Below are 57,671 nucleotides of genomic sequence, written 5' to 3' on the forward strand. Positions count from 1 at the left end.
GATCCCTCAAAGACGATGAGGTAGATAGGTTCGAGGTGGAAGTGTGGTGACACATGGAGCTGACGAATACTAATCGATCGAGGACTTAACCAAAACAAACTTGAACGCTTTCAATGTCTTTATCCAGTTTTGAAGGAATGAACTTCTTTCAATACATAAAATAGTCTAGTGATGATGGCAAAGAGGTCACACCCGTTCCCATACCGAACACGGAAGTTAAGCTCTTTAGCGCCAATGGTAGTTGGGGGCTTCCCCCTGTGAGAGTAGGACGTTGCTAGGCTCAAAAAGTCGTTACTGATTTATCAGTAGTGGCTTTTTTTATACATTAAAATTCCCAATTATTGATATAAACAATTGTTATTCACTTTGAAAACAAAATATCGATTGAATTGAAATAGACTTATAAATATTGAAAATTATACAACAGGTATACGAAGATAAAATATTAAGTTTAATTGCTATAGTAGTATAAGGGTGAGTAAAATTAATCATAATAATTAGGGTCAATCATCAATTATATAAATTAGAGAAAAGTTTTAAAAAGTACTTGATTATTTTCCAATTGTGGATATAATTATAAATGTACTTTAAATTAAACATATATATATTTAATCGTTCCGAAGTAGCTCAGTGGTAGAGCAACCGGCTGTTAACCGGTTGGTCGTAGGTTCGAATCCTACCTTCGGAGCCATTTTTTTTTGCAGTTTTTACGTAATTATTATGAAATAGTATTATTTCAAAAACAATTGCGAAAAGGGTTGCAATAAGTGTTTATTCATGATATTATTATTCTTGTCTTGTTTAGGACATGCCTAATGGCCCGTTGGTCAAGTGGTTAAGACACCGCCCTTTCACGGCGGTAACACGGGTTCGAATCCCGTACGGGTCACCATTTAAATAACAATTGACATTTACTATATGGAGGATTAGCTCAGCTGGGAGAGCACCTGCCTTACAAGCAGGGGGTCGGCGGTTCGAGCCCGTCATCCTCCACCATAAGTGTCTATGGAGAGGTAGCGAAGTGGCTAAACGCGGCGGACTGTAAATCCGCTCCTTCGGGTTCGGCGGTTCGAATCCGTCCCTCTCCACCATTTTAAACGTTGGGGTATAGCCAAGCGGTAAGGCAGCGGATTTTGATTCCGTCATGCCCAGGTTCGAATCCTGGTACCCCAGCTTTTATTTAATAAAAATGATCATCCTTTACTCATCGAGTGAGGGATTTTTTTATGTCTAATTTAAAGTGAGAAGAAATTAATTACAAGCATAATGTGAAATTCTGAAGGAATGTCCTTCATAAGGGTGTGAAGGACATTTGGAAATGAAAATCTGGAGGAAATGTCTTTCATAAGGGTGATGAAGGACATTTGGAAATGAAAATCTGGAGGAAATGTCTTTCATAAGGGTGATGAAGGACATTTGGATATGAAAATCTGGAGGAAATGTCTTTCATAAAGGTGATAAAGACCACTTTAGTGTGAACCCCCGAAAGAAAAGGTTCTGATAAAGTCGATGAAGACTGCTTTAGAGCGAAACCCTAGAAGAAAAGGTCCTGATAAAGTCGATGAAGGTCATTTTAGTGTGAACCCCCGAAAGAAAAGGTTCTGATAAAGTCGATGAAGAACACTTTAGCGTGAAACTCCAGAAGAAAAGGTCCTGATATAGTCGATGAAGACCACGACATAACGAAACCCCAAAGTAAAAGGTCCTGATAAAGTCTCAATCCACTTTAGCGCAAACTCCTAGAAGAACTGATCTTTTTAATCCGTGATAAGGCCTCTAATAAAATGAATAATATATAGAATTACATAATACCTGATATAATGTTTTGTGTTTTAGAGTCCTACATAATTTAACACCTAAAATTGTATAAAAATACAGAAAATTGTTAGGTTGAGCCACCTATAATTACCAATTAAAATATTGGTAAGGGGGAATAAATTATGCAGAATAAAAACATATCAATTATTGGAGTTCCATCAGATTATGGGCAAAGAAGACGTGGTGTCGATATGGGACCAAGCGCTATTCGTTATGCAGGTGTAGTAGAACGTCTTGAAGCATTGGGATATGAAGTAGTAGATGAAGGGGATATTCAAGTTAAAAAAGGTAATTTAATTGTTGAACAAAACAATAAATTGTTAAATATAGATGACATCATTAAAATTAGTACGGAATTAGGAGATCGTGTTGAAAATGTATTAAATGCAGGTCGTTTTCCACTTGTTTTAGGGGGCGATCATAGTATTGCGATTGGTACATTATCGGGTCTAGCAAAGCATTATAAAAACTTAGGTGTTATTTGGTATGATGCTCATGCTGATTTGAATTCACCAGAAACTACACCTTCAGGCAATATTCATGGTATGCCTTTAGCTGTATGTCTAGGAATTGGTGATGATCGATTAACTCAAATACGTGATTTTACTCCAAAAATTAAACCTGAAAATATTATTATCATTGGTGCTAGGTCTGTTGATCCTGGCGAAAAAGAGCTTATTAAAAAACTAGGCATTAAAGTATATTCAATGCACGAGATTGATCGATTAGGGATGACTAAGGTTATGGAAGAGGCAATTTCCTATTTAATTCAAAAACAAGTAGATGGAGTACATTTATCCCTAGATTTAGACGCTTTAGACCCTCTATATACACCGGGAGTAGGCACACCTGTACCAGGAGGAATAACATATAGAGAAAGTCATTTAGCTATGGAAATGCTAGAAGAAGCAAATATTATTACATCAGCAGAATTTGTTGAAGTAAATCCTATTCTAGATGAGAGAAATAAAACCGCAGATACAGCTGTTGCTCTAATGGGATCATTATTTGGTGAAAAATTAGTTTAACTTTCTAAAGATCGTTCAAGTATGATGGTACAAGAAAGAACATAAATTTTAGCATCAGAATTTTAACAATGGTCTAATAGAAAATAGTTTTTATGAATTAAAATATAATGGAAAAAAAAACTAGTTTATACTTTTTAAGGTTTGAAGAAATTCTGTTATAATTTAATTAAAATGAAACTTTTTTTAAAGTTATTCGTAAATATTATGGAACCGAAAAGGGTGGAGAAGAAAACAAGATGGATGCGCTAGTGAACAAAAGAATAAAGCAAGTGCTTAAAGGTGATCAAAACGCATTTTCTGATATTGTGAGCCTCTACCAGCATAAGTTATATCAAATATGTTATCGAATGTTAGGTAACAATCATGAAGCAGAAGACATAGCGCAAGAAGCTTTTGTTCGAGCGTATATCAACCTTCATACCTTCGACCAGAAACGAAAGTTTTCAACTTGGTTGTACAGGATTGCTACTAATTTGTGTATTGATAGGATAAGAAAGAAAAAACCTGACTATTATTTAGATGCAGAAGTTGCTGGTACAGATGGTCTTGATATGTATTCCCAATTATCTTCAGACAATCAGCTACCAGCTGATGCAGTTGAACAAATGGAGCTTCAAGATCGTATTCAATATGAAATAAGTAGATTACCTGACAAATATCGTTCAGTTATTGTATTGAAATATATTGAAGAGCTATCACTACAAGAAATAAGTGAAATATTAGATATGCCCCTTGGAACGGTAAAGACTAGAATACACAGAGGGCGAGAGGCTTTAAGAAAGCAATTAAACAATCTGTAGGAGGTTATATGCATGAGTACGTGTCCTGAGCATATTGTTGACTATATGCACGAGTACTTAGATGGTGATATAAGCAGAGACCATGAACAACAACTGAAAAAACATTTACAAAACTGCTCACCTTGTAGGCAGCACATGCACGAATTGAGTGACACAATAGCTTTTGTAAAAAGTGCAGCACACATAACAGCACCTCCTCATTTTGAAAGCGAGGTTATGAAACGTCTTCCAAAAGGTAAAAGTCGAATAGGTATTCAAAATTGGTTTAGACGTCATCCAATCTTAGTTGCTGCCTGCGTGTTCCTCCTATTTATGAGTGCATCGTTAGTTGGAAGTTATCAAAATAATGATTTCTCTGTTACGAAACAACCAAATTTAATTGTCGATGGTCAAACAGTCATAGTCCCAGAAGGTGAAATCGTTAAGGGAGATATCGTTGTTCGAAATGGTGACTTAATTGTTGAGGGAGAGGTAGATGGAAATGTAACGGTTATTAATGGTCAATACATGGCTTCTACCGCTGTTGTAACTGGTGAAATTGAAGAAATCGATGAAGTATTTGAATGGCTTTGGTACGAGTTAAAAACAATGGGAAATAATGTTGTTGAACTTTTTCAATAAATTAATATATGTAATAAAAATTTCATAAACTTTAATAACTAAAGTCTGCTCGTATGAGTAGGCTTTTTTATTGGAATGACTAAGGTATATAAATTGACCCGATTCGCAAAATAATATGCAACTAATATAGCTTTTTTGGTAGGCATTTTGACTGTAAAAAAAGGTGTATATAGAAGAAATATGATATACTGTTTTTAACATTTAAGAATTTTATTTCTCTTAAATTATTCGTTTAAATACTTCCTTTGAAGATGTTTTCAAATTAAAGAACACCTGACATTACCTTAAGTGAACAATGTGAACTTTTAATGTTTTGATGCGTCAAATAAATAGGTTTTAAATAAGATGATTGTTTAGGGTATTAGCTAGAAAAGTGGGGGATGCCACATGCAGATTATTCAGCAATTTACAGACTTTACACCTGTAAATGTTATTGTTAGCTTTTTAGACGTACTACTTGTCTGGTACGTTGTATATAAATTATTAACCCTCATTAAAGGTACGAAGGCTGTTCAATTATTGAAAGGTCTATTTGTTATTATCTTTTCAAGAATTGCAACAGAAATATTAGGTCTTGATACTTTAGGATGGATGTTGCAACAAGTTATTGACTTCGGATTTATAGCGATAATTATTATTTTCACACCTGAAATTCGAAGAGCTTTAGAACAACTTGGGAGAGGAAAGATCTTTCAGCGATCAACAAGTCAAATTGGCGATGAACAAACTCGATTAATTGAGGCGATTAAAAAAGCCGTTAGTTACATGGCAAAACGCCGAATTGGAGCACTTATCTCCATTGAAAATGAAACAGGACTTACCGAATATATTGAAACAGGCATAAAAATGAATGCCGATATAAGCTCGGAATTACTCATAAATATATTTATCCCAAATACACCATTACATGATGGAGCTGTTGTCCTAAAAAAGACTAAAATTGAAGCAGCTGCCTGTTATTTACCACTATCAGAAAGCACATTTATTTCTAAAGAGTTAGGTACACGTCACCGTGCAGCTCTTGGTTTAAGTGAAGTAACCGATGCCATTACCATTATTGTTTCCGAGGAAACAGGAGCGATTAGTTTGGCTAAGAACGGAAATTTAAATAGAAATTTAACAATTGATGAATTTGAAACGAACCTGAGAAAAATGTGGTTTGGTCCAGAGCAAGATTCGGATCTATCCTCTAAGTGGACTTGGAGGGGGAAAAAGAATGGATAAACTATTTGATAGTCCTTGGATATTACGAATTACCGCATTGGTACTTGCGATCTTAATGTTCTTTTATGTTAAATCATTGCTAAATGAAGGGATTACATCGACTTCAAACAATCATGTAGATGTTTTAACAGATGTTCCTCTTGAAGCGTATTATGATTCAGATAATTTAATTGTTTCAGGTTTGCCTGATACAGTAGATGTAACGATAGAAGGACCAATGCCAATCGTACTAAATACAAAGCTGAAAAAGGATTTTAAACTATTTGTTGACTTAAATACATTGTTAATTGGGGAACATGAAGTTAAAATACAGACGGAAGCCTTCTCGGACAAATTATCTGTAAAAGTTAACCCAGAGACTGTAAAAATTTCAATTGAAGAAAAAGTAACAGCTGAACTACCTATAGAACCCGAAATGAACTATAACCTTATTAATGAGGCATATGTTCTTGAAAGTATGGTTGCTGAACCAAGCACAGTATTTGTCACTGGTGCAAAAAGTGTTATTGCTAGTATAAATTACGTAAAAGCAACTGTGACAGGTAATCCTGGCATCGACCGTTCGTTTGAGCAAGATGCTGAAGTTAAAGTCTTGGATAATAAGTTAAATAAATTAGACGTTGCCATTGAACCAGCAAAAGTTAAGGTGAAAGTAGAGTTAGCGGAGTATAGTCGTGAAATTCCGATTCGAATTCAGCAAGTAGGTACACCGAAGGAAAATGTAACAATTAACCGACTATCAACGCCGACCTCATTTGTCCAAGTATTCGGTCCTAAATCCATTATTGACGGATTGACTGAACTAATCGTAGAATTTGACGTGACAGAAATTGAAAGCACGGGTCAATATGAAGCGAGCCTATCAGTACCAAATGGTGCAACTAAGCTTTCTACGAGTAGCATCATTGTACAAGCAGATGTTACTAAAGAGGAAAGTACTACCTTGGATGATGAAGAATCTTCTAACGAAACAACAAATGAAGAACAAACATCAGAAACTGTAGAAAGTAATACAATTAATAATTCTGAAAGCAACAATTCCAATGGACAGTGACAATGACATTTTAAAAGCAATAATATATACAAAGATTATTGTAGAAGCGTTAAATGCCTAGCATTAAAAGAATGACTAGCATTGAAGGAGAGAAGAATCAAATGGGAAAATATTTCGGAACCGATGGAGTTCGTGGTATAGCTAATAGCGAGTTAACACCTGAATTTGCATTTAAACTAGGACGTGTTGGCGGTTACGTATTAACAAAGCATGCAACAGGTCGTCCCAAAGTAATTATTGGACGTGATACAAGAATTTCAGGACATATGTTAGAAGGAGCATTAGTAGCAGGTTTACTATCTATTGGGGTAGAGGTTATGCGACTAGGAATTATAAGTACACCAGGTGTAGCTTATCTAACAAGAGTTATGAATGCAGATGCTGGAGTAATGATTTCAGCATCACACAATCCTGTAGCAGATAATGGTATAAAATTCTTTGGGCCAGATGGCTATAAACTAACTGATGCACAAGAAGCAGAAATAGAAAGCTATCTTGACCTTGAAGAAGATACATTACCTCGACCAGTTGGGGCTGACTTAGGTACTGTTAGTGATTATTTCGAAGGAAATCAAAAATACATTTCATACTTAAAGCAAACTGTTGATGAAGACTTTATGGGAATACATGTAGCTCTAGACTGTGCACATGGTGCAACTTCATCTTTAGCAACCCATCTATTTGCGGACTTAGAGGCGGATATTTCATCCATAGGTTCTTCTCCAAATGGATTAAACATAAATGATGGTGTTGGGTCTACACATCCTGAAAAACTAGCAGCATTTGTTGTTGAGCGTGGAGCACATGTAGGTCTAGCATTTGATGGTGATGGAGATCGATTGATTGCTGTTGATGAAAACGGAAAAATTGTAGATGGTGATCAAATTATGTTCATCATTGCAAAATACTTAAATCTTAAAAGTCGTTTAAAGAAAAATACCGTTGTATCTACGGTAATGAGTAATATGGGCTTCTATAAAGCACTTGAAGAAAATAATATGACAAGTGTAAAAACTGCAGTTGGTGACCGTTATGTCGTAGAAGAGATGCGCAAAAATGACTACAACTTAGGTGGCGAACAGTCTGGGCATATTATTCTTCTTGACTATAATACAACTGGTGATGGTTTACTTACAGCGATTCAGTTAGTAAATATTATGAAAGTAACTGAAAAACGACTTTCTGAACTTGCATCTGAAATGACAATTTATCCTCAAAAATTAGTAAATGTTAGAGTAACAGATAAGCATGCTGTTACACAAAACGTGAAAGTAGCAGAGGTTATTTCACAAGTCGAAGGTGAAATGTCAGGTAATGGTCGAGTATTAGTTCGTCCTTCAGGTACAGAACCACTTGTACGCGTAATGGTAGAGGCTGCAACTGAAGAAGAATGTGAAAGCTATGTTAATCGAATTGCAAATATTGTTAAAGAAGAAATGGGCTTAGCAGAATAAAATAAGAACAAAAATCCAGTAGATAACTACTGGATTTTTCTTTTATATGCGTTTAATTGCAATTGAAATCGTCAATAGTAGAGATGTACGAAATGATTAGGAGTGATACTATGGCAAAAATTGCAACGTTAATTACTGATTTATTTGAAGATAGTGAATTCACAAGCCCAAAAGAGGCATTAGAAACTGCTGGACATAAAGTAGTGACTATTGATAAACATGGGAACAAAGCGATTCGTGGAAAACAGGGAGAGGCAAGAGTAGAAATAGATTATGGTATTTCAGATGTAAATCCAGAAGACTTTGATGCATTATTTATTCCAGGTGGATTTTCACCAGACTTACTACGAGATGATGACAGAGTCGTAGCCTTTGCAAAATCCTTTATGAGTGCTATGAAGCCAGTATTTGCAATTTGCCATGGACCTCAACTATTAATTACTGCAAGATCAATTGAAGGTCGTGATATAACTGGTTATAAGTCTATTAGAGTAGATTTAGAAAATGCAGGGGCAAAATTCCACGATCAAGAAGTGGTAGTTTGCGGAAAGCAACTTGTAACTAGTAGAACACCAGCAGACCTCCATGCTTTTAATCGTGAAATTGTAAATTTATTAGAAGAAAAAGGATTGTAATAAGACACTTGTATTTGTAACATTAGCCCTCCAATGAATAAATTTTTTATTATATTGTAAGAAAAGAAATAGCATATTCCCCAAAGTTTCCACTAGAACGCCGAACCTAGTGGAAATTTTTTCAATAACATTATTTCGTTAGTATAGTACATACTACACAACTTATTGACGGGAAGTTGCATATTCTGTATGATGAAGTAGGTTTGAATTCCAAATGGAAGGAATTTCAAACACAGCGCATAGGAGGGACAATAGCGCGGTTAAAAGGAAGACAATTATAGCGCCTGAGCTAAGGAAATCGGACGGAAAACTAATCCTTAGTTGACGAGGTGGAGGTTTATCGAAAATTCGGCGGATGCCTCCCGATCGAATGCCCGGTCGTTATTTTCGTTTGAAATCATAAAAGCAATTTTATGGACAAAGAAACGAAATGGCAAATATATAAATGGATAAATGCATCATCAACCTACATTGCTTCTACAGGGGAATTAGACAGAATTCCAAAATTGCAAGCAATCCGTAGTTGTTTTTGTATTGCCTTTTAACTTCATTAGCATTCCACAATTGAATAATGGGATTTTTTCGCGAGGAGATCATTACGAAAAGGTGAAGTTAAGCCACTGACAGAAAGAATAGATGATTCTTTCCGGATCCACTCGGGTAAATTCAGGGCACAAATATGTCCTTACGTATTTGAATAAGGCAAAGTTGATGTGCATTCATGAAAGGGATATTAACTATGTGTGGAATCGTTGGATATAATGGCGTACTAGACGCGAAGGAAATATTATTAAAAGGTTTAGAAAAACTAGAATACCGTGGCTATGATTCAGCAGGTATTGCTGTTCGTAATGATGATGGTGTAACCATCTTTAAAGAAAAAGGTCGTATTGCAGACTTACGTACGGCTGTAAATGATGAAGTAGATGCGAGCATTGGAATTGGTCATACGCGTTGGGCAACTCACGGTGTACCAAACAAACTAAATGCTCACCCTCACCAAAGTGAAACTGGACGTTTTACACTTGTGCACAATGGTGTTATTGAAAACTATCATCTATTGCAAAGAGCTTATTTAAAAGGCATTCAAATGCAATCTGATACAGATACAGAGGTTATTGTACAATTAATCGACTTATTTGCGAGAGAAGGTCTATCAACAGTTGAAGCTTTCCGTAAAACATTATCATTAGTACATGGTTCATATGCTTTAGCATTACTTGACCAAGAAGATGCTGATACGATTTATGTTGCTAAAAATAAATCACCTTTACTAGTAGGTGTTGGCGATGGCTTTAACGTTGTTGCATCTGATGCAATGGCTATGTTACAAGTAACTGATCAATATATTGAACTACGCGATAAAGAAATCGTTCTCGTTCATAAAGATAAAGTAGAAATTACAACTCTAGATGGTCGTGTTATTAATCGTAAACCATTTAAAGCTGAGCTAGATGCGAGTGATATTGAAAAGGGAACATATCCTCACTATATGCTAAAAGAAATTGATGAACAACCAGGTGTGGTTCGTAAAATTATTCAAGAATACAGCGATGCGAATGGTGAATTATCGATTGACGAGAATATACTAGCAGCTTTAAAAGAAGCAGACCGCCTTTATATTATCGCTGCAGGAACAAGTTATCATGCTGGATTAATAGGGAAACAATACTTCGAAAAAATCGCAGGCATTCCTGTAGAAGTGCACATCTCTAGTGAATTCGGTTATAACATGCCGTTATTATCAAAAAAACCATTGTTTATTTTCATAACACAATCTGGTGAAACTGCAGATAGCCGTCAAGTGCTAGTAAAAGTGAAGGAAAAAGGTTATCCAGCGTTAACAATTACGAATGTACCAGGGTCTACACTTTCTCGTGAAGCGGATTTCACGTTATTACTACATGCTGGTCCTGAAATCGCTGTAGCTTCAACAAAAGCATATGTAGCTCAAGTCGCTGTATTAGCAATCGCATCTTTTGTAACAGCACAATCTTTAGGGAAAGATATTGATTTTGACTTAAAACAAGAGTTAGCTATAACTGCAAACGCGATTCAAACATTGGTAGATTCAAAAGATGAATTAGAGCAAATTGCCGAAGATTATTTAAAAGTAGCACGTAACGCGTTCTTCATCGGACGTAACATAGACTTCTATGTAAGTTTAGAAGGCGCTTTAAAGTTAAAAGAGATCTCTTATATCCAAGCAGAAGGTTTTGCAGGTGGAGAACTTAAACACGGTACAATTGCGTTAATTGAGGAAGGTACACCAGTATTTGCTTTAGCAACACAAGAGCAGGTGGCTTTAAACATTCGCGGGAATGTAAAAGAAGTAGTAGCGCGCGGAGCGAATGCATGTATTATCGCTATGGAAGGTATAAACGAAGAAGGAGACCGCTTAGTGTTACCAAAGGTGCACACACTTTTAACACCACTTGTGTCGGTAATTCCTTTACAGTTAATTAGCTACTATGCAGCATTACACCGTCGTGCAGACGTAGACAAACCACGTAACTTGGCTAAATCGGTGACAGTTGAATAACAAAAATAATATAAAAAAACTCGTGTTGAAAGACAAAAAAGTCGGGAACTGAACAAAAAAGTTGGGAACTGGACAAAAAAGTCGGGTACCAAACAAAAAAGTTGGGAACTAACATTAAAAAGACTCGATCCAAAATTAGGGTCGAGCTTTTTAGTTATTTTAAAAATAGTAAAGGAATTATCCAATTGATTGGAAATTGTGATATTGTAAAATTAATGAAATAATGAAGTATGGAGAAAAGTCCATTCTTCAACTAACAGAACATAATAGTTGAATTAAAATGTTATAATTTTCTTATTAATTTGAGGTGGAAGGTCGGTGTAGTATATGTCTGATTGTTGTTCAACAAATACAAAAGAAATGGTTTCTGAAACTAGTGTTTCTGAATATTGTCCATCTTGTAAGAAAAAAGGTAAAAAAGTAAAAATAATTACGTTGAAAGCCATCTTAAAACCATCAGTATTAGATTCTTTAAATCCTAATTCAGAACATTTTTTCTGTAATTTAGAGGGATGTGATGTTGTGTACTTTGATACAGACAAAAAAACATACTCAATATCGGAAATTAAGGTTCCTGTTTTCCAAAAAGACGATTCTCTTACTGTACCAATTTGCTACTGTTTTGATTGGACCAGAGAAAAAATAACTCAATACGTGAAAGATGGACTTGCTTCAAAGCCATTAGAACATATTAAACAAAATGTAAAAGAAAATCGTTGTGGTTGTGAGGTAAACAACCCACAAGGTAGTTGTTGTATGGGGAATGTTACAAAGTTCATTAAACAGTTACCGTAGGAGGATTTCATGGATTATTGTGAAACTATGAGGGATATAATCGGAAACTCCCCTTTGATAATAGTTAGACCAAGTGTAGCTATCATCAATAATCAAGGTGAAATTTTACTAAATAGATACAAAGGTGGAATTTGGGGTCTTCCAGGTGGAATATTGCAGTTAAATGAGTCAGTTGAGGAATGTATTAAAAGAAACGCACAAGTTGATTTAGGGTTAACTATAAAATCATTACAATTATTTGGGGTATATTCTGGTCTGGAACTCTATACGAAGCCAGAAGATGGCGAAGATGAGTATCACATTGTCGCAATTGGGTATCTATGTACGGACTATGAAGGTGAACTATCTCCAGACGAGAATCAATCCATTGAAGCCAAATTTTTTAAATTTGACCAATTACCAAAAGAAACAGATCCATTTATTAAAAATAAGTTGGTTGAATTAAATGGAGAATTTTAAAAAGAATTTTTAAAAATATCAGCCTTATTGTGCTAAACCAGCTAATAGTTTGTCAATAATTTTCTATAAAAAGATTAATAAGCTCATGCTATACTAAAAAAGTGCATGCCAAATAACCTTCCTAATTATTATTGGAAGGTTTTGTTGTATTAACTTAGATATAGTTATTAAGCTATATCCTGGAACGTAGTTCTGCTTTTTAATAAGGCGTAAATCCAATGTAAGAGCTTATTAACACATGCTATTACGGCGACTCTGAAGGGTTTTCCTTCTTCACGTTTTTTGTCGTAAAACTCTCTTAGTCTTTTATTTCGTGGAATAATCTCTTCGGTTGTCTTAGATTTTCGTGCATCTCGAATACCGCTCTGAACGGCCATATATAAGGCATGGCGAAGCCTATTAGATCCTCGTTTGGTTATTCGGTTAATTGATGCAGTAAATTTTCCTGATGAATATACACTAGGATCTACTCCAGCGAATGCAACGAGTTTTTTGGCACTATTAAACCGATCTATCTCTCCAATCTCGGAAATAATCGTTGCAGCGATTTTTTCTCCGATTCCAGGGATAGATTGGAGTAATTCATATTCTTCAATCTCTTGAGCGAGAGAATCAATCTCATCTGCTAACTTTGATAAATGCTCTTGGTATTGAAGAACAATCTTTATTAACATCTCAAGATTAAAAATATGGCTTTCGTAAAGGTTATGTTGAAACGGGTTACGAAGTGCTGCTTCTTTTAATTTTATTGCTCGTTCATTTGCCCATTGTTCAGATCGACTCGTACATAGTGAAGCTATTTTCTCCGTTAATTCTTCTTCCGTAACACTTAATACTGCCTCAGAAGTAGGGAAGGCTAGTAAAGTATGTAATGAAACTTTTGAATACAAGCTTCCAAATACCCCTCGATATTCGGGGAAAACCTGATCTAATAAAGAATGGAGCTGTACTTTCGTCTTTGCAGCGATTTCCGCAATACTCTCTTGTTGCCGCGTAAGGTTACGAAGATTTAAGAGTTGTATTCCTCTTTTTTTATAAGGTTCTAATTCTTCCTTATAAAACAGTTCACAAAGGTGATAAGCATCAATTGCATCTGTTTTAACCTTTCTAAGACTTGAGCTTTTGGCTCGATGTGAGATAAGTGGATTGATGATAATATAAACATATTTTTGTTCATCTAAGAATTGAACCACAGGTATATGATAATGCCCCGTAGATTCCATTACGACCGAAGGTTGAACTCCATTAGCAGCTATTTCTACCTCATGAAGAAACTCTAAAAAAATCTCTAAACCTTTAACATTATGCTCAATACTAAAACTCTTACGATATGGTTTACCTTTATCTAAAAAAGCTTGTACTTGGCTTTCACCTTTAGAAACATCCAGGCCAACTACTGGATTCATATATACATCTCCTTCAATTTATTCGATTAGTCGGTATCCCCTAAGGCTCCTTGTAATGTCATAGGTTCGCTTGTTAAACGGGATCATGGTCCCAACCAGCCTGAAACATGTTTATACAAGTAGGGGGTGAACAGTTTAGCTAACGGGATCGAGTCCCACGGAGGCGACGTTCTACCCCGACTACCGTTATAATAAGACCATATAGAAAAAGGTCAACCAGAAATATCTGGCTAACCTTATATTACGAACGGAGGCTTTACTTCATTAAGAAGTAAAGCTTATTTGTTCTTTAGTTAACGAGCGAAAATGCTATATGACTTTAAAGGGATTTTATGAAATGATGTAGAAGATAAGAAAGGATTAGAATCTTTTTCAGAGGGGGATGAAAGTGTATATCGAAAATATTAGAAATACCATTAAATTAATGACAGATGATCAGTATAATGAATTTTTAATAAAATTGAGAAGAAATTTAAAATACAAATTCTCAACCGATATTAAACCCTCTGAGTTAAAGAATCAAGTTGAAAAGTTTATTAATAAAGAAACAGATAAAATATCAATTCGGTATCTTGAAGCTTATCTTTTAACATTAAACAATCTTTCAGTGGATGGAGGGATAAAAGCAATCCTTTCAGGGAAAGTTTCTAAAGCTAACACATGGAGGGACTTGATAATACTTGCCACACAAGATCAACCACTTCCACGTAATGTAAATATTAATGCACTTGATGATGTCATAATTAAGGATATTAAATCGCTATTTATCAATGTAGTAAAATACTGTGCAAACGAAAAAAAAGAAGTATTTAGAGATAATATACATATCGTTAATCAGTTTCTGTCTATTCCGAAAGACTTGGATAAATAACTCCAAGTCTTTTTTTATTGTAAAATTTAGGGAAAGTTTACTTTATGTAGTTTGTAATTTACATTTTATGTCCAAAATATATATTAATATGTAGTTTGTATTTTACGTTGAATTGAACAAAAAAATATTTACTTTTAAAAAATTTAATTAGAAATATATTTTTTCATTAATTTGTTTTTTTTGTTAGGGTTTTTGTTGGGAAAATTTGTGACAAGTATGAATAAGTTTCAGTGCCTATGATAGGAACAGGTATTACCGAACAAGGAGTGATTATTATTACAAAGAGAAAAAATGAATTAACAGAAAAGAAAATCTGTGATATGGAAAAAGAGGGTAGGGGGAAAGGGACTGGAGAGCATTATAAGCCATGGATTAACATTCAGGACTTCCCATCAAGTGGACTTGCGACAAGAGGTAAAGGTTGGAAAACAAATCGAATCCATCAATTTTTATCCAAATTGGAACGCAGTTATTACTATGTATTGGAATGGAATGACTGTGTTGTAGATATTAGAGAGCAATACCCATTAACTCGGGATGATACTTGGATTATTGCGAATGAAAAAGGAATTAAGCATCCAACCGATCCAAAATCTCAAATTCCTATTGTCATGACGACTGATTTTCTTATTACGATAAAAGACTCAAAAGGCACTAGACATGTTGCTCGTACAGTAAAACCATCAAAAGATTTGGAAAACGAGCGGATTATTGAAAAATTTGAGATTGAACGTACCTATTGGGAAAGTCGCGGGATTGATTGGGGGATTATTACGGATAATGAAATTCCCAAAGATATGGTAGAAAATGTGGAATGGTTGCATTCCTCATATTTTAAAATTGAGGATTTGCCTAGCTCCACGCTTTATACGTATGCCCAACAACTAAAAGCTTTTATTAAAAAATATAACACTTCCATTATTGAAATAGTGACCCAATTTGATCAAACCTTTCAATTGGAAAGTGGTATGGGACTCGAAATCCTAAAGCATTTAATTGCTCGAAAAGAAGTGCCTGTTGATATAACCAAGAAGATTTATACCCACCTTTGGGTAGAGGATGTATTCAAATTTGAATCTATTTAAGAAAGAAGGAATGGAATGTTTGTAGTCAATGACATAATTCGTATCGAAGAAGCCAGTGGTAAAGAACGATTGGAAAGAATTATTTGGATAGATGAAGGAAATGTCGTCTGCTATACAATTGATATGGAGAAAGAAAGCACAACCCCTATCAAACGGAAAATCTCTGATTTACAGCAATTGCATAATGAACAATTGTTATCGCTAAATGTTAGTGATCCTTATGGGTTCATTTATCAAGATGAGGAACAACTATCAGATAAAAGCAAGAAATTACGGGATGAACGGTGGGAGTGCATTAAAGACATGGTTTCACAAGAGCCAGAAATATTCGAAAGTGACAAACGGGGTCGCCTTATAAAAGCGGCGGTTACTAAAACAGGGAAAACCAAACGACTGTTTTACAAATATTTGGTTCAATACTGGCAGAGAGGGAAAGTCAAAAACGCATTGCTTCCTGATTATAAGGAGTCTGGGGGTAAAGGAAAAGAAAAAACCTATAAAGATAGGAAGAATGGGAGACGCAAAAAGTTTGAAGATATCGTTGGGGAAGGAATCGTCATCACCGATGAAATCAAACAAATCTTTGGGGTCAGTGTTCAAAGATTTTATCACACTACCAAAAAAAATCCACTGGCTACGACCTATAAATTAATGCTAGAAACCTTTTTTATAGAGGGTTATCGTTATGATAAAGGGGTAAAAAAACCTATTCTCTTTGCTCAAGATAAACTACCTACTTTAAGGCAATTTAAATATTGGTATGAAAAGACCTATAAAGTTGAAGACAAACTTCGCAAAAGAAAAGGAAACCGAAAATATGAATTAAACCATCGGGCGGTTTTAGGAACATCTGTTGGTGATTTATACGGACCTGGAACAAAGTATCAAATCGACGCGACGATTGCCGATGTTTACTTGATAAGTTCTTTTAACCGAAACTGGATCATTGGACGCCCTGTCATCTATGTTGTAATTGATGTATTTAGCCGTATGGTTGTTGGTCTTTATGTAGGTCTTGAAGGACCTTCTTGGTTTGGAGCTATGATGGCTCTTGCCAATACTACAAGTGATAAAGTTTCGTATTGTAAGCAATACGGCATCGAAATAACCAAAGAAGAATGGAATTGTCATTACCTTCCTCAAACGCTGTTAGCCGATCGTGGTGAGTTAGAAGGTTACAATGTGGAGCGGCTTATTAATGCTTTCCATATGAAAGTAGAAAATACACCGCCTTATCGAGCCGATTGGAAAGGGATTGTGGAGCAACACTTTCGAATTATCAATACAAAGGTAAAACCATTTTTGCCTGGAACAATTGATACTGATGTCAGGGTGAGAGGAGACAGAGATTATCGACTAGACGCTACATTAACGTTAGAGGAATTTACAAGCGTCATCATTAAATGTGTCCTTTATCACAACAATCATCATTGGTTAAAAAATTATAACCAAGATGAAATGATGATTGAAGATGAAGTTTCTCTGATTCCTCGTGAGTTATGGAATTGGGGAATAAAAAATAGGTCAGGAAAACTTCGCTCTTATTCGGAAGATATTGTGAAACTTCATCTCCTTCCGACAGCCAACGCAAGGGTGACTTATAAAGGAATCGAATTTAAAAAGATGCGATTCAGCAGCGAGACCGCATTAAAAGAAAATTGGTTCGGGGAAGCAAGAGAAAAAAGCTGGAAAATTCCAATTTGTTATGATCCAAGGGATATGTCACACATTTACTTACCAAGTGAAGACGGAAGAAGTTATGAGGTTGCAACCCTATTGGACCATCAAAAGAAGTACAGTGGCAAAACCATCGAAGAAGTCGAGCATTATTTTGCGTATGAATTGTTGAAAGAGCAATCATTTGCACACGAAGAGCTTCAGCAAAGTGTGGATTTAGCTAACGATATTGAACACATTGTTCAAAAAGCGAAAAGATCTTTGGATAAAGAAAAAGTGCAGATGAGCAATAACCAAAAGGTTAAAGGAATTCGCGAGAATCGATTAATGGAAAAGGAAGCAAGGCGAAAAGAAGAAGCCTTTTTACTAGCAGATGCTATTCCAATCCTTCAGGAAGTTGAAAATAAAGAAAAGGTTGAAGAAGTTACTCCTATTAAGGGTGTATCGAAAATGGATTTATTACGTCAAAAGCAAAAGGAGAAGTTGAAACATGCAATTAGCAGCAAGTGAATCACAAAATATGCATGGGGAAGAAATGGTAGATGCCATTTATAGTGAACAGATTGTTCAAGATTATGAATCCAATCCTTTGATTGAAGCACTTCCCCCAATTTTTACGGAGGATGACGTCATTGAACAAATTTCGATGTTTCCTCCGTTTGATGAAAAAGAACGGACCTTAAATCCGAATTATCGGTTTCATTGTATCCAGAGACTTTTTCAATATTTTCAACCTTTCGAGAAGCATTTGGATCTTGAACAAAGGATTTCTAGAGCTATTCGACAAGGATATTTGCACCGTAATCCAATGAAAAAAGAAGAAGTGATGCGAGTTCATGAGAGTTACAAAGCAATTAAAGAGGGTAAATTTTTGAAAAGTTACCAAACAGAAACTAAACGAACTGCTGCTGGCTTTACGATTATTGGTCTATCTGGAATTGGAAAATCGACTGCTATCGAAAGAGTGCTATCATTTTATCCGCAATTAATCAAACATCATCAATATAAAGGTAAGCCATTCATTTTTACTCAGATTAGTTGGATGAAGCTAGAATGTCCCTTTGATGGGTCGTTAAAAGGATTATGTATGAGCTTTTTTTCAGAACTAGATCGATTACTTGGTTCCAACTATTTAAACAAATTCGGAACACAAAAAAATACCACCGATTTAATGCTTCAGAGAATGGCACATCTTGCAAGTCTTCATGGCATTGGATTACTTATTATCGATGAAATCCAACACCTAAGTTTCAGCAAAAGTGGCGGTTCTGATAAGATGCTTAATTTTTTTGTAACACTTGTGAATACGATTGGTATTCCTGTAATTATGGTAGGAACCAATAAAGCAATCTCAGTGTTACAGAGTGAGTTTAGACAAGCCAGACGTGGTAGTGGTCAAGGAGATATGGTTTGGTCACAAATGCCACAAGACGTATCGTGGGATTTATTTATGGATGGGATGTGGGAGTATCAGTGGACAACCGAATATACACCTCTATCATCTGAACTTAGTGAATTGATTTACGAGGAGAGCCAAGGAATTCTAGACATTGCAGTGAAACTTTTCATATTATCACAGGTAAGAGCTATTGCAACAGGAGAAGAAAAATTGAGTAAACAAATAATCAAACAAGTGGCTAGCGACAGTCTTAGATTGGTAAAGCCTATGTTAGATGCATTAAGGTCAGGAATTCCAAGTGAAATCGCCAAATACGAGGATATTCGACCAATTGATATGGATGAGGAAATGGAAAAATATAAAGCCTCCATAGATTTACAGGAGAAGATTCGCATTCAAAAGAAAATCGAAAAACAAAAACGAGTGAAAAAGGAACAATCCCTTTTAGAAGAAATAACGTTGCAACTATTATCCATGGATTTTGAACCAAAAGAAGTTGAGAGTGCTATTAAAAAGGTGCTTCAGCAATTAGGGGAAGACATTGAAAAATCAACTGTGCTGAGAGAAGTTGTAAAATTGCTTATTGATAAAGATGGAAAGAAAGCAGAAAACACAGTCAAGAAAAAGAGGGCAATGTCGGCAAGTGAAAATTATTTAGTCTTCTTAATGCACGAAGCAAGACAGAAGAAGAAATCGGTCCATGAATATTTTTTGGATAAAGGAATCATTAAAAAACCATTAGATGAGTTATGGGAGGATAAAGAAGATGCTACATTGGTTTCCGACGCCATATCCTGATGAATTGCTTTACAGTGTTTTAGCAAGATATCATGTCAGATCAGGGAATACAAGTCCGAAGATGACGACAGAGGAACTGTTCGGAAAACGAACAGTTCGGTCGGTTTGGGATTTACCTGCGAATTTAAATGCACTATTAAAGAATACGGGAGATTACTGGAATGCAGAACAATTAATTTTCAACTATACGATGTACCCTTATTACGCAGCGTTCCTGCTCCCGCTGCAAGCAAAACAGGTTAAACTGGCGATGATGAATGATGAGGGAAGTACGATTCATACTCGAATTGGCATGGCAGCCAGCAATGTGAAATTAAAAGAGAACTTTTGGGTGTGTAGTAATTGTATCAAAGAAGATATGGAAACCTATGGAGAAACGTATTGGCGTCGCATTCATCAATGTCCTGGAGTCTTCTTCTGCCCTCAACACGAGATTGAATTGGAAGAAACAATTGCCCCTGTGAGAGATTATAATCAGCATGAATACATCGTCGCAACGCCATCGGTAAACAGAAGAAAGATCGATGTCAGCGAATTAAAAAAAGACGAGGTTCAACTGTTAAAGAAAATTTCCCAATCTTCATATACCCTGCTAACGATGAACTATCTTCAAAAAGGCAATAACTCTTTACGCAATAAATTTTTGGAACTCTTAAAACAAAACGAATATGCAACACCGAACGGAAGAGTTAAACGGGAAAGACTTTACCATAGTTTTAATGTGAAATTTTCAACTAGATGTTTGGAACTGTTGCAATCGACAGTTGAATTCGATGAAACAGATTGGTTAACCATGATATTTCAAAAACATCGTAAATCATTCCATCCGATTCGCCATTTGCTGGTGATGTCGTTTCTTGATACAGACTTGAATCATATATTTGATAAAAACGAATATCATCCTTTTGGAAAAGGTCCATGGCTATGTCTGAATGCAATTTGTTCGGATTATAGAAAACGTGTTGTAAAAGATTTGCGGATTACATTGGATTATGATACGAGGAAGCCAGTTGGAACCTTTCAATGCGATTGTGGCTTTATTTATTCAAGAAAAGGACCCGATCGAAATGAAGAAGATAAATTTCGAATTGGCACAATAAAAGAATATGGTCATGTCTGGAAGCAAAAGCTGACCACAGCAGTTAACGAAGGAAAAACGCTTACTGAAATTGCAAGAGAGTTTCAAGCAGACCGTGCAACAATCAAAAAATACGCGGATAAATTGCAGTTAAATGTTCCGTGGAAGGCTCCAAAAATTGTAACTAAAATCGTTCAAGATTCGATTGAAGATTTAGAGAAGCAATTACAATTGAGAAAAGAAAAATGGCTGGAAATTCAAGAGTTGTATCCCGAGAAATCTAAGACGGAACTCAGAAAATTGGTACCCGATGTTTATGCTTTTTTGTATCGTAACGACCGAGACTGGCTGAATGATTTTTCACCAATCAAGAACAAAATTCAGACTCCTAACCACCGAGTTGATTGGAAAAAAAGAGATGAGGAATTGTTGGCATTATTAAAGCAAGCGGTTCAAAATTGGGATTTTGATGCTGAAAAACCCACAAGAATCACAGCAACATCACTAGGGAAGAAAATCAACAAGCTGTCCGTATTTGAGAAAAAGTCGGAAAAGCTACCAGAATCAATGAATTTTATCAGTAAAGTTTCAGAAGATTTAGTAGCCTTCCAAAAAAGACGAGTTGAATTCTGCATTAAAAAGTTAAAAGAAGAAGGGGAACCAATCATCGAATGGCAAATATACAGAAAAGCAGGACTTCGTTCAGATGTATCAAACGAAGTGAAAAGGTTTATTTCGCTTAAAGTAACTCAATACGAGAGTCCTAACAATAAATAAAAATGAGCTTAGAGTTTTTCTCTAAGCTCATTTGTCACTTTCATGATGTTCACTTGGCATTTGTTTTACATTCTCCTTTCTGGACATCTTCTTTATAAAAACATTTTTTTTCTAATTTGGATTAATTTTTTACGATATTCTCCTTTTCACTAGTGATTTACTTATGGTTGAAAAGTCATTATTCATTTGATAGTCATTCAAATAAATGTTTGATTAATAATGAAAAGGGGTTATAATATATTCAAATAAATATTTGAATGAGGGGAGTGGTAATATATGGAGTTAAATAAAATTGAGTTTTATATGATGAACAATCCAATAAGACGCTGGTTGCAAAAAAGCATTGAACTTAAAACCTTTAAGGAATTTTTAGATAGGCATAATTTTTCCTTAGAGGGAAAGGCAGTATTGGACGCAGGGTGTGGATCAGGATACAGTACAAAGCTGATTCAAGAATTTCGTCCTGCTGAACTTGTAGGATTTGATATCATGCCTTCGCAAATTGATAAAGCGAAAAAAGAATATCCCGATTTAAATTTCTTTGTTGGCAGCGTGTTAGAAACACATTTAGATTCCAATAAGTTTGATGCTGTTTTTGTTTTCGGAATCCTCCATCATATTCCTCAATGGAAAGATGCAATTATAGAACTTTATCGAGTATTAAAACCAGGTGGGGTACTTTTAGTCGAAGATTTGAATAAAGATGCTTCTCATTTTTTTGCCACTTATTTTAAATTAGATCATCCACCAGAAGCCTACTTTACATGGGATGAATTTACTCATCAACTGGAGGAAACAGGGTTCGACATTTTAGAACAAAAAAGAATTATTTCAAAGGGTGTCGGGTCTTTCCTTTGTTTAAAGAGTGGAGGGAATAAATGATAACAACAATACTTACAGCTGCAGCTATTTATGTAGCGACAGGGATTGATTATCTTGTTATTTTAATTCTATTGTTTTCGCAAATAAAAAAAGGACAGGAAAAACACGTTTGGATTGGAAAGTATTTTGGAACGATTATTGTTATAGGAGCAAGTCTTTTAGTTTCTCTAGGTGTCGCCAACTTGATCCCTCAACAATGGGTCATAGGACTTCTTGGGCTTTTACCCATTTATTTAGGAATAAAGGTTTGGATTAAAGGAGAAGAAGATGAAGATGAAAGCAGCATGTTGTCCTTATTTTCATCAGGTAGATTTAATCAATTATTTCTAACAGTCACTTTTATTGTATTGTCTTCCAGTGCGGATGACTTTTCCATTTATGTACCGTATTTCACGACATTAAATGGGACCGAGATCATTGTCTCTATTATTGTCTTTTTAATAATGATTGGGGTTTTACTCTACGTTGGCTATCGTTTAGCAAATGTGGAATTCGTATCGGAAAAAATAGAAAAGTATGAACGTTGGATTGTTCCAATTGTCTTTATAGGATTAGGAGTCTATATCATGTATGAAAATGGGACATTCAATGCTTTGTTCTCATTCCTATTTTAATTAAAACGCTTGGATTTATTATCCAAGCGTTTTTGATTTCATTCAAATAAATGTTTGAATAATAATGAAAAAGGGTTATAATATATTCAAATGAATATTTGAATAACAAGGAGGGATATTAATGAGTAAGAAAGATTCTTGTGAGGTTTATTGTTATGACGAGGAAAAAGTCAATCGAATACAAGGGGAATTAGAAAAAGAAGACCTTTCTAGTGTTGCCCAATTGTTTAAAGCACTTGCAGATGAAAATAGAGCAAAAATTTCCTATGCTTTATGTCAAGATGATGAGTTATGTGTATGTGATGTTGCTAATGTTATTGGTTCTTCTGTTGCAACGGCTTCTCATCATTTAAGGACATTAAATAAACAAGGGATTGTAAAGTATCGAAAAGAAGGAAAATTAGCGTTTTATTCACTGGATGATGAACATGTCAAACAGTTAATCGTAATTGCTTTAGCACATCAGAAAGAGGTGAAAGCAAATGTCTGAAAAACAAGTAAAACTATCTGAAGAAGAAATGAAAACCTATCGTGTTCAAGGGTTTACTTGTACAAATTGTGCAGCCATTTTTGAAAATAACGTTAAAGATTTGCCAGGTGTCCAGGATGCAAAGGTCAATTTTGGTGCATCTAAAGTGTATGTGAAAGGCAATGCAACGATTGAGGAACTAGAAAAAGCGGGAGCATTTGAAAATTTAAAGATTCGGGACGAGAAAGAGCAAAAAGTGGAACGCGAACCATTTTGGAAGCAAAAAGAGAATATTAAGGTCTATATTTCAGCGATATTGCTTGTGATTAGTTGGTTTTTAGGGGAGCAATACGGAGAAGAACATATCCTTCCAACAATCGGTTATGCAGCGTCTATTTTAATTGGTGGCTATTCACTTTTCATTAAAGGGCTTAAAAATCTAAGTAGATTAAAGTTTGATATGAATACACTTATGACAATTGCCATAATAGGAGCTGCCATCATCGGTGAATGGGGCGAAGGGGCAACCGTTGTAATTCTATTTGCGATCAGTGAAGCATTAGAGCGTTATTCAATGGATAAGGCTCGTCAATCGATTGAATCGTTGATGGATATTGCTCCAAAAGAAGCATTAATTCGCCGTGGAAAAGAAGAAATGATGATTCATGTTGACGACATTCAAGTTAATGACATTATGATCGTAAAACCTGGTCAAAAGTTAGCGATGGACGGAATCGTTATCAAAGGAACGTCCACATTAAATCAGGCGGCAATTACGGGAGAAAGTGTTCCTGTAACAAAAACAGTTGATGATGAGGTATTCGCTGGAACACTGAATGAAGAAGGATTGCTTGAAGTTAAAGTAACAAAACGAGTAGAAGATACAACACTATCAAAAATCATTCATTTAGTGGAAGAAGCACAGGCAGAACGAGCACCTTCTCAAGCGTTTGTTGATAAATTTGCAAAATACTACACACCAGCTATTGTAATTTTAGCGTTATTAATTGCGGTTATTCCTCCATTATTCGGTGGAGATTGGAGCCAGTGGATCTATCAAGGGTTAGCAGTATTAGTCGTTGGTTGTCCTTGTGCGTTAGTTGTTTCAACCCCAGTTGCCGTTGTAACTGCAATCGGAAATGCAGCAAAAAATGGCGTGTTAATTAAAGGTGGCATTCATTTAGAAGAAGCAGGACACTTAAAAGCGATTGCGTTTGATAAAACTGGAACATTAACAAAAGGTATTCCTGCTGTAACAGATATTGTGACATATGGCGGAAATGAAAATGAATTAATGATCATAACGGCAGCGATTGAAAAAGGATCGCAACATCCACTTGCTTCTGCCATTATCAGAAAAGCAGAAGAAAAAAGATTGGATATTAATGGTGTATCGGTTGAAGACTTCCAATCGATTACAGGCAAAGGTGTAAAAGCGAAAGTAAATGACCAAATGTATTATGTCGGAAGTCCAAATCTGTTTGAAGAATTGCACAAAACAATTGAAAGCAACATCAAAGAAAATATTACTCGTATGCAAACAGAAGGAAAAACGGTTATGGTGTTAGGGACCGAGAAAGAAATACTTTCATTAATCGCCGTAGCAGATGAAATGAGAGAAACATCAAAAGAAGTTATTAATAAATTGAATCATATTGGAATCGAAACAGTCATGCTGACAGGTGATAACGAGAGAACCGCAAAAGCAATCGGAAAACAAGTCGGTGTTTCAGATATTCAAGCAGATTTACTTCCAGAAGATAAATTAAACTTTATTAAAAAACTTCGTGAAAAACATCAAAGTGTCGCAATGGTTGGAGATGGGGTAAACGATGCACCTGCACTTGCAGCGGCTTCAGTTGGGGTTGCAATGGGTGGTGCAGGTACAGATACGGCACTCGAAACGGCTGATATTGCGTTAATGTCGGATGATTTAAGCAAATTGCCATATACGATCAAATTAAGCCGTAAGGCATTAATGATTATTAAGCAAAATATTACCTTCTCTTTAGCGATTAAATTAGTTGCATTGCTATTAGTGATACCTGGATGGCTTACATTGTGGATAGCAATCTTTGCTGATATGGGAGCAACACTGATCGTTGTACTAAATAGTTTGAGATTATTGAGAGTTAAAGAGTAGTAAAAAATAAACCAAGATAGTTCTCATTAATATTGGCTAGCTTAGATTATTTAATGGAAGTTCCTTGTTTCGTCATCCAAGCGGTTATAACTCATTGTGAAGTTAGATTCTAGAATTTCCTCAATTTTTGCATGTAAAAAATTAAATATTTATTTTGTTTTATCTTGCGTTATATCTCTCCTTGTCTCACTTGATTCCAATAACAAGGATATAAAAAGTCGAGTACCAGGTTGTCTAGTTGAAGAATATAAAACAAAAATGCTCGGTCTATTAGGATCGAGCATTTTTGTTGTCACAGAAAATAGGAAAATGAGAAAGAAATATATGCGTATTAACTATTTTCAATTATAATAAATGATGGGAATTAAAGGGAGGAAAAACATCTTGTCGAAAAGAGAGTATGAAAAGGAAGCAATAATTGATGAGAAAGATCAAGATAAATTAATTAACGAGCTAAATAGTATCTTTCCTGAAATAAAAAAGCCTTTCTTTAAAAAAACGATTGATTTAATTAAGAATATTCCATTGTTGATAAAGCTTCATTATAATTCAAAGGAAAACAAACGTCTTCAGTCGTTGGATAAAAACAAACTTAAACAACACCCAATTCGACCAACAAGAGGACAAATTTTTAACGCTGAAATAGGCGAAAATATTGGAAGTGAATTGAGTGGAAACCACCTTGTTATCATAATGCAAAATGACCAAGGGAATAAATTGGCGGAAAAGGTTAACGTATTACCAATTGAAGGTGATGGGAACAAAGGGAAAAGACCAATTTATGAAAAGTTAACTAATGACGATTTAGAATGGGGAAAGATTGATAAAGACCCATCACGAATTGTTATAACAAATATCATGACCCTTGATAAAGCACGTCTAGGGATAAGAATTGGAAAAGTTAAAAAAACAAAAATGAACGAAATAAGCCGTTTGTTAAAAGGACAATTAGGGTTATAATCTCTAACAATTGCTTTACATATGAACGGAAACATGTTATTCTGTTTATGAAGATATTTATCCAGCCTCTGTTAGATGGGGCATCGGCTCTTAATAGAGCTTTTCCAGAGGTTGCTTTTTATAGCAGTCTCTTTTATTTATGTATCAATTAATAATAGCAAACATATACTATGTATTATCCAGCCTAGATTTTTAGGCATCGGCTCAGGGTTCAATCCCCCTGATGCTTCTTCCAGGGTTCTCCAATTGGAGAACCCTTTGTTGAATGACAAAAAAGTCGTGTACTTGAGCAACAGCGTACAAAAGTAAATTCTCAATAAATCTATACGAATAGATTCGCCCCATTTTATTGTATTGGGTCTATTTATATGTTGTAAGTATGGTTTTTATAATGCGAAGTAGTTTTTATTTATAACAAATATTTTATCATGTTAATTTGGATAAAGTCTTTTTGTTATTGCAAGATCATAGTCGATGGTAACATTGGATTGAACATTCGCAGTTCCCGACTTTTTTGTACAGTAGAAAAAAACACGGTTCCCGACTTTTATTTTTGTGAATGCTTTCACATAACGTAAGAATGCAGGTTTTAGCAGTTCAGAGTTCCCGACTTTTTTGTATTAAAACAACTCGAATAAAAGTAATAATGCTCGATTCCTTTGGGGATCGAGTTTTTTAGTTATTCCATTAAGTGTTTAAGAAACTTTTTTCTAAGATAACAAAAAACCCTTGATACACTTAATGAGTGATCAAGGGCTTTTTGTTTATAAGCTAGTAATCAAATTATATATTACTAGAATTATTTAAATGTAACGTCTTTAAAGAATGGAGTTCCACTGAAGTTTACGAACAATCCTTCAATTCCGTTCATACCATGAACGAAGTCTGGATGTTGAAGGTAAACCATTGGTACTTCTTCTACTAAAATTTCAGAGATTTCTTTGTATGCTTCGTTACGTTTTTCTTGGTCAGATTCTGAACGAGCGTAGTCAAGAAGCTCGTCAACTCTTTCGTTCTTATAGAAAGAACGGTTACCAGGAGAACCGAATTGAGATGAATGGAATAAAGCATATAAACCGTAGTCAGCATCAGCTGTTACAGTAGTCCATCCTAAGATGAACATTTCGTGGTCACCAGCAGCAGTTTGCTCTAAGAATGCACCCCACTCAATTACTTCGATTTTTACATCGATACCAATTTGAGCTAAATGAGCTTGAGTTAATTCAGCGATATCAGCACGTTCTTGGCTTCCATCGTTTACATAAAGTGTTGTTTCAAAGCCATCTGGGTAACCAGCTTCAGCTAATAATGCTTTAGCTGCTTCCACATCATACTCAAGTGGAGTTAAACCTTGGTAGTTACCAACAACTGTCGGAGCAAGAGGACCAACAGCAGCAACACCTTGACCATCTAAAATACCATTTACAACATCGTCTTTATTAATCGCCATTGCAATTGCTTGACGTACTTTCACATTATCAAATGGAGCTTTTGTTACGTTAAAACCAACATAGTCCATACGTGTACCTCTAACACGGTCGATTTCAACGGAATCCATTGCTTCAACACGAGCAACGTCAGAAGCACCAACTAACATTACGTTAGCTTCACCAGTTTCAAGCATAGCTACACGAGTAGATTGTTCTGGTACAACAACGATTTTCACGCCGTCAACCTTTGCAGGCTCGCCCCAGTAATCATTATTTTTCTCTAATAAAATTTCAGCACCGCGGTTCCAGTTTTTAAGTTTGAATGGACCAGTACCTATTGGGTTCTCATCTACAGTTTTACCGCCATTGTTTTCTTCTTCAATTGCAGAAGGAGCGATAATTGAACCAGCATTATGAGCTAAGTGAGCTGGTAGTGGAGCAAATGGTGAAGAAGTTTTTAAATGAACTGTATAGTCATCTACAATAACTACTTCTTCAATTGTGTTAAGAATGAAAGCTTTTGGAGAAGCAAACTCAGGGTCTGTAATTCTTTCAATGTTTACTTTTACAGCTTCAGCATTGAAGTCAGTACCGTCGTGGAACTTAACTCCTTCGCGTAATTTGAATTCCCAAGTTGTTTCATCAAGAGCACTAAATTCAGTAGCTAATAACGGAACAATTGAACCGTCTGCAGCATAATCCACTAAACGCTCATAAATTTGTGTAGTCGCGTTATTAGAAGCAGTGTCATTTACACCGTGTGGATCTAGTGTTGGAGCATCAGAAGGAGTAACAAATACTAACTCTCCACCGCCACTAGTTGTTGTTTCTTCTGTAGTTGTAGTAGTACTACCTTCTTCTTTATCAGAAGATGTGTCTTTCGTATCCGTACTACCTTGGTTTGTACTACACGCAGCTAACACTAGAATAAGTGTTAACAATAGTAGTTGAAACAAACGCTTACTCATTTTTAATATACCCCCCAATTTTTTATCTTTGGTAATTGTGATATACACGAAATTAATACGTGTATTTTTATAATAGTTAAAAAATTATGAAAAAACAACTATTTTTAGAAGTTTTGTAAAATTGATGTAAAGTTGACAAAAGTATATAAAAACTTACAGTATTATATAAGTTTTGTAAAATTATTCTAATATTATGTTTTAAAAGGCGTAGAAATATTGTAAAATTTTGAGGAGTCGCTATTTTTTAAAAAGACTGAAAAGTACGTCATTAGAAGATTGATAGAAAGGATGATTAGAAATTGGGACAACAACAGTTACAGCCAAATATTAACATTTCTCTAACAGAGAAGCCTGTAAAGAAATCCCGTTGGTTAGCTTTTATGAAAAAGCTCGCTAAAAATAAAGCTGCCATTGCTGGTGCAATAGTAGTTTTAACAGTGTTTATTTTAGCAATTCTTGCTCCCTGGATTGCACCTTATGACCCAACTCATATTGAAATGAGTAAAAAATTCCAAGGTCCTTCGGCTGAGCACTGGCTGGGCACAGATGATAAAGGAAGAGATATTTTAAGCCGACTTTTATATGGATCGCGTATTTCTTTAACTGTCGGTATATTATCAACGTTATTAGGAGCAATTGTTGGAGTAGTTTTGGGTATTGTAGCAGGATATTACGGAAAATGGATAGATTCATTGATTATGAGATTTTGTGATGTCCTTTTGGCATTCCCAGGAATCCTTTTAGCGTTAGCAATTATCAGTATATTAGGTCCAAGTACAGCAAACACAATCATCGCAATAGCAATTTTTGCTGTACCAACATTTGCAAGGATTGTTCGTGGATCTACCTTAGGTGTGAAGAAACTCGAATATGTTGATGCGATACGGGCAATGGGTTCACGTGATTCACGTATTATATTCAAACATATACTTCCGAATATTACTTCACCAATTATTGTACAAGCGACTCTTTATATAGCATCTGCAATTATTACAGCAAGTGCTTTATCATTCCTTGGTCTAGGTACACAACCGCCTACTCCTGAGTGGGGGACAATGTTAGCAAATGGACGTTCGTATCTTGCCCAAGCTCCACATATAACGCTATTCCCAGGATTAGTCATATTGTTAGTTGTTGTTGGTTTTAACTTATTCGGTGATGGTCTACGTGATGCTCTAGATCCGAAAACTAAAAAGTAATGAAGGAAGGTGAGTAGATGCTTACATTTATTATAAGACGGTTTCTTCAAATCATTCCGGTAATGATTGGTGTTACGTTAGCAGTATTTTTAATGATGCACTTAATTCCTGGAGACCCAGCTCAAATTATGGCCGGAGAAAGAGCGGATGAAGCACAAGTCGAGCAAATGAGGGAAAACTTGGGGTTGAATGACCCTTTACATGAACAATATTTGCGTTATGTTGGTAACGCAATTCAAGGCGATCTAGGTACTTCCATTCGTACGAATCGCCCGGTTGTAAATGAGATTTTTGATAGTCGTATATGGATTACAATTGAACTGGCATTTTGGGGAACTGTGCTAGCAGTTATATTTGGCCTTATAGCTGGGATTATTTCTGCGACAAGAAAATATTCTTTTGCGGATGTATCCCTTATGATTGTTGCTTTATTTGGGATGTCGATGCCTAACTTCTGGCTAGGAATTATGTTAATCTATTTCTTCTCAGTAAATTTAGGTTGGTTCCCAATTGTAGGGTGGGAATCGTGGAAACATATGGTGTTGCCGGTCATTACAATTGGGTCCGGTGGGGCAGCTATTATCGCTCGTATGACACGTTCAAGTATGCTAGAAGTTCTTGATAATGACTACATTCGAACTGCCCACGCAAAAGGGGTAAGTGAAAGATTAGTAGTCTATAAGCATGCACTACGTAATGCATTAATTCCAGTTGTAACTGTGGTAGGGCTTCAATTCGGTACATTACTAGGTGGTGCTGTTATTACAGAAACAGTTTTTGCAGTAAATGGTATTGGTCGTTTAGTAGTCGACGCGATTAAAGCGCGAGATTTCCCAATGGTGCAGGGTGCAATATTAGTCTGTGCAGTAGCCTTTGTATTAGTGAATTTCCTTGTAGATATTGCATACCGATTAATAAACAAACGAATTGACTTGAACTAAGGGCGGTGAAAAGGATGTCTAAATCAAATAATAATATTTTAGAAGTGAAGAATCTCTGTACGTCCTTCTTCACTGATGAAGGAGAAGTTAAAGCTGTTGATGGTGTCGATTTCTTTATAGAAAAAGGAAAAACAGTAGGAATAGTTGGTGAGTCTGGATCTGGAAAGAGTATTACCTCTCTATCAATCTTAAGACTTATCCAAGAACCGGCTGGCAAAATTGTAAACGGTGAGATTATTTTTAAAGGTGAAAACCTTCTTGAAAAGTCAAAGAAGGAAATGAGAGCAATTCGGGGAAATAATATTTCAATGATTTTCCAAGAGCCAATGACCTCTCTAAATCCGACGATGACATGTGGAGAGCAAATAGCTGAATCAATAAGAATTCATCAAAAGTTAAGCAGGAAAGAAGCTAAAGAAAAAGCGATTGAAATGCTAAAGCTTGTTGGAATTCCTTCCCCTGAAAAGCGTGTAAAACAGTATCCATTTGAGCTTTCAGGTGGTATGAGGCAGCGTGTTATGATTGCCATTGCACTTGCGTGTAATCCTGAATTATTAATTGCTGACGAACCAACAACAGCATTGGATGTTACGATACAAGCTCAAATTCTTGACCTAATTCGAAAACTCCAAAAAGAATTGGGTACATCGCTCATGATCATTACCCATGATCTTGGGGTAGTAGCCGAGATGTGTGAAACAGTGGCCGTAATGTATTGCGGGAAAATCGTTGAGTACGCGGATGTAAAGACGATTCTTACGAATCCGAAACATCCTTATACAATTGGATTGTTAAATTCTGTTCCAAGGCATGATCAGCATTATGAAGGAGATCTTCCTGTTATTAAAGGTTCCGTACCAAGTCCGTTCAATTTACCTAAAGGATGTCGATTTGCAACTCGTTGTCCTCATGCGAGAGATATCTGTCATAACCAGTTACCGGAATTGAAAACAATGGACGATGGAAATCAGGTCCGCTGTTGGATACATACGGATGTATGGGAGAAGCAAGAAGAGGAGGTGGCATCAAACTCATGAGTAAACAGCCACTATTAGAAGTTAAAAATCTTAAACAATACTTCCCTATTAAGGGAGGAGTCCTTGGCAGAACAGTAAACCATGTTAAGGCTGTTGATGATATTAGTTTTGAAGTTTACGAGGGTGAGACAGTTAGTATCGTGGGAGAATCAGGATGTGGAAAATCTACTACTGGTAGAGCTATCCTTCGACTTGATGAACCGACAGCTGGTGAGGTTAATTTTGATGGAGAGGATCTACTTTCTTTAAATAAGTCTAAGATGCGTGAAAAAAGAAAGGATTTACAGATTATTTTCCAAGACCCATATGCTTCTTTAAATCCTCGTCAAACAGTTGGTCAAATTATTGAGGAAGTATTAAAAATACAGAATATAGGAACAAGCAGTAAAGATCGTCGTGAGAAAATCATTTCACTTCTTGAAACTGTTGGGATTGGCGCTCATCAGGTTGATCGATACCCACACGAATTTAGTGGCGGTCAGCGTCAACGAATTGGAATTGCACGTGCATTATCTGTTAATCCAAAGCTAATTATTTGTGATGAGGCAGTTTCCGCTCTCGACGTGTCCATCCAGGCACAGGTTCTAAATCTATTGAAAGAGCTTCAACGAAAGTTTCAATTAACATACTTGTTCATTTCCCATGATCTAGGGGTAGTAAGACATATTTCGGATCGAATAATTGTAATGTACTTAGGGAAGGTTGTGGAAATTAGTGATACGCAATCTCTATTTGAAAATCCACAACATCCATATACGAGAGCATTGTTATCTGCTATTCCAAGCATGAATTTTGAAGAAGAAAAGAGAGAAAGAATTATTCTTACAGGGGATGTTCCATCGCCTATTGATCCACCAAAGGGGTGTCGATTCCATACACGTTGTCCTTACAAAATGGAACGTTGCGCAATAGAGGAGCCTGTTTTAAATTCAGTCTCCGACGGTCAAAGAGTAGCTTGTCATTTAGTTGAAAAAGGTGCAGTTGATTATACAAAAATCCCAGTAAATAGCTAATATTAGTGCCGGCACTCATTCGATTCTGAACGATCAGAATTGTTTGGGTGACTGGCTCTTTTAATCTAGAGGAAAAGTTTTGATTATTAATCTGCTCAAAGTGAAAGGAAATCCTTTAATAAGAGGGGATTAAGAAGCGTTGACAATGTTTTTATTTGCTTATGGAAATATGATATGGTTTTTATAGTTAAATCCTATTTTAAAGAAAAAGGAGTAGCAATAATGACTGAGAATACTAAACTATTATCCGAAGAACAACGTGAAGAATTACTTAGCACATTGAAAGAACGATTTGAGAAAAACATGAACCGCCACGAAGGAATTGAATGGGCAAAAGTTAAAGAAAAATTAGATGCAAATCCTGAAAAACTGTGGTCACTCAATGAAATGGAAATCACAGGTGGAGAACCGGATGTTGTTGGCTATGATCAAGAAACAGATGAATATGTTTTTTATGATTGTTCACCAGAAACACCGAAAGGCCGTAGAAGCATTTGTTATGACCGTGAGGCATTGGAGGCAAGAAAAAAGCATAAACCAGAAAACTCTGCGATGGATATGGCAAATGAAATGGGTATTGAAATGCTAACGGAAGAGGAATACCGAGAGCTACAAACACTTGGAGAATTCGATAAGAAAACATCTAGCTGGGTTCAAACAACAGCTAACATTAGAAAGCTCGGTGGCGCTATTTTTTGTGATCGTCGCTATGATACTGTTTTTACGTATCATAACGGAGCGGACTCTTACTATGGTGTTAGAGGATTCCGTGGTTCGCTAAGAGTTTAAATTTATTTTTGAGGGAGACTTGGCAGATGAGCAATAAATATACAGAAATCAATTCAAAAACAATCGATCAATGGGTAGAAGAAGGTTGGGAGTGGGGGCAACCAATTAGCCATGAAACTTTCGTAAAAGCAAAAAGTGGTGATTGGTCTGTTGTACTTACACCTACTAAAGAAGTACCAAAAGAATGGTTTTGTGAAATGAACGGCGCGAAAGTGTTAGGTTTAGCTTCTGGTGGTGGTCAACAGATGCCTATCTTTACTGCCTTAGGTGCAGATTGCACGGTATTAGATTACTCTGAAAAGCAATTGTTAAGTGAAAAAGAAGTAGCAGAAAGAGAAGGTTATGACATTAATCTAGTAAAAGCTGATATGACAAAACCGTTACCATTTGAAGATGAATCCTTTGATTTAATTTTCCATCCTGTTTCTAATTGCTATGTTGAAGATGTTCTTCCAATATGGAAAGAATGTTATAGAGTGTTAAAGAAAGGTGGGATACTACTATCTGGATTAGATAATGGAATCAACTACCTGTTTGGTGAAGATGAAACAACATTAACGTACAAACTCCCCTTCAACCCTTTAAAAGACAAGCAAATTTATGACGATTGCGTAAAAAACGATTGGGGAATCCAATTTTCTCATACTATTGAGGAACAAATTGGAGGACAATTAAAGGCAGGTTTTATCCTTACAGATATCATTCATGATACTAACGGTAGTGGTAAACTACACGAGCATAATGTACCAACCTTTTATGCTACAAGATCCGTAAAGTTATAAATAAAAATCAAAGGGCGCTATAAAAAGTTACTTTTTATAACGCCCTTAAATTATAGTTTATTGATATTGAATATGGTGTAGATTTGCAAAAATTCCTTTAGCTGCAACCAGTTCATTGTACGTACCTTGCTCTTCAATACCCTTCGGTGTGATGACTAGTACTTGGTCAGCATCACGAATTGTTGATAGACGATGAGCAATGATTAATGTTGTTCGATTTTGAGCAAGTTCGTTTAATGATGTTTGGATAATTTTCTCTGTTTCTGTATCTAATGCAGAGGTTGCTTCATCCAGAATTAGAATAGGTGGATTCTTTAAAAACATACGAGCAATTGCTAGTCGTTGCTTTTGCCCACCTGATAATTTTAAGCCACGTTCCCCGATTTCTGTTTCATAACCATCCGGTAACCCTTCTATAAACTCTTTTAAGTGAGCTTTTTCAGCTGCACTTTTAATATCTTCAAAACTTGCATCTAGCTGACCGTATGCAATGTTTTCACGAATAGTACCAGTGAATAAAAAGACATCTTGTTGAACAACTCCAATTTGTTTACGTAAAGAGTGCTGAGTCATTTCACGAAGATCAATACCATCTATTGAAATGGAACCACTTTCGACGTCATAAAAGCGCGGAATAAGCGAGCAAATGGTTGTTTTACCAGCACCAGATGGCCCAACAAGAGCAACAGTTTCTCCAGCTTTCACCTCAAAGGTAATATTGTCTAATACTTTCTTATTCCCTTCGTAGCTAAATGACACCTTATCAAATGTAATATCCCCGTTTAACTTTGACACAGCAATAGCGTTTGGCTTGTCGGCAACTTCGGGCATAGTATCTAACATTTCAGTAAATCGTTTAAAACCAGCCATACCTTTAGGATATAGCTCTAACAATGCACTAATTTTATCGATTGGTTTAATTAGAACATTAGTAAATAAAACAAAACTTACAAATTCTCCGTATGAAAGTTGCCCGTTGTAACTTAGCCACGCACCAACTACTAAAACAATAAGTGTTAAAAGGCGAGTCATCATATAAATACTAGAGTGGGTACCTGCCATTATTTTATATGCGTATAGCTTTGCTTGACGGAAAAATCCATTTTGTTTACTGAAACGTTTTGTTTCAAAATCTTCATTTGTAAATGATTTGACTACGCGAATCCCAGAAATACTATCTTCCACTCGTCCATTCACATCGGCAATTTTACTGTACATATCCTTCCAAGCGTGATTCATTTTCTTGTTACAGAATGTAATTAACCAAATTAGGAATGGCACCATTACAAGAATGATTAGGGCGAGCGTTGGATTGATTGTGAACATAATTGAAAATGCACCAATGAAGGTCATAATGGCAATGAAGAAATCTTCAGGACCATGGTGTGCAAATTCCCCAATGTCGAATAAATCGTTTGTAATTCGGCTCATCACATGTCCAGTTTTCATATTATCGAAAAATGAAAAGGATTGTTTTTGAAAATGGTTAAAAAGCTGTTGGCGCATATCAGTTTCAATATTAATTCCCAGCTTATGACCTAAATAGTTAACGATGAAATTTAATACCGTGCTAAGAACATACGTAAGTAGTAATAAAATACTCACCTTCACGATTGTATCCCATTCTCCAGTAGGAAGAAGATCATCGATAAACCATTGTACCGCTACTGGGAAGGCAAGTTCTAAAATAGCTACGATAATTGCACTACTAAAATCGATAATAAATAACCGTTTATGTGGTTTGTAGTAAGAGAAAAATCGTAAAATCATGCAGTTACCTCGTATTCTTTCTTATTTAAATAGATTTAGAAACAACATATTGTCTTCTCTAAGATGATTAATATTCTAACCTATCAAACTATGGAGTTCAAATATTGGGAAAAAAGAAGTTAAACTTGATAGCATTCGCTACTTATTACAGCCAGCGTATTTCTTCTTTCATAAAATAGGAGTACAATAGCTATTAAAATGTTTTGAATTTAAGAGATTTCATATTGAAAGAAGGATCACTATGTTAAAGAGTCTCAATAGTTGGCTTCAAAGGTATATGCCAATACTTACACCACTTTCTTTAATTGTTGGTGTGTTTATTGCTGATATTGGAAATCAACTACTATTTTTAGTACCTTGGATATTTGCCATAATGACTTTTCTAAGTAGCTTAAGTTTAAATTTTAAAGGTTTAACTAGTTTTACAAAGTATCCGTGGGTCATTTTATTTACAATAGCTTTTTTACATATAATTATGCCTTTCTGGGCTTATTTTGTATCAACTTTAGTATTCCATGATCATTTATTAACAATTGGGTTTGTATTATCTGTTGCAATTCCAACTGGGGTCACAAGTTTTATATGGGTCAGTTTTTGTAAGGGACATCTTGCTCTTGGACTATCAATTATATTAATAGATACATTAATTGCTCCATTTGTTGTACCAACATTATTACATTTTGTAGTCGGAGAAGCAGTTTCTATTAATACTACTTCTATCATGATTGATTTGTTATGGATGATAGTATTACCTTCCATTGCAGGTGTAGTCCTTAATGAACTGACTAAGGGGAAAGTTGTAGATAAAATTGGTAAACCACTGGCACCATTCCAGAAGATTTGCCTATTCCTTATCATTATGATTAATAGTAGTGCCATTGCGCCTTATTTTGAGCATATGTCCTGGGAAATTTTATGGATCATTGTAGTTGTATTTGTACTAGCGGTATCAGGTTATGCATTGTGTCTATTAATAGGTCATTTTCTTTGGAAAGACATTAGTATTATAACAACCTTTATTTTCACAGGTGGTATGAGAAATATAGCTGTTGGTGTTGTCATTGCTACAACGTATTTCCCGTCAAAAGTAGTTATGCCAGTTGTGTTTGGGATGCTATTCCAACAAGTGTTAGCAGCCCAATTTAGTAAAATACTAGAGAAGTATAAAGAAAAGTATAAAGAGAAGGTACTCCCTCAAATGGTTGAAAATAATAGTTAAACGTTGAGGGAAGGTTGAATCGGCAGACCAATAGAGAGTTCTCGAGGACAGAAATCTGAAAAAGTCGCTGATATTGTCCACGAGAATGGGTATCGAGGACGAAATCGGAAAAAAATGAAGAAACTGTCCACGAGAGTGGTTCTCGAGGACAGAAATTCGAAAAAAGTGAAGAAATTGTCCACGAGAGTGGTTCTCGAGGACAGAAATTCGAAAAAAACGAAGAATCTGTCCTTGAGCACTCGATTATATGAAATGATTACTTTAGGATCGCATTCTCTTCCGAAAAATCACAATAGCAATCCCCATAATCACAACTGTATACCCAATGACTACAAATAAAGATCCCCATATGTCATGAATATTCCCTGCAAAGGCTGCTTTTGCTGCATCAACGGCATGTGCAAAGGGTAGAAGGTAGCAGATCGTTTTAAAAGTTCCGCCAATTAAATCCAAACTGAACCAAATACCACTTAAAAAGGCAGTTACATTTACAAATAAGGCGAAGATTCCACCGACTTGTTTATCGGTAAATAGTGTTCCAAATAATAAACCAAAGCTAATAAATAGAATAGAAATAAGTAATAGTACAATGATCGCGAGTAAACTATTTGAATTAAACGGGAGTCCAAGGAGGCTTGCTGCTACTAAACAGACAATGATTTGTAACAAAGCAATCGGTAGCATCGGAAGAAGGTAACCAATAATATAATCTTTCGCACTAAGGGGTGAAGCAAATAAACGCATTAAAAATGAACTTCCACGATCTTTCCCTAACAACATTCCAGAAAACAGAGTTAAAAATGAAAAACCAAATACGATAATGCCAGGGGCTAAATGCTCAATCTGAAATAAACCATAAGGCAAATTTTTCTGCATGATGGAAAACAAAAATAAAAGTACAATGGGTAAACCAAATCCAAAGACTAATGAAAGTGGGTCGCGGAGTATTTCCTTTTGATTTCTTGAAGCAAAATGTAGTGAACTCATACCAATACCTCCATTTCTTCAGTAACAGAAAGAAAGACTTCTTCTAAAGAGTTTTTATTATATTGCTCTTTCAAATCATCAACCGTACCAAGCGCGCATAACTTTCCATGATGCATAATTCCAACTCGATCCGCTAAAGCCTCAACTTCCTCTAAATAATGTGTCGTTAAAATAATTGTCATTTGACCTTTTAGCCCGAGCAAAATATTCCACAGGTCTCTTCTTGCACGAACATCTAATCCTAGTGTAGGTTCATCAAGAAAGACGATGCGCGGGTTTGAAATCATTGCCATTGCAATACTTAATCTTCGTTGCAACCCACCAGACAATGTCTTAGCCTTCGCTTTTGCACGATCCGTTAAGCTAAATTTCTCCATCATTTCTCCAGCTCTTATGATTGCTTCATTTTTATCAAAACCATAAATTTTAGCTGTAAATTCGAGATTTTCTTTTACGGACAAATTTGGTGCAACAGCAGTTTCTTGAGGTGAAATATTCATCAGTTGTTTGGATTGTTGTAGATTTGAAAAAATGGACATGCCATCAATGATGATATCTCCATTCGTCGGAGTTTGAAGTCCACTTATCATCTTAATCGTTGTCGTTTTACCCGCTCCATTTGAACCTAGCAGTGCAAAAAATTCACCTTTTTCAATGGATAACGATAGATGATCGACAGCTACACGTTCACCAAATGATTTCGTTAATTCTCGAATCTCAATCATTTACTTTCAGTCCTTTCTTATGATTTTGAATCAATGCATTAATCTGTTCGATATCTCGTTTAGAAACTCTATATTGAATTGACCAGGTAATGACATAAGGTACCATAAAATTGAAAATTAGTATTAAGATATTCCAAATGGATTGTGGGGGCCAAATGATAAAGACAATCGGTATCCACACAACGCTCGTAACTCCAATATGCATAGAATATTGTCTCAACATACTCCATCGAGCGATTTCAAAAAATAGACCACAAAGAGCAAACGTAATACCAATTAAAGCAAAACCAACATTTTGTAAAATGAAAGCTAGTACTTCGTGATTAATTAACTTTTCGAAACTAGGTGATACAGCAATAAATCTCCCATTCCCAATACCTAGTGAAATAAAAATCAATACAATTTGACATGTGAGTAGTCCACTAAATCCACCAACGCCAATTCGCTTCAAAATTTCCTTTTTCATCTTAAACACCTCACAATCCTAACTGTTTTTTTATTTTTGAAACATAACGTCTTGAGGCGTAGGTGTGTATATTGCCACTAAGTGTTACGCCAATTGTTCCGGTTTTACTAATATCCATATTGGTAATTTCATTGATATTAACAATTTCAGAGTTTGAGATACGTACAAATTGTTTTGGATTTAACTTTTCTTCTAGTTTGTACAAACGTAGCTTCACTTCCGCCACCCCATTTGCTGTTTGTATGAGTACCTTTTTATTTTCTGTATAAATTCTAATGATGTTTTGAATTTCAACGATTTTAACTCCTCGATGTGTATAGGCGGAAACTCGGTCTAATGAATCTGGGGAAAGAATTCTCATGAGTTCAGTAATTTCATCTGTTACTTCATTTGTTATAATTAAAATTTTTGGTTCTTTACAGGTTGGATCTATAGATAGCTCAATTTTCATCGCGATGACCTCCTATGAGTCAACTATAGAATAAGAAATATATGGAAGTAAATGAAATCAAGATAAGTGGTTCAAAATAGCAGATAAGTGGTCAGGTAGTGTTTGTTGACATAACACCATTTGGTTATATATAATAATACGTAACACCAAAAGGTTATATATTAAGCTAAAGGAGCCAATTTTAATGACAAACAATCAAAATACATTACCTGACATAGTACAATCGATTTTTGTACAAGCACCGATTCAAAAAGTTTGGAATTATATTTCAACCGCTGAAGGAATTGCAGAATGGTTTATGCCTAGCGACTTTAAGGCAGAAGAAGGATTTGAATTTACAATTCAATCGCCATTTGGGCCATCACCTTGTAAAGTAATTGAAGTGGACGAACCTAATACGATAAAATTTATGTGGGATACAGATGGATGGATCGCTACGTTTCAATTAAAAGAAGTTGAAAACGGAACTGAATTTACCGTGATCCACGGTGGATGGAAAGAAGCAGAAACGATCGTGCCTAAAGCTAAAGCACCACAATCTGCTATTCGTGACACAATGAATAACGGATGGGCAGGAATTGTTAAGAAATTTAAACAAGTGGTTGAAGGGTAATGAATGCTGAGCAACAAAAATATGATGTTTTTCAGGCAATTGCAGATCCCTCAAGGAGAAAAGTACTTCAATTACTATCGAATAAAAATCAATCTATTGCTGAACTAGCTTCACATTTTGACATAAGCAGAACGGCTGTAGTAAAACATATAAATATATTAGCAGAAGCAGGTCTTATTTCTGGAAAAAAACAAGGGAAAGAAAAAATTTATGAGTTACAACCGGAATCATTAAAAGAGCTAAAAGATTGGTTAGCTTACTTCGAACAATTCTGGCATAACAAACTTACTAAGTTCAAATACGTTGTAGAAAACGACACCTTAAATAATAAGTAAATAAATAACCATCTCAACCTTTCTATACTTGGTTGAGATGGTCATTTTTTATTACACAAATAAAAATAATTCATGATCCAAATTGAATGCCCGCTTAAAATAGCACCTTCTTGTTAACAATGAAATTACAAAGAGTATCAAAAATGAGAATGTTAATAAAAAGAAAGGTATTGCGGCAATGATTTACTTCATTGGTATTACGAATGATCTTCATCTTGAAAAGAATAATTCAATTGAGAACGTAGATTTACTTTCTTTTAAATGGTACTGGGTTGATTTTAGCGAAGCAACCGAAGATGAAATTAAACATTTATCAAAAACGTTTCATTTTCATCCATTAGCCATAGAAGATTGCGTTCAAGAGTTTCAACGGTCAAAACTAGATTATTATCGGGAATATACATTTTATGTAACCCATGCTGTTCGTGAAGAAGAAAATGAAATTAAAAAAGATGAAGTTGATTTTTTTATAAGTGAGAATTATATCGTAACGTTTCATAAAAAACCTTCCTTGGAAATTACGAAGGTTTGGAATTTACTATTAGCCCAAGATAATTTGGAGAAGTGGGATCCATATTATGTATTTTATGAGATTTTAGATAAAATTGTCGATAACTATTTCCCTATTGTATACAAAATTGAAGATGAGCTTGAATCAATGATTAAAAAAACGGAAATAAAATCGATGGATCAGTTAATGGATGACCTTTTTGAAACGAGAAACATGCTATTAAACCTACTCCATATTGTAAATCCGATGCGTGACTTACTATATCGTATGTTAAATTCGCATCACTTAAATTTAAATAGAGTGGAAGAAAGAAGAGAATATTTTAACGATATTTATGATCATCTATTAAAACTTTCAGAAATGGTTATGACAAATAGAGAAGTGACAGCCGACATTCGTGATAGTTATTTGTCATTAAATTCTCACCAAACAAACAAAGTAATGAAAACACTCACAATCATTACTTCAATTTTCGCACCATTAACATTTATTGCAGGGATTTATGGCATGAATTTTAAACATATTCCTGAACTTACTTGGGATTATGGGTACTTTATTTCATTAGGGATGATGGTAGTCATCGGCGTACTCATGCTTGTTTGGTTCTGGTGGAGAGGCTGGTTTAAATAGAACTAGATATAGTTGATTAGTTTAAAAGTTTCTATTTATCTTGCCAGGCCATTTATTTCATTCGCATACTAATTAAGATTAATGCGATACCTGTCATTAAGAGAATAATTTTACCTAGAGATATCCGATCACCTAACCCTGATATTCCGATACCTGTAGTAATAATCATTATAGTTGGTCCAACTAGAGCGAGCATTGTATTAACTGTTAACGCTTTTTCAAGGTCATTTAACTTATACATTAGCCCTGCAGCAGTAATTTCAACACTACCTGAAAAAATACGCAATAAAACCATATAAAGAAGTGCACTTTCCAAAGGGTCATCTCCTAATTGTAATAATCGAAACTAATGAAATTGTATGTTTGTCCAAAGAGAAATATTTGTCCAATTTTCAGGGATTTTTATCTCAAACTTACTCAAACTAAGTTGAAAAGGAGATGATAAGATGAAGGAAAAGGACCCGAAAAAACAATTAGAAGCTGTAGAAGCAAACTTAAAATTAAATGAGGAAATGAATAGTGTTTACGAATTACATACAGATGAAGTAAACACAACAACTGAGGTAAATATGAAGTTGGATGAAGAGTTTGCTGGAACTCAAGATGATACAAACTTTGTTCCCACATTTTTATACAATAACACTCCACCAATTAGAATAACAGGGGAAGAGTAAGCAAGGAGGTGGCATTTCAATGCACCTCCTTATTCTATTTCAAAATTACTAATTAAGCGTTTTAGATTGGATTAACTGTTTAATCTGTTGATTCATCAGTTCAGCTTGAGACAATGCCACATTGTCTTTCAATATCTCTTGTGGTCTACTGGCTTTACCAATGACGTAACCAGTGAAAGTCATTTTTAAAAAATCGAATGTATATTTAAATTGTTGGATTAACGGGAGCCCTTTAATTCTTGGGTTATCCCCTCCAACTGCAACTACATAGTTTTCTACCTTTTGTAAATGTTCCTTTAAATTCGGATAGCGCTCGTCTCGAATCGCTTGGCTAAAACGATCAATTAAATTTTTCATTAAGCCGGATGTGCTATACCAATAGATTGGTGTTGAAAATACAAGAATATCACTTTCTAAAATTGCCTCAATGATGGAGTCGTGGTCATCATCTACAACAGAAAAACCCTCTTCTGTATGACGCATATCTTCTATGGGTTTCACTAATATATCCTTTAAATATATTTTCCGATAATCAAGACCTTCTAATAGCACATCGGTTAAATATTCCGTATTTCCATTGACCCTTGAGCTACCAATAAATGCAACAATCTTCATATGCCCCTCCTCAATGAATCATTTTTAAAATAAAAAAGACGTACATAATGAAATCTATGTACGTCTTGGAGAATTAAGTAATATTAAATTCTGTTTAGTAAAGCGTGAATTGTTTCTTTTAGTTCGTCATCGTGATCAGCAAGTTCAATTAAGTTAGCTACGCGCTCTTTTAAAATGTGCTTTTCTAGAATTTGTTTTTCATCTAGGACACTAATGATAATTTGTAAAATTAAACGATCACGTTCTAATAAACCTTCTTCCACTCGTTCAGGAGTGACTTTTGCATCTAATCTTTGTACTTTACTTCCCATTAACCTTACCCCCTACAACAATGAATTCCAAGTTTATATTACCATAATTAATTGATTTACGAAATATCATCAACCAACAAATGTAAATGAAAAATTTTGCCGAAATTAGAGGAAAATAAACATGTATTTCGAATATATATTTATGAAGGGAGATGGGGATGTTGAAAGGAATAATAAATAATAAAAAAAGAGAAATATCAGCAGAAGATACTGAACATTTATTAAAGGTAGGTAAAGTTGCGCATGTAGCAACAGTTGGGGAAGATGGATACCCTTATGTCATACCTTTTGTCTACGTTTATGAAGGTGGAAATAAACTTTATATCCATATAGGAAATTTACGAGAAAGTCATTTTTGGTCAAATGTTAAAGCAAATCAACAAGTATCTATTGAAGTAAGTGAAATGGGGCAAGTGATTCCAGGTAAGAAATATGCTTGTCACTCCGCATTAGCATATTCAAGTGTAGTACTATTTGGAAAAATTCAGCATATAATAGATGATGTAAAAAAAGAATGGTTTTACGATCAACTTTGGAAAAAATATGGGGACCCAAATTGGAAATTTGAAAAAGAAGGTTACCCGGCTCTTCCGAAGACAGAACTATTTGAAGTAGAGATTGAAAAAATGACTGGAAAACTTAGTGAAGCATTAAGTCATTAGTCATAATATAAAGAGTGTAAGGGTCGTTAAAAAATAATGATTCTACACTCTTTTTGTAATTTTTGTAAAATATAGTCCCAAAATATACATTTTGATATTTTTTACAATATAGTATAATATCAGATACCAAGAAAAAATTTAAGAATGAAATCGACATAGTTAGGTGATACACTTAAGATTAAGAAATTCGCCTACTCAAACTGATGTCACATATAATAATAGATTTAATTTACCTAAACCATGCAATTTAGGGGGTAGATCAGCATATATTATTAATCTTAATAGTTTTTTTATAACTGGTTAATAATTTCGATGTATCCTTAATTTATATATATTTTAACTTTAACGAAGGTGATAAAAGGTGACAAAAATGACATGCAACCCTAAGATTTTAATATTAACAGGTAGCTATGGCAATGGTCATTTAAAGGTAACTAAGACTTTAAAGGATATGTTCTTGAAACAAGGGGTGTCGCAAGATAATATCGTTGAATCTGATTTATTTTTAGATTCACATCCAATTTTAACGAAAGCATCAAAATATTTATATATAAAGAGTTTTACTTATGGACAAAAAATTTATGGATTTCTCTACTATGGTGGAAGCAAGAAAAAAAGAATCCTATCTTATGATTTTTTAAATAAATACGGGATGTCGACTTTGAAGAATTTAGTAGAAGAAGTAAAGCCGGATATTATTGTAAATACTTTCCCAATGCCTGTTGTACCTGAATTTAGAAAAAAGACGGGTGCTCAAATTCCGATAGTTCATGTAGTAACGGATTACTATGCACATAAAAACTGGATTCACGAAGAAGTTGACAGATATTATGTAGCATCTAAAACATTAAAAAATGATTTGATGAAATTAGGATTCTCTAGTGATCGTATTAAAGTTTCAGGAATTCCTATAGATCCTATTTTTGAAGTTGAATATGATAAAAAGGCTCTTTTTGAAAAATATCAACTTGATATAAATCGCCCTGTTGTGTTAATTGCAGCTGGTGCGTTTGGGGTTTTAAAAGATATCGATGAAATGTTGAGTAAGATTCTTTCCGTAAATAACAATCAAGTTATCGTTGTCTGTGGAAAAAACGAAGAGCTAAAAAATTCATTATCAGCAAAGTTTAATGGAAATAACAATGCGCTTATTCTTGGCTTTACGAATAAAATGGACGAATTAATGAAAATGGCTACACTAATGGTGACAAAACCTGGTGGTATTACGATTAGTGAAGCTTTAGCAGTTCAGGTACCATTAATTTTATATCGCCCTGTGCCGGGTCAAGAGAAAGAAAATGCGATATTCTTTGAAAGTAAAGGAGCGGCTGTTCAAGTCACTCGATCAAATAAATTGCTTGATAGTATTCTAAGTTTACTACAAGATGAAAAACTTCGTATGAACATGAAAAAAAATATGAAGGAACTTTATAATGCGCATGCAGCAGAAGTTATCTGTGAAGATGTTATGTACTTGCATGCTGCCAAAGAAAAAATGAATAGGATTATCGTATAAATTATGAAATCTACTAAATATGAATTTTATCTACTAATTATTCCTTTAGTAATAGTAGAATTTGTTAGAGGAGCTTTTATTATAAGCTATCTTCCAAGTCTTTATATAAATCCTATAGGTATTTCCTTAGCAATTGTTGGTGTAGCCGTTTCAATTCACTTTATTGGAGATACATTTGCGAATTTCATCATGGGGTATATTATTGAAAATTTAGGAAGCAATAAGGTCTTGCATTTAAGCTTTGTAGTGATGACACTAAGCTTATCTGTATTTATTATCTGGCCTAATAGTTTTACCTTAATTATCAGTACTCTATTTACAGGGATAACAGTTTGTCCTATATGGATTTATCTACTTACTAAGGCAGCGGGCGACAAACGAGGTCAAAGAATCAGTATTGTTTATCTTGGATGGTTATTGGGATTAGGCGCAGGTTATGTTGCAATGAATTATTTAATTCAGTTTAATATAGAGAATTTATTATGGTTTCTTCCAAGTTTAACGATTATTGCTTGGATTGTGTATACTATTGTGAATACTGGAAATATCTGTGTTGAAAAAGTAGATATAAAAAAACAATGGGGTATCACAAAAGAATTAGTAATAAGTAGTAAAGTTGTAGTACCCGGAATCCTTTTCCAAGGTATAGGAATGGGGATGCTAATACCGATCCTTCCAGTGTTTGCAATGCAGGATCTACACTTATCAACTAACCAATACACACTAATAATACTAATTGGTGGAGCTAGTCTCGTATTAGCACTTATTCCCCTCGGGAAATTGGTAGATAATGTGAAAAACAAAATTATTTTATGTATTATAGGGTTTATAATATTTGCCTCTGCACTTTTTGCGCTAGGGTCAAAACCTAATCTTGTAGTGACAATAATGGTCGTTATTGTGTTAGGAGTATTTTATGCACTATTCTTACCAGCGTGGAATTCCTTTATTGCAGGATATATTCCGGAATCACTAAAGGCTGTTGGATGGGGTATATTCTCTAGTTTACAAGGATTAGGAGTAATGATTGGTCCAGCAATTGGTGGAGTTTTAGCTGAATCATATCAAACGATGACAACAATTCAAGGAAGTGCAGTCATATTTGGCATAGCAGCTATATTCTATTTCTTCTATGCTATAAGAAAACAAAAACAAAATTTAAAAACTGATGGATGAAAAAAACAGCTTGTTATTTTTATTACAGGCTGTTTTTTTTTTGTGTAAAAAGTTATATCTCTTTTAGTTATTTATAATGGAACATTAACGTTCTGAATATTCAAATGTTCTAATTTTTTTCTAAAGTATTTTGAGTATAAATGAACATACAGTTCTCATACTAATTACGATTTCGCAATAGAAATCCAAAATGATGATGAGAGGTGAGCGGTGTTGAGTGGTCCAGGGCATTTTAATCCTAGAGCTCATGAACGTGGCCGAAATTATCAAAAGCCACGAAAGCAAAAGTCTCTTATAAATGGTCGAACAGAGGTTTCTCTGTCAAACCAAATTTTGAGAAGTAATGCGAAAGCACATCACTGGTAACATCATTTAGGATTTTGTGAATCACATTCACTGTATCCGAAATGACTAGGAGGGATTGTCATGAACAAACCGCCAAGTCACCTTCAAAAAAGCATATTTCGCTAATTCAAAACGAATGACGTGATTATTGCAAAAATGAGGGTGAGGAATCATGGAGGATGAGTGAGAAAGGCCCGGAATTTTTATTCCGGGCTTTTTTATATGGTTTAAAAGCACTGAAAATAAAATAAAGAAGGAATTAAAATTAATATAGAGAAATAGATATAGTAGAGACACAATTCCATTAGGAGCTGAAAATTTTGCATAAAAACAAAGAGGACATATTAATTCATTTAGAGTACTCCATTGATTTTGTGAAAAAGTTATTAGAGGTATCCGAAGAAAATTGGCGAACACCCATTTCAAAAGATAAATGGACTGTTGCAGAAGTGGTAGGTCATCTAGCACCTTGGGATGAATTTCTGTTGAATGATCGTCTTCCCTACTTATTGGATAATACACCACTACCAATAGGACCAGACGTAGACGAATTAAATCGTCAATCAGCTGAGATAAGTAGAAGTAAAAGTAAAGAAGAAATTATTTCAAATTTCATAAACGTAAGAAGAAATTTAATAATTACGATTAATAATTTGGATGACGAATTGTGGGATAGAAACCTAAATCTCGGTGAAACGAGCTTAACACTAGATGAATATCTAAAAGGTTTCAAAGACCACGATTTACATCATATCAATCAAATAAACAAAGTTGTTAATGTAGCATCTCTTTAAATAAAAGAGATCGTTTAATTATATAAGAAAAGGGGAATAAAAATGGATGTAAGATTTCCTATTGGAGAATTAGAAGTACCAGAAAAAGTGACATTGGAAAATGTTAAGGAATGGTTAAATAAAATAGAAACATATACAACTAGATTGAGAGACACAGTAGATTCTTTAAATGAAGAACAATTAAATAAAACTTACCGTGAGGGTGCTTGGAATGTTCGTCAACTTGTGCATCATATTGCAGATTCGCAATTGAACATGTACCAACGTTTGAAATTAGCGTTAACGGATGAAAATCCAACGGTTCCAGGGTTTGATGAAGAAAAATGGGCTGTTCAACCTGATACGAAACTTCCTATTGAGAGCTCTATTAAAATGCTAGAGGGCATCAATGAACGTATCGTTTCTCTAGGACAAAGCCTCACAGAAGAACAGCTAGATCGTGTTTTCACTCATCAAACAAACGGTGAAATTAAAGTTAGCAAAAAAGTTGCCAAACTAGCTTGGCATGAAGAACATCATTTAGAGCATATAAAAATAGCATTATCAAAATAGATTCTACCTTCAACTATGAATGACTTGTCGATTAAGATAAGTCATTTTTATTTGAATACAAAAAAATACTTGAGGGGGGAAAGGATGGAAAGATCCATTGCATATTGGATACGTAAAAGGGCGAATATTACACCAAATCGAGTGGCTTTAATAGGGGAAAATAGAGAATTTACTTACCAGGATTTATTTTCTGAAGTAAATAGAGTATCCGCATTTCTTCAACAAAAGTTACACCTTAAAAAAGGTGAGCGATTTGCAATACTATCACAAAATCGGGTGGAGTATTTAATTACCTATTTTGCAGCTGCTCAGTTAGGTTTCGTTGCTGTTCCATTAAATATTCGACTAAGCGCTTCTGAATTAGCCTATCAAATTCAGGATAGTGGTGCTAAAGCAATTCTATATGAAAGCGAACTAAAGTCTTTGTTTGATGAATTACATCAATTAGTTTCTTTTGAAAGTGCACATACATTTGAAGAGGGTTATGCAGTATTTCCAATGGATAACATACAGCATGACTTTAGTGAAGGTATTCCAAACGATCCTTATATTATTTGTTATACGTCTGGTACTACAGGAAAGCCAAAAGGCGCAGTTTTAACCCAAGAGAATATGTTTTGGAATGCACTTAATAACCAATATGCACTCGATCTTACATCTTCCGATAAATGCCTAGTAATACTCCCCTTATTCCATATTGGAGGAATTGGTTTATTTGCATTTCCTACCTTCCTTTCGGGTGGAACTGTTATCGTTCCAGGGAAGTTCCATCCTAAAAATGTATTGAAAATTATAGAAGATTTACAGGTAACAGTAATGATGGGTGTACCAACAATTTTTAACACATTAAAAAACGAAGAATCATTCCATCAAACAGATTTCAAATCTGTACGAGTGTTTTGTAGTGGTGGTGCACCATGTCCAGTGGAACTAATAGAAGATTATCATAAAAAGGGTATTCCTCTATATCAAGGCTTTGGAATGACAGAAACTTCACCAACTGTATTTATGCTTTCGAAAGAAGACTTTCAAAGAAAAGTAGGGTCGATTGGCAAGCCAGTAATGTTTTGTGAAATTGACCTTGTTGATGATCTTGGGAAGTCAGTTAAGCAAGGTGAGGTAGGAGAGTTAATTATTAAAGGTGGTAATGTCTTTAAAGAATATTGGGGTTTACCTGAAAAAACAGCCGAAGCGATTATTGATGGATGGTTTTATACTGGAGACCTCGCCTATAAAGATGAGGAAGGCTATATCTACATTGCAGGTCGGAAAAAGGACATGATTATTTCTGGAGGAGAAAACATCTATCCATTGGAAATAGAGCAAGTAATTGGTGAACTTAAGGAAGTTAATGAAGTGGCAGTCATAGGAATTCAGGATGAAAAGTGGGGCGAAGTGCCGATTGCCATTGTATCGCTAAAGGAAAATGAAAGTCTACTGGAAGAACAAGTTCAAAATTACTGTAGTAGAAAGCTTGCAAAATATAAAGTTCCAAAACAAGTGGTTTTTTTAGATGATTTACCTAAAAATGCAACAGGGAAATTAGATAAAAAAGTAATGCAACAAAATTATAACTTCATTCATCTCGCTTCCAAAAATGTAAAATGAATGCAAATAGTTAATCGATTTAAGTTGGGTCCAGCATACGACTGAATGAAGTTATAGCCTCCGGCGGATGCCACAGATTTTTAATGGTGATTTATCGAGCGAGCTCGATAAAATCTGGGCGCAAATACGCCAAGGCGCATTTGATTAAGGGAAGGTGGAGCGCAAATGATAGGGGTCGAACAAACAAGTATATATGAACCTGAGATAATTGTACGTGCAAAAGATCTTGAGCAACTAACAGGTATCCCTGAAAATGTTATTTATGATAAATTCGGGTTAACTGAAAAAAGAATAGCACCTGAATCAGTTCACGCATCGGATTTAGCTGTTTTAGCAGCTAAAAATATTTTGAAAACGGTTGATCCTAAAAGTATAGATGTAGTGATTTATTTTGGGAGTCCATATAAAGATTATCAAGTATGGACAGCATCCTCGAAAATTCAATATGAATTGGAAACTACAAATGCTTATGCTTTTGAGTTAATGAATGTTAGCTCGAGCTTTCCAATCGCCCTTAAAGTTGCAAAAGATATGCTCGTTTCTGATAACAGCATACAAAACATCTTACTAGTTGGTGGATCAAAAGAATCCCAGCTGATCAATTATGATAATCCTAGATCTAGATTTATGTTTAATTTTGCGGACGGTGGTGCTGCAGCTTTAGTTACAAGGAACGCAACTAAATCTAGAATACTAGATTCATTTGTTATGACGGATGGTTCATTTTCAAAAGATGTTTTAGTTCCAGGTGGGGGGTCTGTGCATCCCGTAAGTGAAGAAGTTGTTAAGGAGAAAATGCATTATTTAGATGTTCCTGATCCGTTAAGCATGAAAGAAAGACTCGATCCTGTATCAATGCCGAATTTTATAAAAGTAATTACGAAATCCATAGAAAAGAGCGGTAAGAAGTTGGAGGATATTAAGATGCTTTTACCCCTTCATACAAAACGCTCAATGTATTTAGAATTACTTACAAGTTTAGGGTTAACAGAAGAGCAATCAATTTATTTACATCAATATGGTCACATGTCTTCTCTAGACCCTTGCTATGGATTATTTTTAGCCGAAAAGGAACAACAGTTACAAAAAGGCGATATCATTGTAACTGTTTCAGCGGGTACAGGTTATACTTGGGCCGCAACTGTTATAGAATGGTTAAAAGAGTAAACTTCACGACTAAAAGTGAATATGTTAAACTGTAACTAATTAATGAATGAAGGGAAGATGGATGGACAATGGACAAATAATCTTATTTTTGCGTATTTGAAATAGAAAAAATTATTTCAAACAAAAAATAGGATTAGTCTGCCCATTTTCTATATTTACAAAGTTATCTTCCGCTAGAAGATAGCTTTATTTATCATGAAATCAACGACTAATCCTTCCGAAAAACGGGAGGATTTTTTTCTCCCTAAGAAGGGATTGAAAGATTTGAAAGAGTTATTAAAAGTACATGAGCTTCAATTTGATGTAAATGATTTAATACTATTTGAACAGTTTACAGGTACAGTCCATCAAGGTGATATTATCGGGATTATTGGAAAAAACGGTGCTGGAAAGTCAACGTTATTGAAGATATTATCCGGGGAATTGCAACCTACAAAGGGCTCATTAAATTGGGTACAGGATAATATTAAAATTTCGTATGTTGAGCAAGAGACAGAGGCATATGATTATTCGGAAGTCTCATCTTCTGAAGCTACACTATTATCAAAGTGGCATGTGCCTACAAATGAATACCATCAACTAAGTGGTGGCGAAAAGTTGAAAGCAAGGCTTGCCAATGGCTTTGCTTCACCTTCCAATCTTTTATTATTAGATGAGCCTACAAACCACTTAGATGAGGAGAGTACTGAATTATTAATTGATCAAATTAAGCATTATAAAGGGACAATTATACTTGTATCCCACGACAGATATTTTTTAGATAAAGTTGTATCTAAAATATGGTCCATTGAAAACAAGAAACTAATTGAACATTACGGTAATTATACGGACTATATGAAAGAAAGAGAAAAGAGAAGATTATCACAACAAAGAGCTTATGAAAAACAACAAAAAATGATTGAAACAATCGAATCACAAATAAATAATCTTTCAAACTGGTCGCAAAAAGCTCATGCGGAATCAACCAAAAAAGAAGGTTTTAAAGAGTATTATCGCGTGAAGGCAAAAAGAACGGACGCCCAAATAAAGTCAAAAAAGAAACGCCTCGAAAAGGAATTAGAGAAATCTAAAGTAGAACCTGTAAAAGAAGATTACGAGGTTGAATTTACGTTAAGCACCAACAAGAAGCGTGGGAAACGATTTTTAGAAGTGAAGCAATTATCAAAGACCTTTAATAGTGAAGCTTTATTTGAAAATGCGAATTTTACCATACTACATGGTGAAAAAATTGCGCTAGTTGGTCCTAATGGCAGTGGAAAAACAACACTAGTAAAAATAATTATGGGTGAGGAAAAGGGAGAGGGGGAAATTTGGGTTTCTCCTTCAGCAAATATAGGTTACTTAACTCAAGATGTATTTGATTTGCCCCTAGAAAAAACACCTGAGCAATTATTTTACCGTGAATCTTATGAGGAAAAAGGAAAAGTTCGAAATTTAATGAAGCACCTAGGTTTTGAAAAGGCTGCTTGGACTTTACCTATACATTCTATGAGTATGGGAGAACGGGTTAAATGTAAATTGATGGCTTTCATTTTAGATGAAAAAGATGTTTTAATTTTAGATGAGCCTACAAATCACTTGGATTTACCATCCCGAGAACAGCTAGAAGAAACATTAATGCATTATAACGGTACTTTATTAATTGTTTCTCACGATCGTTATTTTATTGAGAAGATCACTAATAGCAAACTGGAAATTCATAATGGCAAGATAAAAAAGGCTATTCGGAAGTCATCCGACTTAAGCTCAACCAGTGATTCGAAGGAATTGCTATTAAAACTTGAAACGGAACGTCAAGAAGTGTTAGGCAAACTTAGTTTCATGACACCTAGTGATGCACAATATTTTGAGTTAGATCAAAAGTTTCATGAGCTTACAAAGCAGATTAAACAGTTAAAAGATTAATAATGATAAATCCTTGAAGTGTTTACCTTCGAGGATTTTTTTGTCCAACATATTGAAAGGAAATTGAAATAAGTGAATACAATAGTTCATTTACAAAGGTTAATGAAAAATTAATATCGAGTTAATAAAGTAAAACTAAAATAGGAAATAATCCCTTTAAACTAAGGAGAAATTATGAAGTCAGTCCTATTTAGTAGTGTAAACACACTTAATCTATTTTCCTATTTTAAGCATAGAATCCAACGTAAGCATGAAGATTTAATTTACTTTAGAAGGTATAAAGAATTACTAAAAATTATTAAAAATGAATCACTGCAAACTTACTTTCAACCAATTGTTAACATTCAAAATGGTGATACTTTTGCATTTGAAGCTTTAAATCGCCCATTACAATCCGTACTTTTCGAAAATACTGATCACTTTTATGAATTCGTAGGACAAACAAACATTGTTTTTCCCTTTGAACAATTTTGTAGAAACATATCATTAAAAAGATTTACTGAACGTCTCACTTTTCAAAAAGATCAAAATTTTAATTTATTTATTAACATACATCCACATGTTTTGTTAGATAAAAACTATCATAGTGGTGAAACATTTAAGTTTATTAAAGAATTAGGGATTCAGCCGGAACAAGTTGTTTTTGAATTAACTGAGAGAAGTGCAGTTACTGATTTTAACGAATTTAAAAGAGTTCTATCGCACTATCGAAAACAAGGATATCGTATTGCAATTGACGATGTAGGATCAGGGTACAACAGTTTAAAGACATTAATTTATTTAAAACCAGAGTTTATAAAGTTAGATCGATCACTTATTCAAAATATTGACCTGAATGAAGCTGGACAAAGTTTAGTTTCGTTAATACATGACTATGCAGAACAATCACAAACAAAAATTATTGCTGAGGGGATTGAACGATTAGAGGAACTAAACTATCTTCAATCTGTAGGTATTCAATATGCTCAAGGATATGCATTAGGTAGACCAAACCAAGAGATAAAACTCGGGAGTATTCCAAAATTTTGAAAAATATACCGGTAAAAAAGGTGAGAAAATGGTTACGAACATAGGTGAGGTAACAACAAATATAGGTGGAATCGTAAAGAAAGTTCCGTTTATTAATCCTTTTGTGAAAAACAAAGAAGTAGACAAACTTTTTACGGACAATCCTAATATTCGGGGCTTAGTTGTCGTACATCATGAAAAACCAGTTGCGCATATTACAAGAACTCATTTTTATCAAAAAATTGGTACCTTATATGGATATAACCTGTATATGGGGAGAGAGAGTAAACTCCTTGCAAAAAACGATCCCCTTATCGTTGACTACTATCAATCAATAACTGAAGTTAGTCGGCTAGCGATGGAACGTGAAGAAGAAGACCTATACGATGATGTCATTGTCACTAAAGAAGAGAAGTTTATGGGTGTTGTTAGTATCCGTGCGCTATTAATGAAATTCGTCGAAATACAAGTTGAATTTGCTAGTTTTCTAAATCCATTAAGTAATTTACCTGGAAACCACTTGATCAATCAAACGCTTGCAAAGGCTGTTTCAATGGAACAGTTCAGTTTACTGTATTTTGATTTAGATTACTTTAAAACATATAATGATTTATATGGATTCAATAAAGGCGATCAAATTCTCTTACATTTAACGGATTTATTAAAAAGACATGTTCTCCATAATGGGGATTTTCTAGGACATATTGGTGGGGATGACTTTATGGCTCTAGTTCCGCATTACAATATTGAACCTATCTGTGAAGACATCATTACAGAATTTGATGAAACGATAGCTGACTTCTACAATCCGAAACACTTATCTGATTCCAAGTTGAAAATTAAAGGAAGATTAGGTGAAATGGAAAACCTCTCAATTATGTCATTGTCGATTGCGGTTTTAACTAACAAACATCGCCAATTTGAAAAAGTAGAGGATATTTCTAATGAAGTCGCTGCAATCAAACGATACTGTAAAAAAATTAAAGGAAGTTGTTACATTATTGATAATAGCGATAGTTTTTCATAAAATAAGATTTGGTAATGTTACGCATTATGAAGAATCGCTTTAGAAGGATGTGATGACATGGCTCATAAATCCAATATGCCATCTACTGAAAAAACTCATGCAAAGCCTATGAATAATATGGCGATACTTTGTATGAGATAAGAAACTTTAATCATCGCCAGTAAACGTCTATTATTCATGAACGCTTTGCCCTTAACTTAACTAATTAAGTAAAGGAGAGTTCCAATGCGTTACGTGAATGCAAATGATATTTTACCGAAACATCTTCTTGAAGAACTACAAACGTATGTACAAGGAGATTTAATTTATATTCCAAAACCAGAAGAACAAAGAGTAAGATGGGGAGTAGCTTCTGGTGAACGTAAAAGATTAGATGAACGAAATAAAACAATGAAAAAATTGTATAAAAATGGTACTTCTTTAGAAAAACTATCAATAGATTTTTGTTTATCAATTGAGACGATTAAAAAAATTGTTTATAAGAAATGAGAAGGTTGGTCAATATCCAACCTTCTTTTTACCTCTGATGGAATATGGCAAGTTTATTTATAAAAGAAGTAGCCATTGAACAGCATTTACCTTTTCTGTACTCTATAACAGAAGGAGTGTTCGTTATGAAATTTATGACTGTAGAACAATATCAACTCGTGAAAAATCAAGCAAAAAAGATTTTAAATACAGTTACCACATCAAAAGATCAAAATGTAATTCAAGCAGTTCAAGCTTTAGTACAAGAAGAAATTGATGCTAAATTAACATTTCAAGATATTGAAGAGCAACTTATACTTCAACCTATTTTTACTATCCAGTCAAAGGAACAATTAGAACTATTTTTAGAATCTATAAAACAATATGTGGAACCTTTTAAAGTTCCAACTGACAATCAAATTAAAAAGTTGTTTCCTAAAGACAAAAAAGTAAAACTCCCTAAACTAGATGGAATGGATTTTAGAGAGGTTACTTATTTAAGTTGGTTTGATGCTGGGACAAATAGAAAGTATATTGTTTTTTATGAGGATGGAGTTCTTAAGGGTGTGCGCGGAGTATTTGATCACACAGAAAAGAAGGGTATTTGTACGGTATGTAATCGTCATTCGAAAGTTGGGTTATTGTTAGTCTCAAAAAATGGTACACAACTGGGGACATATACAAAAAAAGGGAACTATATATGCGAAAATAGCGAAATTTGCAACGAAGAACTAACTGATATTAATCGACTTAAAGAATTCGTAGATAATTTACGATGAGCCCTTATAAGGAGGGGAAAAGCACAAATGATGATGCTATTATTTTATTAATTTATTTCCTGTTAAAATAAATAGATTAAATGAATAATGAGGGAATAATTAATATGACAGGAACATCAAATGATCCAACAGCTCAAAGTTGGAAGAAAGATATTACACTATTTTTAAGTAGCCAAACAATATCTTTATTTGGCTCATCATTAGTACAATATGCGATTATGTGGTACATTACACTATCCACACAATCTGGTATTATGATGACTATTTATATACTATGTGGATTTATTCCGACGTTTTTACTCTCACCATTTGCAGGTGTTTGGGCTGACCGATACAATCGGAAACTTTTAATGATCATATCAGACTCCATGATTGCCGTAGCTACTTTAATTTTAGCAATTGTTTTTATGATGGGTTATGACGCAATGTGGTTATTATTTTTAGTCGCTGCAATACGTGCACTAGGAACTGGTGTACAAACACCGGCAGTAGGGGCAGTACTACCACAAATTGTCCCTGAGGAACATCTAGTTAAAATTAATGGGATTAACGGTTCAATTCAAGCAATAATAATGTTCATTTCACCAATGGTGAGTGCTGCATTAATTT

Annotated in this window: 55 protein-coding genes, 5 tRNA genes and 2 rRNA genes (1 of these 62 running past the window's edge); 52 read left to right on the forward strand and 10 right to left on the reverse strand. The window is 34.8% G+C overall.

The genetic code is table 11. The annotated features are described in order from the left end of the window. The 17 genes from CRO45_RS13775 to CRO45_RS13855 form a co-directional block, all read left to right on the forward strand. Window positions 1–93, forward strand: a 23S ribosomal RNA gene (locus CRO45_RS13775); the annotation flags it as partial. Between the two features lie 71 nt (window positions 94–164). Beyond that, window positions 165–280, forward strand: a 5S ribosomal RNA gene (gene rrf / locus CRO45_RS13780). Between the two features lie 336 nt (window positions 281–616). Further along, window positions 617–691, forward strand: a tRNA-Asn gene (locus tag CRO45_RS13785). A gap of 126 nt (window positions 692–817) precedes the next feature. Beyond that, window positions 818–892: transfer RNA gene (locus CRO45_RS13790), tRNA-Glu, on the forward strand. A gap of 28 nt (window positions 893–920) precedes the next feature. Then, window positions 921–996 (forward strand) — tRNA-Val (locus CRO45_RS13795). A gap of 11 nt (window positions 997–1,007) precedes the next feature. Beyond that, window positions 1,008–1,091: transfer RNA gene (locus CRO45_RS13800), tRNA-Tyr, on the forward strand. A 10-nt stretch (window positions 1,092–1,101) separates the two neighbouring features. After that, window positions 1,102–1,173, forward strand: a tRNA-Gln gene (locus tag CRO45_RS13805). A gap of 767 nt (window positions 1,174–1,940) precedes the next feature. Further along, the gene (gene rocF, locus CRO45_RS13810) at window positions 1,941–2,846 is read left to right on the forward strand and encodes an arginase (RefSeq protein WP_097150217.1); all 906 of its coding nucleotides are present in this window, start codon (window positions 1,941–1,943) and stop codon (window positions 2,844–2,846) included. A 236-nt stretch (window positions 2,847–3,082) separates the two neighbouring features. Then, window positions 3,083–3,646 carry an RNA polymerase sigma factor SigW gene (sigW, locus tag CRO45_RS13815; RefSeq protein WP_097150218.1) on the forward strand — a complete coding sequence of 188 codons (564 nt, stop codon included), beginning with the start codon at window positions 3,083–3,085 and terminating at the stop codon, window positions 3,644–3,646. Window positions 3,647–3,658: 12 nt separating this feature from the next. Further along, window positions 3,659–4,267, forward strand: coding sequence for a zf-HC2 domain-containing protein (locus tag CRO45_RS13820; protein ID WP_097150219.1), 609 nt, complete (start codon window positions 3,659–3,661; stop codon window positions 4,265–4,267). 387 nt (window positions 4,268–4,654) lie between these two features. Continuing rightward, window positions 4,655–5,491, forward strand: coding sequence for a diadenylate cyclase CdaA (cdaA, locus tag CRO45_RS13825; RefSeq protein ID WP_097150220.1), 837 nt, complete (start codon window positions 4,655–4,657; stop codon window positions 5,489–5,491). Beyond that, window positions 5,484–6,545: a CdaR family protein gene (locus CRO45_RS13830; RefSeq protein WP_097150221.1), complete on the forward strand. Its 1,062-nt coding sequence runs from the start codon at window positions 5,484–5,486 to the stop codon at window positions 6,543–6,545. Before cdaA ends, CRO45_RS13830 begins: the two co-directional genes overlap by 8 nt. A gap of 101 nt (window positions 6,546–6,646) precedes the next feature. Continuing rightward, window positions 6,647–7,999, forward strand: coding sequence for a phosphoglucosamine mutase (gene glmM, locus CRO45_RS13835; RefSeq protein ID WP_097150222.1), 1,353 nt, complete (start codon window positions 6,647–6,649; stop codon window positions 7,997–7,999). A 110-nt stretch (window positions 8,000–8,109) separates the two neighbouring features. Next, window positions 8,110–8,634, forward strand: a complete 525-nt coding sequence (locus CRO45_RS13840; RefSeq protein WP_097150223.1) for a type 1 glutamine amidotransferase domain-containing protein — start codon at window positions 8,110–8,112, stop codon at window positions 8,632–8,634. Window positions 8,635–9,373: 739 nt separating this feature from the next. Continuing rightward, window positions 9,374–11,176 (forward strand): glutamine--fructose-6-phosphate transaminase (isomerizing), encoded by a 1,803-nt coding sequence (gene glmS, locus CRO45_RS13845; protein WP_097150224.1) that lies wholly within the window; start codon window positions 9,374–9,376, stop codon window positions 11,174–11,176. A gap of 327 nt (window positions 11,177–11,503) precedes the next feature. After that, window positions 11,504–11,971, forward strand: a complete 468-nt coding sequence (locus CRO45_RS13850; RefSeq protein WP_097150225.1) for a putative iron-sulfur cluster-binding metallochaperone — start codon at window positions 11,504–11,506, stop codon at window positions 11,969–11,971. Window positions 11,972–11,980: 9 nt separating this feature from the next. Continuing rightward, window positions 11,981–12,430: an NUDIX domain-containing protein gene (locus CRO45_RS13855; protein ID WP_097150226.1), complete on the forward strand. Its 450-nt coding sequence runs from the start codon at window positions 11,981–11,983 to the stop codon at window positions 12,428–12,430. Between the two features lie 167 nt (window positions 12,431–12,597). On the opposite strand, the gene CRO45_RS13860 is transcribed toward CRO45_RS13855, so the two are convergent. Beyond that, window positions 12,598–13,836 (reverse strand): IS110 family RNA-guided transposase, encoded by a 1,239-nt coding sequence (locus tag CRO45_RS13860; RefSeq protein ID WP_097150227.1) that lies wholly within the window; start codon window positions 13,834–13,836, stop codon window positions 12,598–12,600. 388 nt (window positions 13,837–14,224) lie between these two features. Between CRO45_RS13860 and CRO45_RS13865 the strand changes: the two genes are divergently transcribed. The 10 genes from CRO45_RS13865 (at window position 14,225) to CRO45_RS13910 (ending at window position 26,589) form a co-directional block, all read left to right on the forward strand. Further along, window positions 14,225–14,707, forward strand: a complete 483-nt coding sequence (locus CRO45_RS13865) for a hypothetical protein (protein WP_097150228.1) — start codon at window positions 14,225–14,227, stop codon at window positions 14,705–14,707. Between the two features lie 236 nt (window positions 14,708–14,943). Further along, the gene (locus CRO45_RS13870; RefSeq protein WP_235864605.1) at window positions 14,944–15,792 is read left to right on the forward strand and encodes a TnsA endonuclease N-terminal domain-containing protein; all 849 of its coding nucleotides are present in this window, start codon (window positions 14,944–14,946) and stop codon (window positions 15,790–15,792) included. A 15-nt stretch (window positions 15,793–15,807) separates the two neighbouring features. Next, the gene (locus tag CRO45_RS13875) at window positions 15,808–17,979 is read left to right on the forward strand and encodes a Mu transposase C-terminal domain-containing protein (protein ID WP_097150229.1); all 2,172 of its coding nucleotides are present in this window, start codon (window positions 15,808–15,810) and stop codon (window positions 17,977–17,979) included. Then, window positions 17,960–19,666 (forward strand): ATP-binding protein, encoded by a 1,707-nt coding sequence (locus tag CRO45_RS13880; protein WP_097150230.1) that lies wholly within the window; start codon window positions 17,960–17,962, stop codon window positions 19,664–19,666. Before CRO45_RS13875 ends, CRO45_RS13880 begins: the two co-directional genes overlap by 20 nt. Beyond that, on the forward strand, window positions 19,635–21,521 hold the full coding sequence (locus CRO45_RS13885) for a TnsD family Tn7-like transposition protein (protein WP_170949496.1): 1,887 nt from the start codon (window positions 19,635–19,637) through the stop codon (window positions 21,519–21,521). Before CRO45_RS13880 ends, CRO45_RS13885 begins: the two co-directional genes overlap by 32 nt. Before the next feature lie 276 nt (window positions 21,522–21,797). Next, window positions 21,798–22,403, forward strand: a complete 606-nt coding sequence (locus tag CRO45_RS13890) for a class I SAM-dependent methyltransferase (protein ID WP_097150232.1) — start codon at window positions 21,798–21,800, stop codon at window positions 22,401–22,403. After that, on the forward strand, window positions 22,400–23,017 hold the full coding sequence (locus CRO45_RS13895) for a CadD family cadmium resistance transporter (protein ID WP_097150233.1): 618 nt from the start codon (window positions 22,400–22,402) through the stop codon (window positions 23,015–23,017). The genes CRO45_RS13890 and CRO45_RS13895 overlap by 4 nt, the downstream gene beginning before the upstream one ends. A gap of 121 nt (window positions 23,018–23,138) precedes the next feature. Continuing rightward, the gene (locus CRO45_RS13900; protein WP_097150234.1) at window positions 23,139–23,507 is read left to right on the forward strand and encodes an ArsR/SmtB family transcription factor; all 369 of its coding nucleotides are present in this window, start codon (window positions 23,139–23,141) and stop codon (window positions 23,505–23,507) included. After that, the gene (locus CRO45_RS13905) at window positions 23,500–25,629 is read left to right on the forward strand and encodes a heavy metal translocating P-type ATPase (protein ID WP_097150235.1); all 2,130 of its coding nucleotides are present in this window, start codon (window positions 23,500–23,502) and stop codon (window positions 25,627–25,629) included. Before CRO45_RS13900 ends, CRO45_RS13905 begins: the two co-directional genes overlap by 8 nt. Before the next feature lie 384 nt (window positions 25,630–26,013). After that, window positions 26,014–26,589, forward strand: coding sequence for a type II toxin-antitoxin system PemK/MazF family toxin (locus tag CRO45_RS13910; RefSeq protein ID WP_235864601.1), 576 nt, complete (start codon window positions 26,014–26,016; stop codon window positions 26,587–26,589). 799 nt (window positions 26,590–27,388) lie between these two features. On the opposite strand, the gene CRO45_RS13915 is transcribed toward CRO45_RS13910, so the two are convergent. After that, window positions 27,389–28,987: a glutathione ABC transporter substrate-binding protein gene (locus tag CRO45_RS13915; protein WP_097150236.1), complete on the reverse strand. Its 1,599-nt coding sequence runs from the start codon at window positions 28,985–28,987 to the stop codon at window positions 27,389–27,391. A 299-nt stretch (window positions 28,988–29,286) separates the two neighbouring features. Between CRO45_RS13915 and nikC the strand changes: the two genes are divergently transcribed. From nikC to CRO45_RS13945, 6 genes are all read left to right on the forward strand, one after another. Then, a complete protein-coding gene (gene nikC / locus CRO45_RS13920) occupies window positions 29,287–30,186 on the forward strand; it encodes a nickel transporter permease (RefSeq protein WP_408057152.1) in 900 nt (299 codons plus the stop codon). Window positions 30,187–30,203: 17 nt separating this feature from the next. Continuing rightward, window positions 30,204–31,127: a nickel ABC transporter permease gene (nikB, locus tag CRO45_RS13925; protein WP_097150237.1), complete on the forward strand. Its 924-nt coding sequence runs from the start codon at window positions 30,204–30,206 to the stop codon at window positions 31,125–31,127. A 14-nt stretch (window positions 31,128–31,141) separates the two neighbouring features. Then, complete coding sequence (locus tag CRO45_RS13930) at window positions 31,142–32,164, forward strand: ABC transporter ATP-binding protein (RefSeq protein ID WP_097150238.1); 1,023 nt, start codon at window positions 31,142–31,144, stop codon at window positions 32,162–32,164. Then, window positions 32,161–33,177 (forward strand): ABC transporter ATP-binding protein, encoded by a 1,017-nt coding sequence (locus CRO45_RS13935; protein ID WP_097150239.1) that lies wholly within the window; start codon window positions 32,161–32,163, stop codon window positions 33,175–33,177. The genes CRO45_RS13930 and CRO45_RS13935 overlap by 4 nt, the downstream gene beginning before the upstream one ends. Window positions 33,178–33,399: 222 nt before the next feature. Next, complete coding sequence (locus tag CRO45_RS13940; protein WP_097150240.1) at window positions 33,400–33,966, forward strand: DUF4256 domain-containing protein; 567 nt, start codon at window positions 33,400–33,402, stop codon at window positions 33,964–33,966. A gap of 26 nt (window positions 33,967–33,992) precedes the next feature. Further along, complete coding sequence (locus CRO45_RS13945) at window positions 33,993–34,748, forward strand: class I SAM-dependent methyltransferase (protein WP_097150241.1); 756 nt, start codon at window positions 33,993–33,995, stop codon at window positions 34,746–34,748. A 57-nt stretch (window positions 34,749–34,805) separates the two neighbouring features. Here CRO45_RS13945 and CRO45_RS13950 read toward each other — a convergent pair whose 3' ends face one another. Beyond that, window positions 34,806–36,518, reverse strand: a complete 1,713-nt coding sequence (locus CRO45_RS13950) for an ABC transporter ATP-binding protein (RefSeq protein WP_097150242.1) — start codon at window positions 36,516–36,518, stop codon at window positions 34,806–34,808. Window positions 36,519–36,759: 241 nt separating this feature from the next. Between CRO45_RS13950 and CRO45_RS13955 the strand changes: the two genes are divergently transcribed. Next, complete coding sequence (locus CRO45_RS13955; RefSeq protein ID WP_097150243.1) at window positions 36,760–37,737, forward strand: bile acid:sodium symporter family protein; 978 nt, start codon at window positions 36,760–36,762, stop codon at window positions 37,735–37,737. Between the two features lie 261 nt (window positions 37,738–37,998). Here the strand turns inward: CRO45_RS13955 and CRO45_RS13960 are convergent, their stop codons facing one another. From CRO45_RS13960 to CRO45_RS13975, 4 genes are read right to left on the reverse strand one after another with little or no spacing between them, the layout of a single operon-like run. After that, window positions 37,999–38,724, reverse strand: a complete 726-nt coding sequence (locus tag CRO45_RS13960) for an ABC transporter permease (protein WP_097150244.1) — start codon at window positions 38,722–38,724, stop codon at window positions 37,999–38,001. After that, a complete protein-coding gene (locus CRO45_RS13965; RefSeq protein ID WP_097150245.1) occupies window positions 38,721–39,449 on the reverse strand; it encodes an ABC transporter ATP-binding protein in 729 nt (242 codons plus the stop codon). Before CRO45_RS13965 ends, CRO45_RS13960 begins: the two co-directional genes overlap by 4 nt. Next, window positions 39,442–39,915, reverse strand: a complete 474-nt coding sequence (locus CRO45_RS13970; RefSeq protein WP_097150246.1) for a DUF3021 domain-containing protein — start codon at window positions 39,913–39,915, stop codon at window positions 39,442–39,444. The genes CRO45_RS13965 and CRO45_RS13970 overlap by 8 nt, the downstream gene beginning before the upstream one ends. A gap of 10 nt (window positions 39,916–39,925) precedes the next feature. Next, on the reverse strand, window positions 39,926–40,366 hold the full coding sequence (locus CRO45_RS13975) for a LytTR family DNA-binding domain-containing protein (protein ID WP_097150247.1): 441 nt from the start codon (window positions 40,364–40,366) through the stop codon (window positions 39,926–39,928). Between the two features lie 184 nt (window positions 40,367–40,550). Between CRO45_RS13975 and CRO45_RS13980 the strand changes: the two genes are divergently transcribed. The 3 genes from CRO45_RS13980 to corA all read left to right on the forward strand — a co-directional run bounded on the left by CRO45_RS13980 (window position 40,551) and on the right by corA (window position 42,455). Further along, a complete protein-coding gene (locus CRO45_RS13980) occupies window positions 40,551–40,979 on the forward strand; it encodes an SRPBCC family protein (protein ID WP_097150248.1) in 429 nt (142 codons plus the stop codon). Then, window positions 40,979–41,314 carry an ArsR/SmtB family transcription factor gene (locus CRO45_RS13985; protein ID WP_097150249.1) on the forward strand — a complete coding sequence of 112 codons (336 nt, stop codon included), beginning with the start codon at window positions 40,979–40,981 and terminating at the stop codon, window positions 41,312–41,314. The genes CRO45_RS13980 and CRO45_RS13985 overlap by 1 nt, the downstream gene beginning before the upstream one ends. Window positions 41,315–41,492: 178 nt before the next feature. Continuing rightward, entirely contained in the window at window positions 41,493–42,455 is a 963-nt protein-coding gene (gene corA, locus CRO45_RS13990; RefSeq protein WP_097150250.1) for a magnesium/cobalt transporter CorA, read from the forward strand. Window positions 42,456–42,507: 52 nt separating this feature from the next. On the opposite strand, the gene CRO45_RS13995 is transcribed toward corA, so the two are convergent. Beyond that, entirely contained in the window at window positions 42,508–42,771 is a 264-nt protein-coding gene (locus CRO45_RS13995) for a DUF2619 domain-containing protein (RefSeq protein ID WP_408057153.1), read from the reverse strand. A gap of 130 nt (window positions 42,772–42,901) precedes the next feature. Here CRO45_RS13995 and CRO45_RS14000 point away from each other — a divergent pair, with 130 nt between their 5' ends. Further along, the gene (locus tag CRO45_RS14000; RefSeq protein WP_097150251.1) at window positions 42,902–43,129 is read left to right on the forward strand and encodes a hypothetical protein; all 228 of its coding nucleotides are present in this window, start codon (window positions 42,902–42,904) and stop codon (window positions 43,127–43,129) included. Window positions 43,130–43,177: 48 nt separating this feature from the next. On the opposite strand, the gene CRO45_RS14005 is transcribed toward CRO45_RS14000, so the two are convergent. Then, window positions 43,178–43,744 (reverse strand): flavodoxin family protein, encoded by a 567-nt coding sequence (locus CRO45_RS14005; protein WP_097150252.1) that lies wholly within the window; start codon window positions 43,742–43,744, stop codon window positions 43,178–43,180. An 83-nt stretch (window positions 43,745–43,827) separates the two neighbouring features. Further along, entirely contained in the window at window positions 43,828–44,055 is a 228-nt protein-coding gene (locus CRO45_RS14010) for a phosphate-starvation-inducible protein PsiE (RefSeq protein WP_097150253.1), read from the reverse strand. A gap of 158 nt (window positions 44,056–44,213) precedes the next feature. On the opposite strand from CRO45_RS14010, the gene CRO45_RS14015 reads away from it, so the two are divergent. From CRO45_RS14015 to CRO45_RS14080, 14 genes are all read left to right on the forward strand, one after another. Next, window positions 44,214–44,717, forward strand: a complete 504-nt coding sequence (locus CRO45_RS14015; protein WP_235864602.1) for a pyridoxamine 5'-phosphate oxidase family protein — start codon at window positions 44,214–44,216, stop codon at window positions 44,715–44,717. Between the two features lie 370 nt (window positions 44,718–45,087). Further along, entirely contained in the window at window positions 45,088–46,233 is a 1,146-nt protein-coding gene (locus CRO45_RS14020) for an MGDG synthase family glycosyltransferase (RefSeq protein WP_235864607.1), read from the forward strand. A gap of 3 nt (window positions 46,234–46,236) precedes the next feature. Continuing rightward, window positions 46,237–47,409, forward strand: a complete 1,173-nt coding sequence (locus CRO45_RS14025; protein WP_097150256.1) for an MFS transporter — start codon at window positions 46,237–46,239, stop codon at window positions 47,407–47,409. Between the two features lie 210 nt (window positions 47,410–47,619). Beyond that, entirely contained in the window at window positions 47,620–47,775 is a 156-nt protein-coding gene (locus CRO45_RS14030; RefSeq protein ID WP_235864603.1) for a YpzG family protein, read from the forward strand. Window positions 47,776–48,074: 299 nt separating this feature from the next. Beyond that, complete coding sequence (locus tag CRO45_RS14035; protein ID WP_097150258.1) at window positions 48,075–48,548, forward strand: DinB family protein; 474 nt, start codon at window positions 48,075–48,077, stop codon at window positions 48,546–48,548. Between the two features lie 42 nt (window positions 48,549–48,590). Further along, the gene (locus CRO45_RS14040; RefSeq protein ID WP_097150259.1) at window positions 48,591–49,100 is read left to right on the forward strand and encodes a YfiT family bacillithiol transferase; all 510 of its coding nucleotides are present in this window, start codon (window positions 48,591–48,593) and stop codon (window positions 49,098–49,100) included. Window positions 49,101–49,184: 84 nt separating this feature from the next. Continuing rightward, window positions 49,185–50,708, forward strand: a complete 1,524-nt coding sequence (gene menE / locus CRO45_RS14045; protein WP_097150260.1) for an o-succinylbenzoate--CoA ligase — start codon at window positions 49,185–49,187, stop codon at window positions 50,706–50,708. Between the two features lie 165 nt (window positions 50,709–50,873). Beyond that, entirely contained in the window at window positions 50,874–51,875 is a 1,002-nt protein-coding gene (locus CRO45_RS14050; RefSeq protein ID WP_097150261.1) for a 3-oxoacyl-ACP synthase, read from the forward strand. A 264-nt stretch (window positions 51,876–52,139) separates the two neighbouring features. After that, the gene (gene abc-f / locus CRO45_RS14055) at window positions 52,140–53,780 is read left to right on the forward strand and encodes a ribosomal protection-like ABC-F family protein (protein ID WP_097150355.1); all 1,641 of its coding nucleotides are present in this window, start codon (window positions 52,140–52,142) and stop codon (window positions 53,778–53,780) included. 174 nt (window positions 53,781–53,954) lie between these two features. After that, window positions 53,955–54,809: an EAL domain-containing protein gene (locus tag CRO45_RS14060; RefSeq protein WP_097150262.1), complete on the forward strand. Its 855-nt coding sequence runs from the start codon at window positions 53,955–53,957 to the stop codon at window positions 54,807–54,809. A gap of 28 nt (window positions 54,810–54,837) precedes the next feature. Further along, complete coding sequence (locus CRO45_RS14065) at window positions 54,838–55,815, forward strand: GGDEF domain-containing protein (RefSeq protein WP_097150263.1); 978 nt, start codon at window positions 54,838–54,840, stop codon at window positions 55,813–55,815. Window positions 55,816–56,040: 225 nt separating this feature from the next. Further along, complete coding sequence (locus tag CRO45_RS14070) at window positions 56,041–56,304, forward strand: CD3324 family protein (protein ID WP_097150264.1); 264 nt, start codon at window positions 56,041–56,043, stop codon at window positions 56,302–56,304. Between the two features lie 125 nt (window positions 56,305–56,429). Further along, window positions 56,430–57,062 carry a FusB/FusC family EF-G-binding protein gene (locus tag CRO45_RS14075; protein ID WP_170949497.1) on the forward strand — a complete coding sequence of 211 codons (633 nt, stop codon included), beginning with the start codon at window positions 56,430–56,432 and terminating at the stop codon, window positions 57,060–57,062. 104 nt (window positions 57,063–57,166) lie between these two features. After that, window positions 57,167–57,671, forward strand: partial view of an MFS transporter gene (locus CRO45_RS14080; RefSeq protein WP_097150266.1) — the beginning only. 749 nt of this gene lie beyond the right edge of the window; the window shows 505 of its 1,254 coding nt (coding positions 1–505); the start codon lies at window positions 57,167–57,169; its stop codon lies beyond the right edge, outside the window.

This window comes from Ureibacillus acetophenoni (assembly GCF_900220965.1).
Classification (GTDB): domain Bacteria; phylum Bacillota; class Bacilli; order Bacillales_A; family Planococcaceae; genus Ureibacillus; species Ureibacillus acetophenoni.

Bases quoted from the DNA above. Each gene is read 5' to 3' on its own strand.
- rocF (WP_097150217.1), top strand. From the start codon at position 1,941: ATGCAGAATAAAAACATATCAATTATTGGAGTTCCATCAGATTATGGG.
- sigW (WP_097150218.1), top strand. From the start codon at position 3,083: ATGGATGCGCTAGTGAACAAAAGAATAAAGCAAGTGCTTAAAGGTGAT.
- CRO45_RS13820 (WP_097150219.1), top strand. From the start codon at position 3,659: ATGAGTACGTGTCCTGAGCATATTGTTGACTATATGCACGAGTACTTA.
- cdaA (WP_097150220.1), top strand. From the start codon at position 4,655: ATGCAGATTATTCAGCAATTTACAGACTTTACACCTGTAAATGTTATT.
- CRO45_RS13830 (WP_097150221.1), top strand. From the start codon at position 5,484: ATGGATAAACTATTTGATAGTCCTTGGATATTACGAATTACCGCATTG.
- glmM (WP_097150222.1), top strand. From the start codon at position 6,647: ATGGGAAAATATTTCGGAACCGATGGAGTTCGTGGTATAGCTAATAGC.
- CRO45_RS13840 (WP_097150223.1), top strand. From the start codon at position 8,110: ATGGCAAAAATTGCAACGTTAATTACTGATTTATTTGAAGATAGTGAA.
- glmS (WP_097150224.1), top strand. From the start codon at position 9,374: ATGTGTGGAATCGTTGGATATAATGGCGTACTAGACGCGAAGGAAATA.
- CRO45_RS13850 (WP_097150225.1), top strand. From the start codon at position 11,504: ATGTCTGATTGTTGTTCAACAAATACAAAAGAAATGGTTTCTGAAACT.
- CRO45_RS13855 (WP_097150226.1), top strand. From the start codon at position 11,981: ATGGATTATTGTGAAACTATGAGGGATATAATCGGAAACTCCCCTTTG.
- CRO45_RS13860 (WP_097150227.1), bottom strand. From the start codon at position 13,836: ATGAATCCAGTAGTTGGCCTGGATGTTTCTAAAGGTGAAAGCCAAGTA.
- CRO45_RS13870 (WP_235864605.1), top strand. From the start codon at position 14,944: ATGATAGGAACAGGTATTACCGAACAAGGAGTGATTATTATTACAAAG.
- CRO45_RS13875 (WP_097150229.1), top strand. From the start codon at position 15,808: ATGTTTGTAGTCAATGACATAATTCGTATCGAAGAAGCCAGTGGTAAA.
- CRO45_RS13880 (WP_097150230.1), top strand. From the start codon at position 17,960: ATGCAATTAGCAGCAAGTGAATCACAAAATATGCATGGGGAAGAAATG.
- CRO45_RS13885 (WP_170949496.1), top strand. From the start codon at position 19,635: ATGCTACATTGGTTTCCGACGCCATATCCTGATGAATTGCTTTACAGT.
- CRO45_RS13890 (WP_097150232.1), top strand. From the start codon at position 21,798: ATGGAGTTAAATAAAATTGAGTTTTATATGATGAACAATCCAATAAGA.
- CRO45_RS13895 (WP_097150233.1), top strand. From the start codon at position 22,400: ATGATAACAACAATACTTACAGCTGCAGCTATTTATGTAGCGACAGGG.
- CRO45_RS13900 (WP_097150234.1), top strand. From the start codon at position 23,139: ATGAGTAAGAAAGATTCTTGTGAGGTTTATTGTTATGACGAGGAAAAA.
- CRO45_RS13905 (WP_097150235.1), top strand. From the start codon at position 23,500: ATGTCTGAAAAACAAGTAAAACTATCTGAAGAAGAAATGAAAACCTAT.
- CRO45_RS13915 (WP_097150236.1), bottom strand. From the start codon at position 28,987: ATGAGTAAGCGTTTGTTTCAACTACTATTGTTAACACTTATTCTAGTG.
- nikB (WP_097150237.1), top strand. From the start codon at position 30,204: ATGCTTACATTTATTATAAGACGGTTTCTTCAAATCATTCCGGTAATG.
- CRO45_RS13930 (WP_097150238.1), top strand. From the start codon at position 31,142: ATGTCTAAATCAAATAATAATATTTTAGAAGTGAAGAATCTCTGTACG.
- CRO45_RS13935 (WP_097150239.1), top strand. From the start codon at position 32,161: ATGAGTAAACAGCCACTATTAGAAGTTAAAAATCTTAAACAATACTTC.
- CRO45_RS13940 (WP_097150240.1), top strand. From the start codon at position 33,400: ATGACTGAGAATACTAAACTATTATCCGAAGAACAACGTGAAGAATTA.
- CRO45_RS13945 (WP_097150241.1), top strand. From the start codon at position 33,993: ATGAGCAATAAATATACAGAAATCAATTCAAAAACAATCGATCAATGG.
- CRO45_RS13950 (WP_097150242.1), bottom strand. From the start codon at position 36,518: ATGATTTTACGATTTTTCTCTTACTACAAACCACATAAACGGTTATTT.
- CRO45_RS13955 (WP_097150243.1), top strand. From the start codon at position 36,760: ATGTTAAAGAGTCTCAATAGTTGGCTTCAAAGGTATATGCCAATACTT.
- CRO45_RS13960 (WP_097150244.1), bottom strand. From the start codon at position 38,724: ATGAGTTCACTACATTTTGCTTCAAGAAATCAAAAGGAAATACTCCGC.
- CRO45_RS13965 (WP_097150245.1), bottom strand. From the start codon at position 39,449: ATGATTGAGATTCGAGAATTAACGAAATCATTTGGTGAACGTGTAGCT.
- CRO45_RS13970 (WP_097150246.1), bottom strand. From the start codon at position 39,915: ATGAAAAAGGAAATTTTGAAGCGAATTGGCGTTGGTGGATTTAGTGGA.
- CRO45_RS13975 (WP_097150247.1), bottom strand. From the start codon at position 40,366: ATGAAAATTGAGCTATCTATAGATCCAACCTGTAAAGAACCAAAAATT.
- CRO45_RS13980 (WP_097150248.1), top strand. From the start codon at position 40,551: ATGACAAACAATCAAAATACATTACCTGACATAGTACAATCGATTTTT.
- CRO45_RS13985 (WP_097150249.1), top strand. From the start codon at position 40,979: ATGAATGCTGAGCAACAAAAATATGATGTTTTTCAGGCAATTGCAGAT.
- corA (WP_097150250.1), top strand. From the start codon at position 41,493: ATGATTTACTTCATTGGTATTACGAATGATCTTCATCTTGAAAAGAAT.
- CRO45_RS14000 (WP_097150251.1), top strand. From the start codon at position 42,902: ATGAAGGAAAAGGACCCGAAAAAACAATTAGAAGCTGTAGAAGCAAAC.
- CRO45_RS14005 (WP_097150252.1), bottom strand. From the start codon at position 43,744: ATGAAGATTGTTGCATTTATTGGTAGCTCAAGGGTCAATGGAAATACG.
- CRO45_RS14010 (WP_097150253.1), bottom strand. From the start codon at position 44,055: ATGGGAAGTAAAGTACAAAGATTAGATGCAAAAGTCACTCCTGAACGA.
- CRO45_RS14015 (WP_235864602.1), top strand. From the start codon at position 44,214: ATGTTGAAAGGAATAATAAATAATAAAAAAAGAGAAATATCAGCAGAA.
- CRO45_RS14020 (WP_235864607.1), top strand. From the start codon at position 45,088: ATGACATGCAACCCTAAGATTTTAATATTAACAGGTAGCTATGGCAAT.
- CRO45_RS14025 (WP_097150256.1), top strand. From the start codon at position 46,237: ATGAAATCTACTAAATATGAATTTTATCTACTAATTATTCCTTTAGTA.
- CRO45_RS14040 (WP_097150259.1), top strand. From the start codon at position 48,591: ATGGATGTAAGATTTCCTATTGGAGAATTAGAAGTACCAGAAAAAGTG.
- menE (WP_097150260.1), top strand. From the start codon at position 49,185: ATGGAAAGATCCATTGCATATTGGATACGTAAAAGGGCGAATATTACA.
- CRO45_RS14050 (WP_097150261.1), top strand. From the start codon at position 50,874: ATGATAGGGGTCGAACAAACAAGTATATATGAACCTGAGATAATTGTA.
- CRO45_RS14060 (WP_097150262.1), top strand. From the start codon at position 53,955: ATGAAGTCAGTCCTATTTAGTAGTGTAAACACACTTAATCTATTTTCC.
- CRO45_RS14065 (WP_097150263.1), top strand. From the start codon at position 54,838: ATGGTTACGAACATAGGTGAGGTAACAACAAATATAGGTGGAATCGTA.
- CRO45_RS14070 (WP_097150264.1), top strand. From the start codon at position 56,041: ATGCGTTACGTGAATGCAAATGATATTTTACCGAAACATCTTCTTGAA.
- CRO45_RS14075 (WP_170949497.1), top strand. From the start codon at position 56,430: ATGAAATTTATGACTGTAGAACAATATCAACTCGTGAAAAATCAAGCA.